The organism is Novosphingobium sp. ST904, assembly GCF_001298105.1.
Classification (GTDB): domain Bacteria; phylum Pseudomonadota; class Alphaproteobacteria; order Sphingomonadales; family Sphingomonadaceae; genus Novosphingobium.
This window is the reverse complement of the sequence record NZ_LGJH01000165.1, coordinates 286,448-344,118: the sequence shown is the minus strand read 5'-3', so window position 1 is coordinate 344,118 and position 57,671 is coordinate 286,448. Positions and strand designations below refer to the sequence as shown.

36 protein-coding genes and 8 pseudogenes (2 of these 44 running past the window's edge) are annotated in these 57,671 nt (G+C 64.6%); 23 read left to right on the top strand and 21 right to left on the bottom strand.

The window, feature by feature from the left end; translation table 11 throughout:
- The 3 genes from dmeF to ADT71_RS27860 all read right to left on the bottom strand — a co-directional run.
- A protein-coding gene (gene dmeF, locus ADT71_RS27870; RefSeq protein WP_054441962.1) for a CDF family Co(II)/Ni(II) efflux transporter DmeF crosses the window boundary here: on the bottom strand, positions 1-589 show its 5' portion. The gene continues 356 nt to the left of window position 1, outside the view; only the first 589 of its 945 coding nucleotides appear in the window; it begins with the start codon at positions 587-589; its stop codon lies off the left edge, out of view.
- 13 nt (positions 590-602) lie between these two features.
- Complete coding sequence (locus ADT71_RS27865; protein ID WP_054441961.1) at positions 603-878, bottom strand: metal/formaldehyde-sensitive transcriptional repressor; 276 nt, start codon at positions 876-878, stop codon at positions 603-605.
- 209 nt (positions 879-1,087) lie between these two features.
- A complete protein-coding gene (locus ADT71_RS27860; protein WP_231636267.1) occupies positions 1,088-3,265 on the bottom strand; it encodes a TonB-dependent receptor in 2,178 nt (725 codons plus the stop codon).
- Between the two features lie 342 nt (positions 3,266-3,607).
- Between ADT71_RS27860 and ADT71_RS27855 the strand changes: the two genes are divergently transcribed.
- From ADT71_RS27855 to ADT71_RS34690, 3 genes are read left to right on the top strand one after another with little or no spacing between them, the layout of a single operon-like run.
- Entirely contained in the window at positions 3,608-5,797 is a 2,190-nt protein-coding gene (locus tag ADT71_RS27855) for an acetate--CoA ligase family protein (RefSeq protein ID WP_231636266.1), read from the top strand.
- Positions 5,794-7,389 carry an acyl-CoA dehydrogenase family protein gene (locus ADT71_RS27850; RefSeq protein ID WP_231636265.1) on the top strand — a complete coding sequence of 532 codons (1,596 nt, stop codon included), beginning with the start codon at positions 5,794-5,796 and terminating at the stop codon, positions 7,387-7,389. Before ADT71_RS27855 ends, ADT71_RS27850 begins: the two co-directional genes overlap by 4 nt.
- On the top strand, positions 7,374-7,538 hold the full coding sequence (locus ADT71_RS34690) for a hypothetical protein (RefSeq protein WP_231636278.1): 165 nt from the start codon (positions 7,374-7,376) through the stop codon (positions 7,536-7,538). Before ADT71_RS27850 ends, ADT71_RS34690 begins: the two co-directional genes overlap by 16 nt.
- A gap of 34 nt (positions 7,539-7,572) precedes the next feature.
- Here the strand turns inward: ADT71_RS34690 and ADT71_RS27845 are convergent, their stop codons facing one another.
- Positions 7,573-8,328: an SDR family NAD(P)-dependent oxidoreductase gene (locus ADT71_RS27845; protein WP_054441960.1), complete on the bottom strand. Its 756-nt coding sequence runs from the start codon at positions 8,326-8,328 to the stop codon at positions 7,573-7,575.
- Positions 8,329-8,535: 207 nt separating this feature from the next.
- Here ADT71_RS27845 and ADT71_RS27840 point away from each other — a divergent pair, with 207 nt between their 5' ends.
- The 4 genes from ADT71_RS27840 to ADT71_RS27825 all read left to right on the top strand — a co-directional run bounded on the left by ADT71_RS27840 (position 8,536) and on the right by ADT71_RS27825 (position 13,853).
- The gene (locus ADT71_RS27840; protein ID WP_054441959.1) at positions 8,536-10,083 is read left to right on the top strand and encodes an SDR family oxidoreductase; all 1,548 of its coding nucleotides are present in this window, start codon (positions 8,536-8,538) and stop codon (positions 10,081-10,083) included.
- 103 nt (positions 10,084-10,186) lie between these two features.
- A complete protein-coding gene (locus ADT71_RS27835; protein ID WP_054441958.1) occupies positions 10,187-10,945 on the top strand; it encodes an enoyl-CoA hydratase/isomerase family protein in 759 nt (252 codons plus the stop codon).
- 24 nt (positions 10,946-10,969) lie between these two features.
- Positions 10,970-12,325, top strand: a complete 1,356-nt coding sequence (locus ADT71_RS27830; RefSeq protein ID WP_082370607.1) for an MFS transporter — start codon at positions 10,970-10,972, stop codon at positions 12,323-12,325.
- Positions 12,326-12,398: 73 nt separating this feature from the next.
- Positions 12,399-13,853 (top strand): sensor histidine kinase, encoded by a 1,455-nt coding sequence (locus tag ADT71_RS27825; protein ID WP_082370606.1) that lies wholly within the window; start codon positions 12,399-12,401, stop codon positions 13,851-13,853.
- Positions 13,854-13,927: 74 nt separating this feature from the next.
- Here the strand turns inward: ADT71_RS27825 and fumC are convergent.
- The 7 genes and pseudogenes from fumC to ADT71_RS36095 all read right to left on the bottom strand — a co-directional run.
- Positions 13,928-15,306, bottom strand: a pseudogene (fumC, locus tag ADT71_RS27820) (class II fumarate hydratase).
- A 101-nt stretch (positions 15,307-15,407) separates the two neighbouring features.
- On the bottom strand, positions 15,408-15,839 hold the full coding sequence (locus ADT71_RS27815; RefSeq protein ID WP_054441956.1) for a thioesterase family protein: 432 nt from the start codon (positions 15,837-15,839) through the stop codon (positions 15,408-15,410).
- The gene (locus ADT71_RS27810) at positions 15,836-16,984 is read right to left on the bottom strand and encodes an iron-containing alcohol dehydrogenase (protein WP_054441955.1); all 1,149 of its coding nucleotides are present in this window, start codon (positions 16,982-16,984) and stop codon (positions 15,836-15,838) included. The genes ADT71_RS27815 and ADT71_RS27810 overlap by 4 nt, the downstream gene beginning before the upstream one ends.
- Positions 16,981-19,010: pseudogene (locus tag ADT71_RS27805) on the bottom strand (3-hydroxyacyl-CoA dehydrogenase NAD-binding domain-containing protein). The gene ADT71_RS27810 and the pseudogene ADT71_RS27805 overlap by 4 nt, the downstream one beginning before the upstream one ends.
- Before the next feature lie 49 nt (positions 19,011-19,059).
- Positions 19,060-19,830, bottom strand: a complete 771-nt coding sequence (locus ADT71_RS27800) for an enoyl-CoA hydratase/isomerase family protein (protein WP_054441954.1) — start codon at positions 19,828-19,830, stop codon at positions 19,060-19,062.
- Positions 19,831-19,915: 85 nt separating this feature from the next.
- A complete protein-coding gene (locus tag ADT71_RS36100; protein WP_369818358.1) occupies positions 19,916-20,737 on the bottom strand; it encodes an alkyl sulfatase dimerization domain-containing protein in 822 nt (273 codons plus the stop codon).
- Positions 20,738-21,254: 517 nt separating this feature from the next.
- A pseudogene (locus ADT71_RS36095) lies at positions 21,255-21,635 on the bottom strand (MBL fold metallo-hydrolase); the annotation flags it as partial.
- A gap of 496 nt (positions 21,636-22,131) precedes the next feature.
- Between ADT71_RS36095 and pcaF the strand changes: the two are divergent.
- The 3 genes and pseudogenes from pcaF (at position 22,132) to ADT71_RS27775 (ending at position 25,773) form a co-directional block, all read left to right on the top strand.
- Positions 22,132-23,341 (top strand): annotated as a pseudogene (pcaF, locus tag ADT71_RS27785) (3-oxoadipyl-CoA thiolase).
- Positions 23,342-23,411: 70 nt separating this feature from the next.
- On the top strand, positions 23,412-24,812 hold the full coding sequence (locus ADT71_RS27780; protein WP_054441951.1) for an aldehyde dehydrogenase: 1,401 nt from the start codon (positions 23,412-23,414) through the stop codon (positions 24,810-24,812).
- Between the two features lie 97 nt (positions 24,813-24,909).
- On the top strand, positions 24,910-25,773 hold the full coding sequence (locus ADT71_RS27775; RefSeq protein ID WP_054441950.1) for a class I SAM-dependent methyltransferase: 864 nt from the start codon (positions 24,910-24,912) through the stop codon (positions 25,771-25,773).
- A gap of 42 nt (positions 25,774-25,815) precedes the next feature.
- Here the strand turns inward: ADT71_RS27775 and ADT71_RS27770 are convergent, their stop codons facing one another.
- Together ADT71_RS27770 and ADT71_RS27765 are read right to left on the bottom strand one after the other, a co-directional pair.
- Positions 25,816-28,587 carry a TonB-dependent receptor gene (locus ADT71_RS27770; protein WP_231636264.1) on the bottom strand — a complete coding sequence of 924 codons (2,772 nt, stop codon included), beginning with the start codon at positions 28,585-28,587 and terminating at the stop codon, positions 25,816-25,818.
- A 240-nt stretch (positions 28,588-28,827) separates the two neighbouring features.
- The gene (locus tag ADT71_RS27765) at positions 28,828-30,960 is read right to left on the bottom strand and encodes a TonB-dependent receptor domain-containing protein (RefSeq protein WP_054441949.1); all 2,133 of its coding nucleotides are present in this window, start codon (positions 30,958-30,960) and stop codon (positions 28,828-28,830) included.
- A gap of 770 nt (positions 30,961-31,730) precedes the next feature.
- Between ADT71_RS27765 and ADT71_RS27760 the strand changes: the two genes are divergently transcribed.
- Complete coding sequence (locus ADT71_RS27760) at positions 31,731-32,192, top strand: Crp/Fnr family transcriptional regulator (protein WP_231636263.1); 462 nt, start codon at positions 31,731-31,733, stop codon at positions 32,190-32,192.
- A 52-nt stretch (positions 32,193-32,244) separates the two neighbouring features.
- Here ADT71_RS27760 and ADT71_RS34680 read toward each other — a convergent pair whose 3' ends face one another.
- The 5 genes and pseudogenes from ADT71_RS34680 to bglX form a co-directional block, all read right to left on the bottom strand.
- Positions 32,245-32,436, bottom strand: coding sequence for a hypothetical protein (locus ADT71_RS34680; RefSeq protein WP_231636262.1), 192 nt, complete (start codon positions 32,434-32,436; stop codon positions 32,245-32,247).
- Positions 32,409-33,719 carry a TRAFs-binding domain-containing protein gene (locus tag ADT71_RS27755; RefSeq protein WP_231636261.1) on the bottom strand — a complete coding sequence of 437 codons (1,311 nt, stop codon included), beginning with the start codon at positions 33,717-33,719 and terminating at the stop codon, positions 32,409-32,411. Before ADT71_RS27755 ends, ADT71_RS34680 begins: the two co-directional genes overlap by 28 nt.
- An 18-nt stretch (positions 33,720-33,737) precedes the next feature.
- The gene (locus ADT71_RS27750) at positions 33,738-34,214 is read right to left on the bottom strand and encodes a nucleotide synthetase (protein ID WP_054441948.1); all 477 of its coding nucleotides are present in this window, start codon (positions 34,212-34,214) and stop codon (positions 33,738-33,740) included.
- A 9-nt stretch (positions 34,215-34,223) separates the two neighbouring features.
- On the bottom strand, positions 34,224-35,810 hold the full coding sequence (locus tag ADT71_RS27745; protein ID WP_054441947.1) for a toll/interleukin-1 receptor domain-containing protein: 1,587 nt from the start codon (positions 35,808-35,810) through the stop codon (positions 34,224-34,226).
- A 234-nt stretch (positions 35,811-36,044) separates the two neighbouring features.
- Positions 36,045-38,314, bottom strand: a pseudogene (bglX, locus tag ADT71_RS27740) (beta-glucosidase BglX).
- 490 nt (positions 38,315-38,804) lie between these two features.
- On the opposite strand from bglX, the gene ADT71_RS27735 reads away from it, so the two are divergent.
- From ADT71_RS27735 to ADT71_RS27710, 6 genes and pseudogenes are all read left to right on the top strand, one after another.
- A complete protein-coding gene (locus ADT71_RS27735) occupies positions 38,805-41,231 on the top strand; it encodes a glucose/quinate/shikimate family membrane-bound PQQ-dependent dehydrogenase (RefSeq protein ID WP_054441946.1) in 2,427 nt (808 codons plus the stop codon).
- A gap of 363 nt (positions 41,232-41,594) precedes the next feature.
- Positions 41,595-42,677 (top strand): carbohydrate porin, encoded by a 1,083-nt coding sequence (locus tag ADT71_RS27730; RefSeq protein WP_231636260.1) that lies wholly within the window; start codon positions 41,595-41,597, stop codon positions 42,675-42,677.
- A gap of 84 nt (positions 42,678-42,761) precedes the next feature.
- Positions 42,762-43,523, top strand: coding sequence for a nuclear transport factor 2 family protein (locus ADT71_RS27725; protein WP_054441945.1), 762 nt, complete (start codon positions 42,762-42,764; stop codon positions 43,521-43,523).
- Positions 43,524-43,669: 146 nt separating this feature from the next.
- A complete protein-coding gene (locus tag ADT71_RS27720) occupies positions 43,670-44,377 on the top strand; it encodes a TorF family putative porin (RefSeq protein WP_054441944.1) in 708 nt (235 codons plus the stop codon).
- A 22-nt stretch (positions 44,378-44,399) separates the two neighbouring features.
- Positions 44,400-46,547: a methyl-accepting chemotaxis protein gene (locus ADT71_RS27715; protein ID WP_054441943.1), complete on the top strand. Its 2,148-nt coding sequence runs from the start codon at positions 44,400-44,402 to the stop codon at positions 46,545-46,547.
- Positions 46,548-46,711: 164 nt separating this feature from the next.
- Positions 46,712-47,132, top strand: a pseudogene (locus ADT71_RS27710) (acyl-CoA thioesterase).
- Between the two features lie 14 nt (positions 47,133-47,146).
- On the opposite strand, the gene ADT71_RS27705 reads toward ADT71_RS27710, so the two are convergent.
- The 3 genes and pseudogenes from ADT71_RS27705 to ADT71_RS27695 form a co-directional block, all read right to left on the bottom strand.
- Positions 47,147-48,553: an efflux transporter outer membrane subunit gene (locus ADT71_RS27705; protein WP_054441942.1), complete on the bottom strand. Its 1,407-nt coding sequence runs from the start codon at positions 48,551-48,553 to the stop codon at positions 47,147-47,149.
- Between the two features lie 139 nt (positions 48,554-48,692).
- A pseudogene (locus ADT71_RS27700) lies at positions 48,693-51,961 on the bottom strand (efflux RND transporter permease subunit).
- 4 nt (positions 51,962-51,965) lie between these two features.
- Positions 51,966-53,045, bottom strand: a complete 1,080-nt coding sequence (locus ADT71_RS27695; RefSeq protein WP_054441993.1) for an efflux RND transporter periplasmic adaptor subunit — start codon at positions 53,043-53,045, stop codon at positions 51,966-51,968.
- A gap of 214 nt (positions 53,046-53,259) precedes the next feature.
- On the opposite strand from ADT71_RS27695, the gene ADT71_RS27690 reads away from it, so the two are divergent.
- The 6 genes and pseudogenes from ADT71_RS27690 to ADT71_RS27665 form a co-directional block, all read left to right on the top strand.
- Positions 53,260-53,991 (top strand): response regulator transcription factor, encoded by a 732-nt coding sequence (locus tag ADT71_RS27690; protein ID WP_054441941.1) that lies wholly within the window; start codon positions 53,260-53,262, stop codon positions 53,989-53,991.
- The gene (locus tag ADT71_RS27685) at positions 53,988-55,394 is read left to right on the top strand and encodes an ATP-binding protein (protein ID WP_231636259.1); all 1,407 of its coding nucleotides are present in this window, start codon (positions 53,988-53,990) and stop codon (positions 55,392-55,394) included. Before ADT71_RS27690 ends, ADT71_RS27685 begins: the two co-directional genes overlap by 4 nt.
- Positions 55,395-55,518: 124 nt before the next feature.
- Entirely contained in the window at positions 55,519-55,794 is a 276-nt protein-coding gene (locus ADT71_RS27680) for a hypothetical protein (protein WP_054441940.1), read from the top strand.
- A gap of 2 nt (positions 55,795-55,796) precedes the next feature.
- Positions 55,797-56,236 (top strand): annotated as a pseudogene (locus ADT71_RS27675) (periplasmic heavy metal sensor).
- A 6-nt stretch (positions 56,237-56,242) separates the two neighbouring features.
- Positions 56,243-56,800 (top strand): RNA polymerase sigma factor, encoded by a 558-nt coding sequence (locus ADT71_RS27670; protein ID WP_054441939.1) that lies wholly within the window; start codon positions 56,243-56,245, stop codon positions 56,798-56,800.
- Positions 56,801-56,824: 24 nt separating this feature from the next.
- A protein-coding gene (locus ADT71_RS27665) for a copper resistance system multicopper oxidase (protein ID WP_054441991.1) crosses the window boundary here: on the top strand, positions 56,825-57,671 show its 5' end (the start). It continues 926 nt past the right edge of the window; 847 of the gene's 1,773 nt are visible here — the first part of the coding sequence; its start codon is at positions 56,825-56,827; its stop codon lies beyond the right edge, outside the window.

Here is a 57,671-nt window from a genome sequence, read left to right as displayed (position 1 = left end):
CCGAAGTGAGCGCATCGGCAAGAACGTGGACATAGGCCGAACGCAGGTTGTTGTCGCCATGCCCATGGTGCCCATGACCACTATGGCCGTGGTGGCCATGCTCGTGGTGTCCATGGTGATCGTGATGATGATGGCCGGATAGCAGCAGGGCGCTGACGATGTTCACGGCCAGGCCGATCACCGCGATAACGGTTGCCTCGCCGAATGCCACCGTGATCGGGCGGAACAGACGCAGGAACGATTCCACGCCTATACCAAGCGCGATGAGCGCGAGCACGAGCGCCGAGGCGAACCCGGCAAGATCGCCGACCTTGCCGGTGCCGAAGCTGAAAGCCGGATTGCGTGTATTCCGCCGGGCATAGCGGTAGGCAATGGCGGCGACACTCAGCGCGCCGGCATGAGTGGCCATGTGGAAACCGTCCGCCAGCAGGGCCATGGAGCCGGTCAGGTAGCCAGCGACGATTTCACCCACCATCATCAGGGCAGTGAGCAGGACGACCCACAGGGTTCGCCGCGCGTTCTCGTCATGAGAGGCGCCGAGGAAGTCATGGTCGTGTGCGAAGCGATCGAGGTCGAAGTGAGTGGCCATGGCGCAGCGCCTTCTACTTGGCATAGCGGCGGATCGCCGCGATCAGGGCTTCCGCGCCTTCTTCTCGTTCGTCCTGCGTCAGGTCCGGGGCTGCGACGTGCGCCTTCACATGATCGGCGATCAGTTCGTCGATGAGACCATTGATCGCGCCGCGTACTGCTGCGGCCAGGTGAAGCGTCTTCGCGCAGTCTTCCCCGCCGACGAGCGCACGCTCGACGGCCTGGAGCTGCCCGATGAGGCGGCGGACGCGCATGACGAGCGCGTCGTTGTTTTCAGTGAGGTGAGCCATAGGATACCCCCCTATGGTATGTTTAAGTCTGGCGCAAGAAGTGCTGCGCACTCGCGCCAGTGCCGATTGCGGGTCAGGGGGGCAGCAAAAAGAGGACCGGCGGGCATAAAAGGTGGGTTGGTGCCCGCGGCCCCTCAGGCACTGTCCGGGATGTGCGGAGAGATGCTCTCCCGGACAGTCTCCAAGTGGATTGGGAAGTTCCGGATTGCCTAGAACTTCGCGGCCAGTTCGATGCCGTAGACGCGGCCCTTGTTGAGCGGGGCGAAGGTCGATCCGGCGAAGAACGGCAACGGGGCCTCGGTGCCGTAAGTCGCCTCGTTCAGCAGATTGGTGGCATAGGCGGAGATGCTGTAACCGCCATGGCGCAAGGTCAGGTTGGCATCGACCATGGTGGCGCCGCGCAGCAGGCCGGTGTTGGCGTCGTTGTACCAGTCGGCATCGCGGTGGTTGGCGCTGACGCGGGCATCGACGCCGAACTGGTCGAAATCATGGCTCCATGCCAGCGTGCCGCCATAAGTCCACGGTGCGAGACGCGGCAGCTTCAGCCCGTAGTCGACGTCGTTGATGACGCCGTCGTTGTTCAGGTCGTAGATGATCTTGGTGTATTTGCCTTCGGTATAGCCGAACTGGCCGCTCAGGGTGAAACCGGCGCCCGGGCGCAGCGTCACTTCGCCTTCCACGCCGCGGATGCGGGCATTGGCCGAGTTGGTGATGATCTGCGCCGTGCCGCTGCCCAGAACCGGGGTCTGGATTTCGCGCTGGACGCCGTCGATCTTGTTCCAGAAACCGGCAACGTTCACGCGCAGGATGCCGCCGATATCCTTCTTCATGCCGATTTCGTAGGAGTTCTGCACTTCGTCATCGAACGGTCCCGGATCGACGGCCGGGTTGACGTTGCGGAAGTTGTAGCCGCCGCTGCGGAAACCCTTGGCCCAGAAGGCATAGACCTGGGTTTCGGGATCAGGCTGCCATTGCAGGCCCACACGCGGCGTCAGGCCCTTCCAGGTGTTCTTTCCGTGGAAGGTGAAGTCGCAGGTCTGCGCTTCGTAATCGCAGCCCGTCGCGGTGAGGTTGGCGACCTTCACGGACTTGGTCTCGCTGGAATAGCGGGCGCCGAGGTTCAGCGTCAGGCTGTCGGTGAAGTGCCAGTCCACCGCGCCGAATGCGCCGTAGGTATCCTGGTTCTGGATGCCGCCGCCCGAAAGGGTGCGCGTGCCGCCCGAAAGCGTGCGCTGTTCGATGTAGGCGATGCGCTGGGTGAAGAAATAAAGTCCGGTCGTTACGTCCACTCTGCCGAAAGTTCCGGCATAGCGAAGCTCGTCGCTCATCTGTTTCTGGTGCGTGGTGTTACCCGAATGGAAACTGTGCACCGGTGAAGCGTCGATATCGTTGGCCACGTTCGAGTTGTACTCGCGGTAGGCCATGATGTTGGTGATTTTGCCGTTGCCGAAATCGGTATCGATGTTCGTTTCGTTCGAGGCCATGTGCCAGTAGTTGTGCGCGAAGCCTTCTTCGTCGAGGTTCACGCGGAAGCTCTTGACCGGGTAGAGCCCATGGTTGGTCGCCACGGCGCCATCGCCGTCATATTTGCCGTATTCGTAACGGAAGATGCTTTCGAACCCGTCGATCGGCGTGAAGCGCAGGGCCGGACGTACGATGAGGGTGCGGTTCTTGCCGAGGTGGTCGTTGCCGTTGAAATCGTTGTGGAAGTAGCCCTCGTCCTTGTCATAGTAGACGGCGAGCTTGGCCGAGATCTTGTCCTGCACGATCGGGCCGGTGATCGTCCCGCTGACCTTGTATTCCGGCCCTGACGAAACCGAGGCCTTGAAGTCGGCGGCGAAGTGATCCTTGGGAACGGTGGTGCGCACGACCACGGCGCCGCCGGTGACGTTGCGACCGAACAGCAGTCCCTGCGGGCCGCGTAGCACTTCAAGCCCTTCGATATCGAAGTTGCCGAAGACGACGCCCGCGCTCACGCCGAGGTAGACGCCGTCGATGAACACGCCGACAGTGGGGTCGATCGAGGGGATCGAGCTGTTGATGCCCAGGCCGCGGATCGAGAAGTTGGCGTAGCCGGGGGTGGTGCCGATCTGGCTGAGCTGGACGTTCGGCATCGAGTAGCTGAGGCTCTGGAACGTCTGGAAGTGCTGTTCCTCAAGCTGCGCCGCGCCGAACGCGGTGACCGCGAAGGGGACGTCCTGCACGTTGGATGCCTGGCCCCGCTTGGTGGCGGTAACGACGATGGTATCAAGGCCGCCGTTGTTCGATTCCTGCGCCGTGTCCGCCTGCGGCGCGGCGTCTTGCGCCAGCGCGGCAGAGGCGTGGCACAGCACGAGCCCGGCGCTCGTTGCCAAGAGCCCAGCCTTGATGGTCCTGGAGATGTTCACTCAGCGATCCTCCCAAAATCCCGGCGCGTCGCGCCTTCATGTTCTTTTTTGTCTCGTGCGGCCCGTTGTTGCGGGTGCCGCCTCCGTTTCAGACGCCCAAGGCATCCTTGCTGATGGCGTCCTGTTCAATTCGGAGCCGGGTTTCGAGGGGGATTATCACAAGGCTGATATCGATTTCAGCGGCGCCGCGCGGTCGCTATCACAAATGGGAAACAGGGGAAGTGGGGCGATGCATATCGTCCCGCGTCTGCACGGATCGCCCAGCCATATCACGGATATGAAACATGCGTCCCCGCCGGCCGATCGGTATCGGGCGTGCCGGCCCCGTGCCACGGCTCTTGCGTGAAAAAGCCTGAACCATCGGAAGAGGTGATCGTGACGACCAGCGGCCAAGCCACCCTGTCCCAGCCTGAACAACCGGCAGCCATCGGCGCATCGCGCGGCGGGCTCGACGCGCTTTTCGCGCCGCGTTCGATCGCACTGGTCGGCGCGTCCGACGATGCCGCGCGTATCGGCGGGCGGCCGCTCAAGTACCTCCGCGCGAGCGGGTTCTCCGGCCCGGTCTATCCCGTCAATCCCAAGCGCGAAACGGTGCAGGGCGAGCCGGCCTACGCTTCGCTTTCGGCCTTGCCGGAAGCGCCGGACCTTGCCCTGCTGGCCGTTCCGGCCGCTGCCACGCGGCAGGCGGTGGAAGATTGCGTGGCGGCAGGCGTGAAGGCGGCGATCGTCTTCGCGGCGGGATTTGCCGAAATGGGCGAAGAAGGGCGGGCCGAGCAGGCGCGGATAGTGGACATAGCGCGGGCGCGGGGGCTGCGGCTGCTGGGTCCGAACTGTCTTGGCGCGGCCGATTCCTCGATCGGTTATTACGGCACCTTTTCCGTCATGCTCGATGACGGTTTCCTGGAGCCGGGCCCGGTTGCCATCGTTTCGCAGAGCGGCGCCTATGGTTCGCATATCGCGCAGCTTGCGCGGTCTCGCGGGCTGGGCATCAGGCACTGGATCACCACCGGGAACGAGTGCGACGTGGACATGGCGGAAGCCCTGCGCTGGGTGGTGGACCGCGAGGGCGTGAAAGTGGTCATGGCCTATGCCGAGGGCGTGCGGAACCGCGCCCTGTTCTTCGAGGCGCTGGATGTGGCGCGTCGGCGCGGCATCGGCGTGGTGCTGGTCAAGGTCGGTCGTTCGGAAGTCGGCGCTCATGCCGTGGGCAGCCATACCGCTGCTCTGGCGGGGTCGGACGCGGTCTTCGATGCAATCTGCCGCCAGTTCGGCGCCCACCGTGCCCGCAGCACTGCAGAGCAGATCGATGTTGCCTATGCCCTTGCCCGGGCCGGGGTGCCGGAAGGCGACAAGCTGGGCATCTTTTCGATGTCGGGCGGGCTGGGTATCCAGATGGCGGACGACGCGGATGAGGCGGGCCTTGCCGTGACCCCCATGCCCGAGGCCGCACAGGCGGAGCTGAAGGCCTTGCTGCCCTATGCCTCGCCGGTAAATCCCATCGATGCGACGGCGCAGGCGATGACCGACTTGCCGCTGATGACCCGTTACATCCGCACGGTGATGGAGCAGGGCGGCTACGATATCTTCGTGGCCGTTCTCGGCACCGCGCCGGCTCTGCCGTCCTATTCGGCGCGCCTGGCCGAAGCGCTGGATGCAGCGGCAACGGGGCATGACGGGATCATCAAGGCCGTCACCATGTCGGCCCCGCAGGATGTCGTACACCGTTATGAGGAGCGTGGTTTCCTCGTGTTCGAGGACAGCGCGGCGCTAACCCGCGCGCTGGGAGCGCTTGTGCACTTCCGGCGGAGTTTTGCCCGGGCGGCCAGCCATGCAGAGCCTGTTCCCCCGCTGCCCTCGCCAGTAGAAGCCAGCGGCGCGCTCTCCGAACATGGCGCCAAGCGGGTGCTGGCGGCAGCCGGGATGACATTCCCCGATGAACGGCTGGCCGGCGATGCGGACGACGCCGTGATCGCGGCGCGGGCGATCGGTTTTCCCGTCGTGCTCAAGATCTGTTCGCCCGACATCGCGCACAAGACCGAAGTCGGCGGTGTGGCGGTGAACGTGAAGGACGAAGCCGCCGTTCGCGAGGCTACCGGCCTGTTGATCGAAAGGGCAAGGGCAGCCGTGCCGGGAGCGCGGATAGAGGGCGTTCTGGTGGCGCCGATGGTTGCGGGCGGCGTGGAAGTGATTGCCGGTGTCAGCCTGGACCCGACGCTCGGTCCGGTCGTCATGTTCGGTCTGGGCGGTATCCTCGTCGAAGTGCTCAAGGATGTTTCGTTCCGTGCCGTGCCGTTTTCCGCGGATGAGGCGAGGCGGATGATTGCCGAAACCAATGCCGGCAAGGTGTTGCAAGGGGTTCGCGGCGCGCCGCCGTCCGATATCGACGCTCTGGCGGAAACGCTGGCGGCGCTTTCGCGGTTTGCCGCTGCCAACCAGGACCGGCTTGCCGGGGTCGATATCAATCCTATCAGGGTCATGCCAGTGGGTGAAGGCGTGGTTCCGCTTGATGCGTTGGTGCTGCTCTCGCGATGAGCAGTCGTCTGCTCGACCGCGAGTTCCTCGATTTCCTGCTGCATGATTGGCTGGATATCGGCGAAGTGCTGGCGCAGCCGCGCTTCGCGGCACATGGTCGTGAAACGGTGGATGCGGTGATCGACCTTTCGGAAGAGGTCGCGCGGGACATGTTCCTGCCGCACTTCAAGGAAGGAGACGCCGAAGAACCCCGGTTCGGACCGGACGGCGTGCAGATTCACCCGCAGGTTGCCGCAGCCTTGGGGGAATATGCCCGGCTCGGCTTCTTCTCCGCCGGTTTCCCGGAGCACCTTGGAGGTCTCGGCCTGCCGTTCTTGGCCGCGAGCGCATCCTTTGCCTGGTTCGCCGCCGCCAACATCGCCACATCGTCCTATGCAATGCTGACTGTGGCCAACGCGCGGCTGATCGCATCGTTCGGCAGCCCCGCACAGGTCGAAGCCTTTGCCCGGCCGCAGATCGAGGGCCGATGGTTCGGCACGATGTGCCTGTCAGAACCGCAGGCGGGGTCCGATCTCGGCGCGGTGCGGACCCGCGCCGAATTCCACGGCGAAGCCGGCCTCGGCCGCCGCTACCGCCTGACGGGCTCGAAGATGTGGATTTCCGGCGGTGAGCACGATGCCGCGGACAACATCGTCCATCTCGTGCTTGCGAAGGTCGCGCGGGAGGACGGCTCCTTGCCGGATGGAACGGGCGGCCTGTCGCTGTTTATCGTCCCGCGCGTGCTTCCCGATGGTTCGCGTAACGAGATTGCGGTGGCGGGGCTCAATCACAAGATGGGCTATCGGGCGATCCCGAATTGCCTGCTGGCATTCGGCGAACAGGAAGGTGCGGCCGGCTGGCTGGTCGGCGAGGAGGGGCAGGGCCTGCGCCAGATGTTCATGATGATGAACGAGGCGCGCATATCTGTCGGACTGGGGGCGGCGGCCATCGCGTGCCGGGGCTTCGGCCATGCGCTGGGCTATGCGCAGGAGCGTCTGCAGGGACGCGTGCAGGGCAGCGGGTCAACAGGCACGGTTCCCATCATCGCGCATGCCGACGTGCGACGGATGTTGCTGGCCCAGAAGAGCTATGCCGAAGGCGCGCTGGCCCTCTGCCTGTTTGCCGCCCGCCTGGTGGACGAGGAACACGATCCCGAAAGTGCGGCCCTGCTCGCCCTGCTGACACCCGTCGTGAAGACCTTTTCGTCGGAGTTCGGGCTGGAGGCCAATGCCCTCGCCATGCAGGTCCATGGTGGCTACGGCTACACGCGGGATTTCGATGTCGAGCAACTCTATCGCGACAATCGCCTGAACCCGATCCACGAAGGAACGACCGGCATCCAGGCGCTTGACCTGCTTGGCCGAAAACTGCTGCGCGGCGGAGAAGGCGCGGCGGTGCTGACGGCCCGCATCGCCGCAACCGCCAGAAATGCTCGGTGGCTGCCCGAACTGGCGGCGATGGGCGATGCGCTGTCGGCGGCATGGCATGCGATCGAGGCGGCGCTCGATGTGCTGCGCACGATGCCGCAGGAGCAGGCCCTGGCTCGGGCGCGCCGTTTCTCCATGCATTCGGGCACGGCGTTGTCGGATGGGTATGGCTGGATCTTGCGATAGCCGCGCGCGCGGCCTCGCCGCGTCTGCAGTGCGGCACACTGGCGGCCTGCCGGTATTTCTTCGATTGCGAGATACCGCGCATCGCCGCATGGCTCACGCCTTGCACGGCTTCGTCGGACCTGTTTGCGGTGGAGGCCGACTGGCTCTGATGGTGCGGGGCGGCCCAAGCCGCCCCATTTCGCGTCATAGAATGCCGTTGGCCAGGCCACCGTCCACGGTAATCATCTGTCCGTTGACGAAGGCGGATTCCTCGGATGCCAGCCACAGTGCGGTATTGGCGATATCCTCCACTTCGCCCAGTCGTCCGAGCGGAATGCGCGCGGCGCGTTCGGCCAGCGCCTCTGCATCCAGCATCGACTTGACCCCTTCGGTCGCCACGGTGGCAGGCGCGATGGCGTTCACCCGGATGCCTTGGGCACCCAGCTCGACCGCAGCGGCACGCGTCAATCCGCCGACGCCCGCCTTGATGCCGCAGTAGAGCAACGCGTTCTTCATGCCCTTGAGCGCCGAGACCGAGGCAATGTTGATGATGGAGGCTCCCTTCGCGCTCATGTGCGGCGCGGCAGCCTGGATAATCCAGACGATCCCGTCGAAGCCGACGCCGGACATGCGGGCCAGTGTCTCGGGAGCGATATCGGCTATCGGTTCATAGCGGTTCCACATCGCGCTGCTCACCACCACGTCGAGTCCGCCCAGCTCGTTCACGGTGCGGCTGACGGCGGCTTGTACCGCCTCTCGATCCGATACGTCACAGCCGACCGCGATGCCGCGTCCGCCGCGTGCGACAATCCCGTCCACCACCGTCTGCGCCCAGTGCTCCTTGAGATCGAGCACGGCAACCGCAGCTCCCTGCGCAGCGTAGAGTTCGGCGATAGCCCGTCCCAAACCGCGCGAGGCGCCGGTTACGAGAGCTACCCGTCCTGAAAGTCTTTCCGACATGATCTTCTCCGTCCTTTCCCCCGGCGCTTAATGGCCGGCGTGGGCGCGGCCAAAGCGGGGCGCAGGGCAGGGCGGCTTATCGCATAGGTGATAGGCGGCAGCGGACGGCACCCGCGATTGAGGGCGTCTCCGGCAAATGCTTGGCCCTTATTTCACGACCGTACCACGAAGCCGGCCCGAGACCGGAAGCCATGGGAGAACGCGCAGATGCCATTGCCATCGAGGATCATCGTCATCACGGGCGCAGGAGCCGGGATCGGCCTTGCCACGGCCCGCCTTTTCGCCTCGCGCGGGGATATCGTGGTGCTGGCGGACCGGGACGAAGGCGCCGTATCTAAGGCGGCGCGGGCACTGGGGGCGCCGCATTCCGCCCTGGTCATGGATATGGCGGAGGAGAGCAGCATCGTTGCGGGAATCTCGGCGGTTCTCGCGCGGCATGGCCGGGTGGACGTATTGGTCAACAATGCCGGGATCGTCGATCCGGAAGGCCGGTCCGCGCTTGATATCGACATGGCAACTGCCGAGCGCCTCCTGCGGGTCAACCTGACCGGAAGCTATCTCGCCGCGCGTGAAGCGGGCCGGGCCATGTTGCGGCAGGGAGAGGGTTGCATCATCAATCTCTCTTCTCTGATCGCGTTTCTGACGATCCCCGGGCGCGCTGCCTATGCCATGTCGAAGTCGGCATTGCTGGGCTTCACCCGGGCGCTGGCGTGCGAGTGGGCGCATGGCGGCGTGCGCGTCAACGCGGTGCTCCCGGGCTATGTCGAGACCGAGATCGTCGCCTCTCTGGTGGCGGAAGGCAAAGTCGATACCTCGGCGGTGGCGCGGCGGGTGCCGCTGGGCCGCATGGCCATGCCGGAGGAGATCGGCGAGGCGGTCTACTGGCTGGCGGGAAATCGCTATGTCACCGGCGCAAGCGTGGTCGCCGATGGCGGTTACGGCGTCTACGGCGGTTCCGATGCCGCAGCGACCGGTCCTGCACCGCAAGCTGACCCGCCTTCGCAGCGCGTGGTCGTCATTACAGGGGGCGCGAGGGGCATCGGCGCCGCGACGGCGGATCGCTTCGAAGCCGAAGGCGCCCGGGTCATCGTGCTGGACCGTGACGAGAGCGCTGTTGCCGCGCTGCCGTCCGGGCGCGTGGGCCATGTGCTCGACATTACGGACGGCGAAGCCGTGGAGTCCGCGATCGCCGGGATTGCCGAAAGTCACGAGCGCATCGACGTACTGGTCAACAACGCTGCGATCGCCGACGATTTCCTGCCCACGGTAGACCAGACGCTGGCTGCGTTCGACCTTAGCCTTGCCGTAAACCTCATGGCGCCCTTCCGGTTGGCGCGGGCCGCGGCGAGGGTGATGGCCCGCAATGGTGGCGGCGCAATCGTCAACATGTCCTCGATAGCAGCGCGCGGAGGCTTGCCCCGGCGCAATGCCTATTGCGGCGCGAAGGCCGGGGTGGAAGCGATGACGCGTTCCCTGGCCTGCGAATGGGCGGCGTGCGGCGTGCGGGTGAATGCCGTTGCCCCCGGCTATATCGCGACGCCCGGCGTTTCCGCGCTGGAGGCAGAGGGCAAGCGGTCGCTGCGCCCTGTTCGCCGCCGGGTTCCGCTGGGCCGGCTGGGCGATCCTGCGGAGATCGCCGAGGCTATCGCGTTCCTTGCCGGACCACGTGCGTCCTACCTCACCGGAGCGATCGTGCCGGTGGATGGCGGCTGGTCCGCCTTCGGCGACGCCGGTGATGCGGCCGAGGTCGAGTGAGCCTTCAATCGCATATGGAATTAACCCGCTCCGCAGGTTCGGAAGCGCGACGGAAGGTGGCGTCCTGAGGTCTGATGGCGGGCGGAACAGAGGATGCTGGAAGATGATCAGACTTGAAGTTGCCGACCATGTCGCCGTGGTCACCATGGACAATGCGCCGGTCAATGCCCAGTCGATGGAAATGATCCACGGCCTTGCCGATGCCTTCGACGAGATCAGCGATCGCGACGACGTGCGCGTCGCGGTGTTGACGGGCGCGGGCAAGTGCTTTTCCGCCGGGGCCGATCTCAAGAACCGCCCCGACCTGTCAGCACCGGGTTCAACCTGGAAGCGGAACCGCGCGGTGCGGGAATCCAGCTATGCGATCATCGAATGCAACAAGCCGGTGATCGCTGCCGTCAATGGCCCGGCTCTGGGCGGCGGACTGGGGCTTGCCGCGAGCTGCGACATCATCGTGGCGTCCGAAAATGCGGTGTTCGGGCTGCCTGAGGTCGACGTGGGCCTGATGGGCGGCGGGAAACATGCCGCGCGTATCCTGCCGCATTCGATGGCCCGCCGCATGATGTTGACCGGCTGGCGGGCGCCTGCCGCCGAACTCTACCGGCGCGGTGTGATCGAGGCCTGCCTGCCGCAGGACGAACTGATGCCCTGGGTCATGGACATGGCCCGGACCATCGCTTCGAAGAGCCCGATGGCAACCCGCCTCGCCAAGGATTCCATGCGCACGATCGAGAACATGACCCTGCGCGACGGCTATCGCTACGAGCAGAACAACACGCACAAGCTTTCGAAGTCGGAAGATTCGAAGGAGGCGATTGCCGCCTTCCGGGAAAAGCGCCAGCCGGTGTTCCAGGGCCGCTAAGGTCGCCCGAAAACGATAAAGAAGATGCGGGAGATCGAGGAAATGACAGCGACGATGACGATCGAAGAGGCGTCGCCAGCGGCATCCGGTCCCAGGACCGCCGGCGCCTACGACTGGTACGTCGTCGCCATTCTCTTCTCGGTTTCGGTGCTCGGCTATATCGACCGGGTGATCCTCAGTTTCCTGGTGGAGGACATCAAGGCCGATCTCTCGCTATCCGATGCGGAACTGGGCGCGGTGACGGGTATGGCTTTCGCCGTGCTCTATGTCTTCGGGGGTGTCTTCATCGGGCGCATGCTCGATCGGGGACGGCGAGTGACAATCCTGGCCGCCTGCATCCTCGTCTGGTCCGTCGCTACGGCTGCGAGCGGCCTCGCCACCGGTTTCGTCACCCTGTTTATTGCCCGCATGTTTGTCGGCGTGGGTGAGGCGGGGCTCAATCCGGCGGCGATCGGCATCATTTCAAGCCGTTTCCCGCAGGACAAGGTGCAGAAGCCGATCGGGCTGTTCACCACCGGGCTCTACGTTGGCGGCGGCATGGCCATGATGCTGGGCGCGCATCTGCTCACCCGGTTTGCCGCAGGCGGGCCATACGACCTGCCCTTCATCGACAGCGCGGAGCCCTGGCGCGTGGTGTTCCTGCTACTGGCCGTGCCGGGGCTGTTCGTGGCGCTGCTGGTCCAGTCATCCGTCAGGGAAGAGCGTGGCGGCGGACAGCGCGCGGCGCCCGCCAAGGGGGAAGCCCTTGCCTTCGCCCGCGCCAACCGCAAGCTCATCGTGCTGCTGGCGCTCGGCATCGTGTCATGGTCGATGAACAACTACGGGTTGCTGAACTGGTACCCGGCGATGCTCATGCGTTCCTACGAAATGACCCCCGGTCTGGTGGCGACCACATATGGTCCCGCCTTCCTGCTGGGCGGCATCGCAGGGTGCCTTGCGGTTCATCCCTATTACAAGTGGCTGCGCTCCCGCTTCGGCGACAGGGCGGCCTACTACCTCAGCTTCTCGTCGATGGCGGTGCTGGCCGTGACCACGCTGGTCGGCCCGATCGTGCCCACGGTGCAGCTTGCAGTGGCGATGTCCTACGTGAACCTGTTCGTGAGCTCGATATCGGTCGCCTCGATCTTCGTGCTGATCGTTGCGGTGGTGCCGCCCACCTTGCGAGGGCTCTACACCGGGCTGTACATGGCGCTCGTAAATCTCACCGGCGGGGCATTCGGCTCGGTCATGGTCGGATTGCTCACCGATCGCGTCTACGGCGCTCACGGCCTCAATCTCTCGCTGACGACGATGGCGGCGGCCTTCGGACCGCTCGGCGCGCTGTTGATGTACCTTGCCTCGCGGCAAGGCGGCGCCGGTACACGGATCGCAGCCGATTGACTTGGAACCGGGCTCGGCGCAGTGCTTGTCGTCGCGGGGCGCACGGGCTCTTCGTGAAGGCATGGAGCCCTGATTGTCCATCGATTTCGAGGCGCTCTTCGCGCTTTCTCCCAACCCCTACATCGTCGTTGACCGCAATCTCGATATTGCCTGGCTGAACGATGCCTATTCGCGCGCGACCATGCGGAGCCGGGAGGAACTGACCGGCCTGGGCATTTTCGAGGCTTTCCCGAGCGAGCCGGGGTCGGAAAGTCATGAGATGCTCAAGGCTTCCTTCGAGAGGGTGCTTGAGACGGCCTGCGCCGACGAACTGGCCTTTGTTCGTTACGACATACCGCGTGCCGATGGCGGAATGGAGCGCCGCTACTGGAGTGCAACCCACACCCCCCTGTTCGGCAGCGACGGGCAGGTGGCGCATATTCTACAGCACACTGTCGACGTGACCGAACTTCACGGGCTGCGGCAATTGCGGGACGAGAAACATGTCGTCGAGCGCGCTAGGGCAGTGCAGGCCCGTAATCGCGACCTGGCGGCGGAAAGTCAGCGTCTGAAGACGATGTACGATCAGGCACCGGGCTTCATCGCCATCGTCGATGGGCCGGACCACGTCTTCACTATCGCCAACAATGCCTATCGCCAATTGACGGCGGGCCGTCCGATCATCGGCAAGACGGTGGCGGAAGGTTTGCCGGAAGTTGTGGAGCAGGGGTTCGTCGACCTGCTCGACGAGGTCTATCGTACCGGGATCCCCTATATCGGACGCGGTTCCCGGGTCTCTCTGGAGAGCGAGCGGACCGGACGTTTCGAGGATCGATATCTCGATTTCATCTATCAGCCGATCCTCGATGAGCGAGGTTCGGTCGTACAGATTTTCGTCCAGGGTCAGGACGTTACCGAGCAGTTCGAAGCGGTCGAACGGCAGCAATTGCTGATCGACGAACTCAACCACCGGGTCAAGAACACGCTCGCCATCGTGCAGAGCCTTGCCACCCAGTCCTTCCGCGACCCGAAAACCTTTGCCGACGCGAGACTGGTTTTCGAGGGGCGGCTGCGGGCACTCGCCGTTGCGCACGATTTGTTGACCGAACGAAGCTGGCAACCTGCGGAACTGAGCGTGACGGTGCGCGGCACGGTTGCGGCTGCGGTAGGATCGGCCATCGACCGGGTGCGCATCGATGGCCCGTCGGTGCTGCTCGTGCCGCACGCCTCGGTATCGATGGCGCTGGCCATGCACGAGCTGGCGACCAATGCCGTGAAATACGGCGCGCTGTCGTCGGTCTCGGGGGAAATCGCGATAAACTGGCGAATTCTGGATGAGGAAAACGGCAGAAGGCTGGTGATCGAGTGGCTTGAAAGCGGCGGCCCGATGGTCTCGCCGCCGGTCCGCCGCGGGTTCGGTACCCGTCTGATCGAACGCAGCTTTGCGGCCGACAAGGGCCAGTCGTCGATGGAGTTCGATCCGAAGGGGCTTCGCTGCCGATTTTCGCTCATGCTGCCGCAGGAGCCTGAGGTCGGGGGCAACAACTGAAACAGGAAGCGGCGGCGCTTTCCTTGAGCGCGCCGCCGCTTCCTGAAGGCTGATAGCCTTAACCGGTCCTTCCTTCAGACCATTGTTTCAGGCCGTACCAGCCGGTCGAAAGTCGCGTCGTCCACGAGTTCGAGCTCCAGCGCCGCCTCGCGCAGGGTCTGGCCCTTTGCATGAGCATGCTTGGCGATCTTGGCGGCATTGTCGTAGCCGATCTCGGGCGCAAGCGCGGTCACCAGCATCAGCGAGCGTTCGAGCAGTTCGGAGATACGCGCACGGTTGGGCTCTATCCCGTCCACGCAGCGTTCGGCAAAGCTGGTCATGCCCGTAGAGAGCAGATCGATCGAGCGGATCACAGCGGCGCCGATCATCGGCTTGAACACGTTAAGCTCGAAAGCGCCCTGCAGGCCGCCGACCGTGACGGCCTGATGGTTGCCGATGACTTGCGCGGCCACCATCGTCAGCATCTCGCACTGGGTCGGATTGACCTTGCCGGGCATGATCGAACTGCCGGGCTCGTTCGCCGGGAGATCCAGTTCGCCGAGGCCGGAACGCGGGCCTGAACCCAGCAGCCGCACATCGTTGGCGATCTTGGTGAGCGCGACGGCGAGGGTGGAGAGTGTACCCGAAAGCTGGACGAGCGCGTCATTGCTGGCGAGCGCCTCGAATGTATTGGGCGCCTGGACGAAGTCCTTGCCGGTCTGCTCCGCGAGATCGGCGGCGACAGCCAGCCCGAAGCCCTCCGGGGCATTGAGGCCGGTGCCGACCGCCGTACCGCCCTGCGCCAGTCGCAGCACGCCCTTTTCGGCATCGCGGATGCGTTGATAGGCATCGCGAAGCTGCTGCACGTAGCCGGAAAATTCCTGCCCGAGGGTAAGCGGGGTGGCATCCTGCAAGTGCGTGCGGCCGATCTTCACGATGTCCTGCCAGCTTTGTGCCTTGGCATCGAGCGACGCGGTGAGCCGGTCCAGCGCGGGCACGAGGTCTTCCTCGATCGACACGACTGCGCGACATGAAGCGCGGTTGGAAAACTGTCGTTGGAGGACTGTCCGCGATTGACGTGGTCATTGGGATGAACCGGGGACTTGCCGCCGCGCTGGCCGCTGAGGATTTCGTTGGCGCGCCCGGCGATGACCTCGTTGACGTTCATGTTGCTCTGGGTGCCGCTGCCGGTTTGCCAGATCACGAGCGGGAACTGGTCGTCGAGCTTGCCCTCCACCACCTCCGCAGCGGCGGCCTCGATGGCATCGGCGAGCCCGCCTTCAAGGCCGTGGGCGCGGTTCACCCGTGCCGCTGCCAGTTTGACGCGCGCAAGGGCGCGCACGATCGCAAGAGGCATGCGCTCGCTGGATGCGAAGGGGAAATTCTCGATGCTGCGCTGCGTTTGCGCACCCCAGTAGGCGGCTGCGGGAACTTCGATTTCACCGATGCTGTCGGATTCGCGACGAATATCCATGGCCGCAGCCTACTCCTCGTTGCCGGGCCGGGAACATGGCCCTGAGCCGAGTTAGGAGTTCACTGCAAAGGATGCAACCAATTTGCTTTTGATAATCAATATCAAGCTATCGTTTCAAGCAGCATTCGCCACTCCTCTGGCAAGGGCGCCGGCCTGCGACTGTCGCGATCGACGTAGACATGCGTGAAATGCCCCTCGGCGGCCGCTGCTCCCGCACCTTCCACGAAGATGCCGAGGTGGTAGGTGACACTGCTCGAACCCAGTCTGGCGACGCGGATGCCGACTTCCAGTTTCTGCGGGAACTGCACCGAAGCGGCGTAGCGGCAGCCGGTTTCGACGACGAGGCCGATCGGATTGCCGTTCTCGACATCGAGCAGGCCTGCCTCGATCAACCATGCGTTCACGGCAGTGTCGAACCACGAATAGTAGACCACATTGTTGACGTGGCCGTAGACGTCGTTGTCGTGCCAGCGCGTGGTGATCGGTGTGAAGTGGCGATAGGTTTCGCGCGGGCGCAAGGGTTCGCGGCTCATAGTGCTGCCTCGTAGAGTTGACGCGCATCGTCAAGCGTGATCGGGCGCGGGTTGTTGCGCAGCAGGCGTTCCTGCAACATGGCGTCGGCGGCAAGCCTGTTGAGATCGGCGCGGGAAACGCCCACTTCGGCCAGACGGGATGGCATTCCTGCCGTTTCGGCCATGTTCCGCAGCGCTTCAAGCAGACCCTGGGCCTGCGCTTGCCCGCCAAGTCCTGCCAGCTCCGGATCGACCAGCGGGCCAAGCTGGGCGTAGAGCGGCAATGCGGCACTCATGTTGAACGCCAGCACATGGGGCAGCATGAGCACGTTGGACAGGCCGTGGGGAACGTGGAACCGGCCTCCGAGAGGATAGGCGAGGGCGTGTACCCCCGCCACCGGGGCATTGGCGAAGGCCACTCCCGCCAGATGCGCGCCGAGCAGCATGGCCTCTCGCGCGGCGATATTGGCGGGCTCGGTACAGGCGATGAGGAGATTGCCTGCGAGCAGGGTCAGCGCCTCCCGGGCCAGCATGTCTGACAGCGGGTTCTTGAGATGCCGCGAGGTATAGGCTTCTATCGCATGGACCATCGCATCCATGCCGGTGGCGGCCGTCACGGCGCTGGGGAGACCGAGCGTCAACGCGGGGTCGAGCACGGCATTTCCTGCCACCAGCGCGGGTGAGGATACGCCCCGCTTCTCGTCGCCGGGCAGGGTTATGATCGAAACCGGCGTGGCTTCGGAACCGGTGCCGGCAGTCGTCGGGATCAGCACCAGCGGCAGGCCGGTGCCGCGTGCATTGCCCACGCCCCAGATCGTGTCGAGGTCATCGCCCGAGCCGAGCAGATAGGCTGCCAGCTTTGCGACATCCATCGGGCTGCCACCGCCGAAACCGACGACACCGGCTGCCGCGATGTCCTGCCCCGCTGCCACGACGGCTTCCAGCGTGGCCCGGGAGGGGTCTGCTTCCACCGCGTCGAAAACCGCGACTGGCCGACCGGAGGTTCTCAGCGCTTCCAGCGCCGGTTCCGCCAGTCCCAGCGACACGATCTGGCGATCGGTGACGAACAGGACCGGGCCGTCGGGCAGCATGTCGGCAACCCGCCTGGCGCTGCCTTCACCGCAGGTCACGCGCGGGCCGTAAGTGAAGCTGAAGGGGGCGCTCATGCGAAGCCTTCCCCGCGCCGGGCAAGGTCGCGCAGCAGGGGCGAGACAGTGAAATCGGCCGGGAGACGGTCTGCGTGGCGGTTAAGCGCCTCGACGATCCTGGCAAGGCCTGTCTCACCGGCCCAGAACATCGGGCCGCCGGTCCAGCGGGGCCAGCCGTAGCCATGGAGCCAGACCACGTCGATATCGGAAGCGCGCTGGGCGATCCTCTCCTCCAGGATTTTTGCCCCCTCATTGACCATCGTGTAGAGCGTGCGCACAACGATTTCCTCGTCTGCAATCTCTCGCGGGACGATGCCCTCGCGCTCGCGAAATTCCTCGATCAGGGCGGTGACGACCGGAGAGTTCGTGCGCTTGCGCTGTTCGTCATAATCATAGAAGCCCACACCGGTTTTCTGGCCCCAGCGTCCCTGTGCGCAAAGGGCGTCCTTGAGGTTTTCGATCCGGGCGGGATCGCGGTGCCAGCCGATGTCCACCCCGGCGAGGTCGGTCATCTGGAACGGTCCCATGGGCATGCCGAAATCGGTGTGGACTCTGTCCACCTGATCGGGGCTGGCCCCTTCCAGGATAAGGGCCAGGGCATTGTCCTGCCGGGGGATCAGCATGCGATTGCCGATGAAGCCGTAGCAGACCCCCGCAACCACCGGCACTTTCCCGATCCTGCGGCCGAGCGCCATGGCGGTGGCGATCACATCCGGCGCCGTTTTCGCGCCGCGCACCACTTCCACCAGCTTCATCACATTGGCGGGCGAAAAGAAGTGCAGGCCGACCACGTCCTGCGGACGGGAAGTGCTTGCGGCGATTTCGTCCACGTCGAGGTAGGACGTGTTGGATGCGAGGATCGCGCCGGGGCGGGCAACCTTGTCCAGCCGTGCGAAGACCTCTTTCTTCACGTCCATGTTCTCGTAGACCGCCTCGATCACGAGATCGCACTGGGCCAGAGCCTCGAAATCCAGGGTCGGCGAAAGTCGGTCCATCGCCGTCTCGACCTGTTCCGGGGTGAGGCGGCCCTTGGCGGCGCTCGCTTCGTAATTGCGGCGGATCACCCCGTGCCGCGCTCCAATGCTTCGCCATTGGTCTCGACCATGGTGACGGGGATTCCCGCCGAAAGGAAGTTCATGGCGATGCCGCCGCCCATCGTGCCTGCGCCGATGATGCCGACGCGGCCGATCTCGCGCAGGGGCGTGTCCTTGGGCAGATCCTCGATCCGTCCGGCGGAGCGCTCGGCAAAAAAGGCCTGGCGCAGCGCGCGGGACTGGTCACCGGCGACGAGATCGAGGAACAGGCGGCGCTCCACTGCCATGCCTTCGGCAAATGGTAACGCGGCGGCGGCCTTCACCGCCTCGACACAGGCGGCCGGGGCATGGAGGCCCTTGAACAGTCGGGGGTTGGCCGCCACGAACGCATCCGCGCTTCCCGCTTCGCCGGAGACTTCGCGCAAGCGGGTAGGGCGCGCGGGCAAGCCGGAAGCGGCCAGTTCGCGGGCGGCCGGAAGCAGTTCCGCGTAATCCGCAACCATGTGATCGACGAGCCCGATCCCGGCCGCCTTGGCCGCTGCGATGGGAGAGCCGGAGACGATCATCCGCAGAGCCTCGTCCAGGCCGACGAAACGGGGCAGACGCTGGGTGCCGCCGGCGCCCGGCAGGATGCCCAGGGTCACTTCCGGCAGGCCCAGCTTCGCCTCTTCAAGGGCAATGCGGTAATGGCAGGCGAGCGCGAGTTCGAGACCGCCGCCCAGTGCGGTGCCGTTGATCGCGGCGATCACCGGTTTGGGACAGGTCTCGATCGCGTCCAGCACATCGGGCAGTTGGGGATCGGCAAGTGGTTTGCCGAACTCGGAGATATCGGCCCCGGCGCTGAACAGCTTGCCCGCGCCGGTCAGGATTATCGCGGTTACCGCGTCGTCCGAGGCGGCACGGGCTACTGCTTCGGAAAGACCCGCGCGCACGGAAGCGCCGAGCGCGTTGACCGGCGGATTGTCCAGGGTGATCTCGAGAATGGTGCCGGAAAGGGCCGTGCGGATCATGGGAAACTCCAGAAGGTAAAGAGCGGGGATCGGGGCAGGAAGGAAGGGCTCAGCCGCCGTTGAACCGGGGCGGGCGCTTCTCGCGAAAGGCGGTCACGGCGTCGCGGTGGTCGCCGGTCTGTCCGAGCAGGGGCTGCATCGTGGCTTCGAAGTCGAGAAAGGTCTCGAAGCTCATCGCGGGGGCTGCGGCGAACTGGCGCTTGGCGAGATGAAGCGCGGTGGCGGGCCCTTCGGCGATATCGCGCGCGAGTTCCATGGCGCGGTCCATCAGGGCATCTCCCGGCAGGACTTCCATGGCAAGGCCGGACGCGAGGGCTTCTTCGGCACGGACCTCGCGTCCGGAATAGACTATCTCCCGTGCGCGCATCGGATTGATGGTGCGCAGGAAGTGCCAGGCGAGGCCCGCATCCGGAGCATAGCCGATGCGGCGGAAAGTGGCGGCGAAGCGTGCTTCTTCACCGGCGAGCACGATATCGGCGGCGAGGGCGAAGCCCCACGCCGCGCCAATGCAAACGCCGTCCACCGCAGCGATCACCGGGGCACGGAAGCGGGCCACCGCGCGGGCCATGGCATGAAGCAGATGCATCCGGGCCAGGAAGTCCTCGGGGCCGGTGTCTCCCATTTCGCCGATATCCGCGCCGGAGCAGAAGTTGCCTTCGCTCCCGGTAAGGACGACGGCGCGGACGGAACGATCCGCGTCCAGCGCGGCAAAGGCATCGACGAAATCCCGCCGCATCGCCATAGTGAAGGCATTCTTCGCGCGTGGGCGATCGAAGGCGACGATGGCGACCGGGCCATCGCGGGTGACTGTAATGCTCATGCCCCCGGCTTAGGCTGCCTGTCCTTTCGGCAGGAGGCCAAGTGCGCGGGGGCGGCCATATTCACGGATATGATGGGGCCTTATGCTAGTTTACAACCTGGGGTGCGGGTGTAACGAGCCCGAAAGTACCCCTGGGCGCCTCGAACAGGCCCAGAAAGGCCTTGAGCCGCCCGGCCCGATCCTCGTCCAGCGGATCGACCGGCGGCTTGTTCGTGATCGCGGCGACGAGCTGGGCGCGGGTCAGTTCGAGCCGCGGCGCGGCAGGTACGCCCGGCCCGACCGGCTGATGGATCAGCACGCCGCTGCGCACTTCGATGTGCTGCGCTTCCTTCCCGCCATCCAGCGCGAGATCGAGCGTCATCGGCTGCGCGAGGGCGCGTTCCGGGACCAGCCTCACGGCGAGCAGGTTGAGTATCTCGTCCAGCGAAAGTGCGGGGATCGAGCCGGCTACGGAATCGAACCCGGCCTGTTTTACGCCTTCGCGCAGTTCTTTCGCACCGGAGAGGAAGGCGTTGCGCCACATCGAGCTTGTCGCCTCGTAGCCCTGCTGTTCCAGGCTGTCGGCCAGGGCGAGTTTGGCGGCGCGGTTGTCCGGCTCTGCGAAGACAAGGCGGGAGAGCAGTTCCGATGCCCAGCGATAGTCGCCCCCCTCGATGGCCTTGCGCCCTTGCGCCAGCACCGCGTCCGGCCCGCCCATTGCCGCGACATATTTCGGCGCGGCCGCTTGCGGCGGCAGCGGGTTCAGGTTCGCCGGGTTGCCGTCGTACCATCCCATGTAGCGCTGGTAGACCGCCTTGGCGTTGTGGCTGAGGGTTCCATAATAGCCCTGATTGAACCAGCGATCGGCAAGCGGTGCAGGCAGCTTGAGGTTCTCCGCGATTTCCGTGCCGTTCAGGCCCTGGTTCATCATTCTTACCGACTGGTCGTGCAGGTACTTGTACATGTCCCGGTGAGCAGAGAGGTAGTCCAGGATCTTCGCATTGCCCCAATGCGGCCAGAAATGGGAGGTGATGAGCGTATCCGTACCCGCGCCGTAAAGCCGGGTGGATTCGGTGAGGTCGTCCGCCCAGGCCTTTGCATCGCGGACCTGCGCACCTCGCAGGGTCAGGATGTTGTGCAGCGAGGAATTGGCGTTTTCCGCCATGTCCAGCACGCGCAGGCCGGGGAAATAGATCGCCATTTCCGCAGGCGCTTCGGTATTGGGCATGTATTGGAATTCGAGCTGCACGCCATCGATCGTCGCGGTTTCGCCGGTCTTGTGGATTTCGCGCGTGGGCGGAAGCATTCGGACCGTGCCGGTCGCCATGCCGAGGCGGTTGAAGGCCGGGCCGATGCCGTCGCTCACGTCGGCTCTGGCGCCGGTTCCCAGTAGGTGGCCGAAGGCAAATGTAGCCCGGCGGCTCATGGCCGGACCTGCGATCACGTTTTCGGAGATCGCTTCCTTGAGGAACCCGCCGGGCGCGATGATCGGCACTTTTTCGGCGCGCGGCTTCTTCGGCGCCGATGACACCCGCAGCGCCGCCGAAATGGTCGATATGGCTATGGGTGTAGATCACCGCGACGACCGGCCGGTCGCCGAGCTTCGCGCGCACGAGGTCCATCGCCGCCTTCGCGCTTTCCACGGTGGTGAGGGTGTCGACGACGATATAGCCGGTCTTCCCCAGCACCACGGTCAGGTTGGCGAGTTCGATCCCGCGCACCTGATAGACGCGGTCCGTCACCTTGAAGAGCCCCGATTGCGACAGGAGCTGCGCGTTGCGCCAGAGGCTGGGATTGACGCTGTCCGGGCGCGGGCCCTTGAACATGTCGAGTTCGGAGAGATCGCGGATCCTGCGGCCGTCTTCCTTCGCGATCGCGCTCCCGGGAATGCCTGCGATGAACCCGCGGCTGGCAAGTTCGAAATCCTCCCTGTCGTTCCACGGCAACCGGGATGTGGTTTCCTCGAAGTAGCGCAAGGTGGCAGGCGAGGCGGGTTTCGATTCGGCGGTGCCGGCGTCCTGCGCATGAGCGGTTCCGGCGGCGAAAGCGGCGAGGGAGATCGCGGCGACTACCGCTTTCGAATGTATGCGACGGGTCATGGGCATCCTCTTTGCGACCGGCGCCGGGTGTCGTTCCCCGGCCAGACAGCCGCCGCACTGTCCTCGCGGGCCGGCCACCGGCAAACCCCGCGAGGATCGGCGCGGCGTAATTCCCGGTTGTGATAATGTTTCCGGGGCTCCCGCGTAAGGGGCCGGGGCGAAGGGCGGGTTGCTAGGAGGAGCGGGACCGGATCACCCCGACCCGGGCCGAGGAACCTGCGCCATGACCAGCCATGCCTTCATCTGCGATGCCGTCCGCACCCCGATCGGGCGCTACGGCGGCGGGCTTGCGGCTGTTCGTGCGGACGACCTGGGCGCGGTGCCGCTGCGAGCCTTGCTCGCGCGCAATCCCGGGCTCGATCCGGCCGCGATCGAGGAAGTGTTCTATGGCTGTGCCAACCAGTCGGGCGAAGACAATCGCAATGTCGCGCGGATGAGCCTGCTGCTGGCGGGCCTGCCGGTGTCCGTCCCCGGAGTGACCGTCAACGCTCTGCGCTTCCGGTCTCGAGGCGGTGGGGGCCGCTGCACGCGCGGTGCGGACCGGGGAGATGGAACTCGCTGTCGCCGGAGGGGTAGAGAGCATGACCCGCGCGCCGTTCGTCATGGGCAAGGCCGAAGGCGCGTTCGGCCGTAGCCAGAAGATCGAGGATACGACGATGGGCTGGCGCTTCGTCAATCCCGCGCTCGATGCGCTTCACGGGACCGAAACGATGCCCCGCACCGGTGAGAACGTGGCGCAGCAGTTCGGGATTTCCCGCGCGGATCAGGACGCCTTCGCGCTGCGGAGCCAGAAGCGCGCCGCTGCCGCGCAGGCCGCTAATCGCCTTGCGGCGGAAATCGTGCCGGTCACGGTGCCGGGGCGCAAGCGGGGGGAAAGCGTGGAGATCGCTGCTGACGAGCATCCCCGCGCCGATACCACGGCTGAGGCGCTGGCCAGGCTGAAGCCGCTGTTCGGCCCGGAGGGCACGGTTACCGCAGGCAATGCTTCCGGCATCAACGATGGCGCGGCGGCGCTGGTCATTGCCGGGGAGGCTGCGGCGAAGCGCCATGGTCTGGTGCCGCGCCTGCGCATTTTGGGCATGGCCTCTGCCGGGGTGGAGCCGCGTGTGATGGGCATCGGGCCGGTTCCGGCGACCCGCAAGCTGATGGCGCAACTGGGCCTTTCCATCGCCGATTTCGACGCGATAGAGCTGAACGAGGCTTTCGCCAGCCAGTCGCTCGCGGTGCTGCGCGCGCTTGGCCTGCCTGACGATGCGCCGCATGTGAATGCCGATGGCGGCGCAATCGCTCTCGGCCATCCGCTTGGCATGTCGGGCGCGCGTCTCGCGCTGACGCTGGCGCGGCAACTGGAGGCGGGCGGCGGCAGGCTGGGTCTGGCAACCTTGTGCATCGGCGTGGGCATGGGACTGGCGCTGGCAGTCGAACGCGTTTGACCGCTGCGGCATGGTTGCGCCGGTGGAGCTGCATTGCTATCTAAAATAGCTAAGTTCCGGGAGAGCATCCATGCAGTTCGAGCGCATCAACCCCCTGACCGGCGAGGTCGCCTCCAGTGCGGCAGCGATGACCGCTGCCGAAATGCCGGCCATTGCCGCCCGTGCCGCGGCAGCGCAGCCGTTGTGGGCAGCGCAGGGGCCTGCGGCGCGTCGCGCGGTCCTGATGAAGGCGGCCGATGCGCTGGAGGCGCGCAAGGCCGATTTCGTCGCCGCCATGATGGGCGAGATCGGCGCAACCGCCGGTTGGGCAATGTTCAACCTGACGCTGGCAGCCGGTATCCTGCGCGAAGCGGCCGCCATGACCACGCAGATCGGCGGCGAGGTGATCCCTTCCGACAAGCCGGGCTGCATTGCCATGGCCCTGCGTGAACCGGTGGGCGTCATCCTCGGCATCGCTCCGTGGAATGCGCCGATCATTCTCGGCGTGCGGGCCATCGCCATGCCGCTCGCCTGCGGTAATGCGGTCATCCTCAAGGCCAGCGAGACCTGTCCCCGGACGCATGGCCTGATCGTGGAGGCGCTGGGCGAGGCGGGGTTCCCGGAAGGCGTGGTGAACGTCGTCACCAACGCACCCGCAGATGCCGCAGGGGTGGTGGGCGCCCTGATCGATGCGCCCGAGGTGAAGCGCATCAACTTCACCGGCTCCACCGCAGTCGGCCGGATCATCGCGACCCGCGCTGCGGGCCATCTCAAGCCCTGCCTGCTCGAACTGGGCGGCAAGGCGCCGCTGCTCGTCTTGAAGGACGCCGATCTCGACGAGGCGGTGAAGGCGGCCGCGTTCGGGGCCTTTATGAACCAGGGCCAGATCTGCATGTCGACCGAGCGGATCATCGTGGTCGATGCCGTGGCCGATGAATTCGTGGCACGGTTCGCGGCCAGGGTCGCCGGGATGGCAGTGGGCGATCCGCGCGAGGGCGCGACGCCGCTGGGTGCCGTGGTTGACGAGAAGACGGTCGCGCATTGCCGCAGCCTGGTGGAGGATGCCGTGGCGCGAGGGGCGCGCCTTCTGGTAGGCGGCGAAACGACGAACAAGGTTCTCATGCCTGCGCATGTCGTGGACGGGGTAACGCCGGAGATGAAGCTGTTCCGTGACGAGAGTTTCGGCCCGGTGGTGGGCGTGATCCGGGCGCGGGACGAAGACCATGCCGTGGAACTTGCCAACGATACCGAATATGGCCTTTCGGCGGCCGTGTTCACGCGCGATACCGCGCGCGGTCTCGGCATCGCGCGCCGCATTCGTTCGGGCATCTGCCATGTCAACGGACCGACCGTTCACGATGAGGCGCAGATGCCGTTCGGCGGGGTCGGCGCTTCGGGTTATGGCCGCTTCGGCGGCAAGGCCGGGATCGACAGCTTCACCGAACTGCGCTGGATCACCGCCGAGACGCAGCCGGGTCATTTCCCGATCTGACCGCTCGGCTCCAGGGCCCGGCTCGATGCTTGGCGCTTTCCAATCGCGGAAACTCTCGATAGGCTATTTGCGAACAATTCTCAAATAGCGAGTGAACATGCCGCAGGCCAGCGTCTACCGAGTGAGCGAATGGAACGGAAAGAGCGGCGAACGCTGGGTCTCCAACCAGGCGCGTCTCGATGCCATGCTGGAACATTTCGGAGCCGCCGCGATCGAGGCTGCCGTGCCGGTGCCGGGCGAACAGGTGCTGGATATCGGCTGCGGAGCGGGCGCGACGAGCCGCGTGCTCGCCGATCGTGTCGGCCCTGACGGCCACGTCACCGGCATCGACATTTCCGCCGCCCTGATCGAACGCGCCCGTGGGCTTTACCCGGCACATACAGGGCTCGATTTCGAACTGGAGGATGCGGGCAGTGCCGATCTGGGGGCGGGGCGGTTCGACCTGCTCTATTCGCGTTTCGGCGTCATGTTCTTCGCCGAGCCGGTCGCGGCCTTCACCAATCTGCGTCTGGCGTTGAAACCGGGAGGACGGGCAGCCTTCGTCTGCTGGCGCGGGGCCGACGAGAATGACTGGGTGCGCTTGCCGATGGGGGCGATCAAGGGCATCGTCCCAGCCTCGCCGCCGCCGGAGCCTGATGCACCGGGGCCGTTTTCGTTCGGTGACGGGGAAAGCGTCCGATCGATCCTCTCGCTTGCGGGGTTCACGGATATCGCGATCGCGCCGTTTGACCGCGAAATCCCCTTCGGGCTCGGGACCAGCAGGGAAGGGGCCATCAACGATGCGGTGGACATGGCCTTCGAGGTCGGCCCGCTGTCCCGCGCTCTGGCGGACGCCGCCCCGGACGTGAGAAAAAGCGCCGCAGCAGCAGTGCGCGATGCTTTCGCCCGGCGTCCGGGCGAGCACTCGGTGATGATCGACGGTGCGGCATGGATCGTGACCGCACGCAACGCATCTTCGTGATGGACAGAAGGGCGCGGCGAAACACCGCGCCCTTCGTTCCGATCAGAAGCGGAAGCGCGTCCCGAGGCCGAAGTAGCGGCCTTCGTAGCGGATGTCGCGCGGGTAGGTCTGGGTCTGGTTGAAGTAGCGGTAGTTGTTGAACGGCTTGCCCAGGATATTGCTGACGTCCGCCGTGATCGTGATTGCCGGGATCACGGTGTAGGACAGCGAATAGTCCAGTCGGGCGATCGCCTTGGTTCCTTCGCCCACGTAGAGATTGCCATTGGCGTCGGGCGAGTAGAAGTTGGTGAACTTCGACCGGTAATTGTACGAAAGACGGGTCGAGAGCTTGCCGCGTTCATAGAACAGCACGGCGTTGTAGCTCCAGTGCGAAACGCCGGGGATGGCCACCATCCTGGTGTCCTGACCAAGCGCGTTGGGCAGTTGGTTCTTTCCGTCAAGATAGGTGACGTTGCCCTGCACCCCGAAGCCGGAAAGCATGCCCGGCAGGAAGTCGAAGAAGCTGTGGAACCCGGCTTCGACGCCCTTGATGCGGCCGGAGCCGGCATTTTCGGGGCGAACCACCTGGATCAGCCCGTAGACCGGGTCCTGCACGTCGCGCGTATAATCGCTGATGAAGCCGTCGAGATCGCGGTAGAACAGCGAAACGCCCGCCGCCGCACGCGGGGAGAAGTAGTATTCGAGCGTGGCGTCATAGTTGCGCGAGGTCAGCGGTGCGAGGTCGCGGTTGCCGGCGCGGCCATAAGCGTCATAGCGGCCCGGCGTGCCGCCGGTATTCTGCGCGCGGGTGATGTTCACGGCCGGGTTCAACTGGCCGAACGTCGGACGGGTACGCGTCTTGGTATAGGCCAGGCGGACCTGGAACTTGTCCGTGAAGCGGATGCGCGTGCTGAAGTTGGGCAGCACGTCGACATAGTTCTGGCGCGTTTCCTCGGGCGTCTGCACGCCGTCCACCAGCGATGTGCCCGAATAGCGGCCATCCGTATTGACGATGCGCACGCCGACGAGACCGCCGATCTCCACCCCGCCGATGTCGAAGGCATACTTGCCCTGCGCATAGGCGGCATAGGTTTTTTCGCTCGCATCCCATGAAGCCAGCGGATCGAGCGGAACGTCAACGCTTGACCACCGCTGGATATTGTCGCGGATGCCGGCATCGTTCGGATACATCAGCGCCAGCTGCTGCAATCCGGCAAGCGATATCGCGCGCAGGCCGTCGATATTGCTGCGGACGGCCGAGCGGCTCGGCGCCAGCCACTGGGTGAAGCCCTGCACGCCGCCCCGGAAGGTATTGTCGATGAGCGACATGTCGCCCAGTCCGAGTTCGTTCATCCCGATGCCGAGATCCATCAGGTAGGCATAGCGCGAACCTGAACGCACCGACGAATCCCGTGTCGTCACCCGGCTGCCGACCTGGAGCAGGGGCAGGAAGGGAATGTCGGTTTCCAGCGAGACGTCGCCGCGCCACTGGATGCCGTTGCCCTTGCCCACGTAGATACGGTCGAAGAAGCCGCGGAACTGGTAGTTGGCGGGATCCGTCGCATCGAAGCCGGGAAGGGAGAAGGCCGCGGAGCCCTTCACGTCGAAGGCGGCATCCACCGTCGGCGCGGAAGTGAGGGCGGAGTCCAGGCTCCATTCGGTCTGCTTGAACGTGCTGTCGGTATAGGCGAAGTCGGTCGAGATCGTCGCCTTGCCGGTGGTCCAGACCGCGCCGATCGCACCCTGATAGGTATTGGTGTCGCCATTGACCGTGGAGCGATAGATATCGGGGCGCCAGCCACCCGTCTTGGTCAGGCTGAGAACCTTGTTGGGCTCGTCGGGATCGAGAACGACATTGCTGAGCTGTGCTCCTGCAAAGCGCAGCGAGGTCGCGAAGAAGTCGTTCGCATCACGTCCGCGATAGGCCTGCCACAGGCCATCCACGTAGATTTCCAAATTGGGCGCGGGCTTCCACTGGAGCGACGCATTGATCGACGGGCGCTTGCGGATGCCGCTGTTGTAGAAGACGCCGACCGCTTCCGGGAAGACGAAATCGCGACCGACCGATTCCGGTTCCACGGTATTGCCGGCATCCGGCGCCAGCACATCGGCGCTGTTCCAGCGCGCTGCGTTGCGGAACTGCTGTTGGGTATAGGCGAAGTTGATGAGCGCGCCGATCTCGCCGATGCCGGTCTGCCAGCGGTCGGTGATCTGGAGATTGGCGTTGGCGGGGTCGTACTTCTTGGACTGGTCGTTGTAAGTGCCGCGAACCGATCCGGCCACTTCGAAGCCCTTGAAGTCGAACGGGCGCCATGTGCGCACGTTGATGAGGCCTGCCAGGCCCGGCTCGATGAGATCAGCGGTGCCGGACTTATAGACTTCCAGCGCGCGCAGGGCGCCGGGAGGGAAGTCCCAAAGCGCCACGCCGCGCGATTCCGCGGTGAAGATGTCGCGACCGTTGAAGGTCGTCGTCAGATCGGGCAGCCCGCGCACGAGCACCTGGTTGGCCTCGTCGCCCGAACGGCTGACCTGGATGCCGGAAACGCGCGCCAGCGATTCCGCCGCGTTGTTGTCCGGCAGCTTGCCGATATCCTCGGCCACGACCGCATCGACGATCGCGTCGGAATCGCGTTTGATCTGGGCTGCGTTGAACAGGCTGGCACGGAACCCGGTGACGATGATGTCTTCCGGCGACACTGCCTCCTTTGCGGCATCGTCTTCCGGAACGGGCTGGACTTCAGGCTTGGCGTCCTTGTCGTTCGATACGGCCTGCCCCCAGGCCGGTGTAGCGAACGCGACGAGTGCGCAGGACAGACTTAGTCTGACTTTATTCACGATTCCCTCTCCCCTGTTCCCCATTGTCGGGGCAACGTCAGCGCAGCGATGGCGCTAACGTCGGATTATTTATCCGATATCCGGGGAGTTATCGTTGAAGAATGGATTCTACAACAACAAAATAGTCGGACTAATTAAAACTGTTTCCGGAAGGTAATAAGTAGCTCACGTCTTATTTCCGGCGGTTGCGCAAACGCGCTCCCTTCCCGCAAAAGGAAGGGAGCGCGTCTGGGTTGAGCCTCAGAAATCCACCGTCGCCGACAGCCAGAGCCGGCGGCCTTCCTGATTGATCGAGTAGGCGGGAGTGTAGACCGTGCTCGTGCCGCTCGCATAAGGCACGTAGACCGCGTAGTCGGTGTCCAGCACGTTGTAGACCGTGGCCGCCAGACGGAAGGCGGGGGTGATCTGGTACGACCCGCCAAGGTGGAATACCTCGTAGCTGCGGAAATCGCCCACCGCTGCCTGCTGGACATTGTTGCCGCGCCAGCGGCCGGAGCGGATCTCGGTCCTTGCCCAGAGGCTCGCTTCCTCGCTGACCTTCCAGCGCAGGTTCCCGTTCAGCATGTGCTTGGGCATGCCCACTAGCGGGAGCCCCTTTTCGCTGCCGCTGAGTTGTTCGGTTTCGGTGTAGGTGTAGTTCACCGAGAGCGAAATCGCCGGTGTGAAGGCGAAGCGGGTGGCCACTTCGACACCGCGGGTCCGGGCCTTGTCGATATTGATCGACTGGCCGAACAGCTCGACATTGGGGAAGTTGCCCACGTCGATGCAGCCCGCTGGAGGGGTGGTATAGCCAGAGAACGTGCAGTTCGGAATGCCGGGTCCGGAGGCGATCTTGTCGTCGAAATCGTTGTTGAACAGGGTGACGTTGCCGCTGAAGAAGCCGTGGCTGTCGTAGTAGAGACCGGCTTCGTAGCTGGTGCTGGTCTCGGGCATCAGGTCGGGCGTGCCGATCAGCGGTACGCGGCCCTGGCTGCCGAAACCGATGATGCCGCTGGCGATCTGTTCGACGCGCGGGGTCTTGAAACCACGGCTGACGCCGCCCTTCACGGTCAGGCCATCGTTGATGTTCCAGACCGCATAGGCGCGGGGAGACCAATTGCTGCCGAAGGTGGAATGGTCGTCGTAGCGGGCGCCGCCAGTCAGGTTGAACCCGTCGACCACGGTAAGGGTCGCTTCGGCAAAGCCTGCCCACTGGGTGAACTTGAACGGTGCGGGCGCGACGCCGTCCTTCATCTGCGCGCGCCAGTACTGTCCGCCGACCGTGAAGGCGACGGGGCCTGCCTTTCCGGCAAAGCGCGAATCGATGATGTCGTTGCGGGCTTCGAGATTGCGGGCACTCCCGGGCGTCGCACCGGGGGTGCCGTTGGGAATGAGGCGGCCGATCGTCTCGGTATCGTTGCGCGTCAGAGTGGTGTCGAGTGTGCCGAGGCCGGTGCGCCAGCTATGAGCGAACACGTAGTTCGTGCGGTTGAACTGCTGCCTCGGTGAATAGCCGCCCGATCCCAGCGTGCCGAGCTGGCCCTTGCTGTTGTCGTAGGTCTGCTCGTTACGGTCGATCTCCACCCAGAGATCATGGTCGGCATGGGGCGTGAAGCTCAGGCGCCCGCCGTAAGTGTAGATATCCGATTCCACCGGGTTGCGGCCAAGCGTGAGCGCAGGATCTCCGGGTATCTCGATATTCGCGCCCTCGCGGTGGAACACGCTGCCGCGCAGGGTCAGGCCGAGAAGATCCTTGACGACCGGCCCTTGCACGAAGCCGTTGATCGACTGGATATTGCCGAACCGATCGTCGCCCTGAACCGTGGTTTCGGCCGATGCCGTGCCGACCCAGCGCGTCCCGACCTTGCGGGTGATGATGTTGACGACGCCGCCCATCGCGTCCGAGCCATAGAGCGTGGACATGGGCCCGCGCACCACTTCGATCCGATCGATCGCGGAGAAGGGCGGCATGAAGCTGGTCGAGGATTCGCCGAAGCCGTTGGGCGTGACGTTGCCCGGGGCGTTCTGGCGGCGGCCGTCGATCAGGATCAGCGTATAGTCGCTGGGCATCCCGCGGATCGAGATGTTGAGGCCCCCGGTCTTGCCGGCCTCACCACCGACATCGACGCCCTGCACATCCTGCAATGCCTCCGCCAGGCTTCCGAAGCGCTTTTCCTGAAGTTCCTCGCGGTCCAGCACAGTGACGCTGGCCGGGGCTACGGTAATGTCCTGCTCATAGCCTGCCGCCGTGACGACAATCGCCGGGCCGGTGTTTTCCTCGGCTTCCGCGGCATGGGCGCCTTGGCCGGCAAAGCAGGCAAGCGCGGTGCAGGCGAGCGCGGTCAGGCTGGCTCCGGAAAGGATGCGCGCGCGGCGATAGGACGTGTTCGACAAGACTGATCCCCCTGATGAGTAATGCTAATGCATCGCATTTGCACGGGCCAGTGTGGTCGATGCTGCAAGCTGTCAATCGGGTCGGATCGGCAAGTCGCTATGGGAAATGAATTATTACGAGGAGCAACATTTCGGCTGCCACCCCGACATGATGCCGCATCGAAGTATTGCAGAAGGACTGTTCGAACCGCTCTTGAACTTCCCTTTTCGGGTTTAGGGTGGCGGCTGTTGAATGGCCCGATGAATTCATGGAAAGCGTTTCGATTCGAAACGGTGCATTAAATGGCGTCGAATTGACCGCGATCGCCCTTGCGTGGAATTTTGCAGTTCGGCAGCATCGTCACGGAAATGCCGCAGAGAGTTCAACTCCTGCCCCGAAAGTACAAAAAAATGGCCCGAAGGCGTGAAGCCTTCGGGCCAGGAAATGGGGCTGCTCGGTTAGGAGCCGCCTTCGGGTCGCAAGGCTTTTCTAACGGATTGAATCCATATTCCGCGTGACACGGATCACGCACATGCAGCGAATCAGAATTGGTTTGCTGTTCCTCAGGTGCTGTTAAAATCGGTCAGGTCCATGATAGTGGGACGGATGAGGCCGTTCCGGCCTGGGGCAGCAACTGTTGGATATTGAAGAGCAAATCGAGGCAATCGGGGCGATTTTTCGATGCGGCCGGTCATCGGCCGAGTCGCTTTCGCGCGTCCTGATTCCGCAGTTGCTCGGCGCCAAGGAGATCATCGCGCATCAGGGGGAGCCTTCGCAGTACTGCTGGCTGGTGATCGATGGCGCGATTCGGATCGAGACATTTGGCCTTGAAGGGCAGCGTCAGCAACTCGCCCAGCATGGCCCGGGCGAATTTTTCGGCGCCTATCCGGCTCCGACCGTACATCGCGCGGAAATTGGCACTCTCGCAGAATCGACCCTATTGCGCGCAGAAGCCACAAAGATCGCCGAACTTGTGGCCGCAGATGCGGAAATTGGCGCCGGAATGGCTCGATTATTGGCAAGGCAACTCGATCGGGCGCTGGACCGGATGGTTGCCCGCACGACATACAGCGCGGCCGGGCGCGTCTATGCCGAATTGCTGGCCCTTGCGGATGGCAGGGAACGGATCGCGCCGCCGCCACGCGTGACTACGCTGGCACTAAGCGCCAATACCACTCGCGAGACGGCATCGCGCGCGATCGCGGCGCTGATCGGCGGGGCATCATCAGCCGTGATGAAGGCCAACTGGTGATCCACGCCCCCCGCATGCTCCATGAACTGGTCTGCTGAACGCGGCCGCCTGTTCAGGCCGACGAAAGCAGCCTGAACAGGCCTATCGCAAAATCGCCCAATGGCGTGACGATGTCTCCGGCGGCCTCGAAACGGTAATCGGGGGCGAGCAGGTCTATGACGGCGATCTGCGGCCAAGGCGCGCAAATGCTTCCCGCAGGCGCCGCCCGTGCGAGCACTATGGCAAGTTCGGCATCTTCCTCCACACCGGATTCCGGCGCGCAGGGGCGGCAATCGAACCCAAGCCGCTCTCGGGAGCCATGTGCAATATAGCGGCCGCGTGATCCATGGCCATGACGGGATCGCCGAACCGAAGGATCGAGAACCCTTCCTCCGTCAGTTCCGGTGCCCCTACCGACGGGTCGGAACAAGGCGGTAACGGACGTGTCGAGGCAAGGACGGTGCGATCGACTGCTCTGCCGAACCCGGCTCCGCTCGCCGGGACGGAGTAGTCCAGGGTGAGGTCATGGATTTCCAGCCCCTGGGCCCGCCATTCCGCTTCGGCTTGTGCGATCCTGTCCGTTTCCCGGCCGACATGGAGTGCGATGGCCCGCGTTGCGAGCATTCTCGATCGTCGCAGCGCCAGCCCCATCGCGACGCGTGATCCGTTCAGGATCGCGGGAGCAGAGAGGCAGTTCGTCCGGTCAAGCGTTTCCACTAGGTCGGCAGCCTCGATGAGCCGGTCGAACCGCTCGGCCCAATCGCCGCCGTACTGGGCGACGGAGATATGGCGAAAGGCGGGCAGGGAGAGCGGTAGCACGATGTTGAGCCGAGCGCCCCTTGCCTGTGCCATTTCGGCGATGACAATATCTGATCCTGCCGCAAGCGCGCCGAAAACCGCGCCCGGCCGGATATCGTCGAGCAGGACGCCGACTTTCTCGCGGATTTCGTTTTCATCTCCCGGCAGGCCGATGATGCCGCTGAAATAGAGGCTCGGCGGCGGGCGGAGATGATCGAAGAGATCGCCAGGCGCCCCGATCCTTTCGAGTATCTGCCGGAACTGACGCAGCGTGACCGCATGATCTTCCCATGCCTCGGGCGCTGCCGCGATTGCCAGTTCGAGCGCGGTGCTGCTTGCCTCTGTATTGCCAAGCAGCAAGTGGCCCTCGGCAGCCGTCGCGCCGATCCAGTAGCGCGTTTCCGGTTCATGGTCGCCGCTTTCCAGCAGTTCCAGCACTCTTGTTGCGACGAGAGATGCCTCCTGCGTCTTGCCGTTGAGCAAGGCGATGGTCGCCGCGTTGATGAGCGGATACGTGGCCCGCCGCTCGCCCGCCGCCTGCATGTAGGCGGCCTGCGCCTGGTCCAGAAGCTGCCTACGCTCGTCTCCCAAGCTGCGCAGGCCGCGGTCTTTGAGCAGCCGGCCCTTGAGGCTGAGGGCATCCGGCGCCTGCGAGGCCAGCAGCCCCGCACTCTCGAACATGCGCCACGCGCGGAGGATATCCCCCGCGCGTGCCGTCTGCCGGATCTGGGCCAGTACCGAAAGGATCACGAATCGATCATCCGCTATTCAGACCTGCGGAGGCGGGTTCTTGATGTCGGGATCGATGGTCAGTCCGATCCAGCGCGGTTCGCAGGCATTTATGTCCTGCAGCAGGTCCACGTTGATGTTGAAGCGGTGGCGCGTGCCGTACTTTCCACCTTGATTGAAGCGCGCGTTGAAGCGGACCGCCTTGTACCGGTCGAGCTTCTCGTCATAGGCGCTGTACTCAAGCCCGCCATAGAAGGACGAGAGGGGTTCCTTGGTGGTGATGGCGTCGAATTCCTTGGAAAACCAGAGCTGGTCCCCGACCAGCGTGATGTCGACGACGCTGTCGCAGGTGATCGCGATATAGTCTTGGCCCGGTGCGGCGGGCTGGTCATATTCCAGGACGATGCGTCCTTCTTCGGCCTTGAGGATGACGTTGAAGACGATCGGCTCTTCGCCCGTCAGTTCGAGGTCGAGCTGGTTCGCCAGACCGTATTGCATGTAGTTCAGGGTCGACATGATGGGTTCCTATTTATCGAGGGGTTTGGTCAGCTTGGCCTTCCACAAGCGCCAATCGTTGTTCTCGGGATCCGATTCGATCAATCGCTCGACATCGCGACGAGCATCCTCTCGCATTTTCTCGGCTCTGTGCCGCTCGCCCAGCGAATTGAGCAATTGCGACATTGAATATCGCGCCAGCATCCAGTCCTGGAGGTAGCTGACGTTCTTAGGATCGTCCTTTAGCAGGCGCTGCACGATAGCCGCCTGCTGCGCGCGTTCATGCAGCGCGTCGACGTTCCTGCCCTGCACGCGCAGGGCATCCGCCATCCAGGCATGGCGGTTGGCGATGTCCGCCTTGACGCTGAAATCGCCGGGGACCATTCTGCCCACGCGCTCCATCGTGGCGAGCGCATCGCTGCATTCCGCGAGCTGCTTTTCCGGGCCGCGCCGCGTGACCGCGATCGTGCAGATGTTGCCCTGGGCATAGGCCAGTTCGCGCCAGTAGGACTGATCGCCCGGGACAAGCCTGACCAATTGCTCGGCAAGTCCGCGATAGGCGATGAAGCGCGGCAGGGCCTTTTCATACCGGTAGTCGATGAAATCGACATAGCCCAACCAGAACTCGCTCTGGGCATGGGCGAAGAGCCGTGGCGGATCCTGCGGGCTTGCCGCCAGTAGGGCGCCGGTCACACGGTGCGCTTCGCTGAACTTCGCCAGCGCTCCGGCTACGTCACCACGCTTGTGGTCGTCCTCTCCCATGGCGTGCAGAATTCGGGCGCGGCGTTCGAGCGAGTCGGCCGGCAGGGTCTTGAGGTCGGACTGGTCGGCGTAATAGTCTAGTGCGCGTTTGTTAACGGACTGGAGCACGTCCAGCCGGCCGACGCCTTCCAGCCTCTGCCTGAGGTCGGTCAACATGAATTCTATCAATCCCTCGGCCTGCTGACGTTGATGCTCGGCTTCCATCCGCGCGCGCAACGCGAAGATCAGCATGAGGGCCATCGATAGGGTAAGCAGAACCGTAAGCAGCGTGATGGCGATCACACGGCGCAATTGTCTCTGGGCATCGCGCTGGATAATCTGGTCGAGCGCCACGCCGGTCAGGCCGGCGACGATCTTCAGGCGGGCAAGGCGGGTACCATCGTGGTCGGGCCGGAAATCGGCTGCAATCGGCTCCCGCACCACGCCTTCCGCATCGGGTTCGAGAAGCGCGGAGGGAAAACTGACTGCCGGATCGCCCAGGACCAGAGCCGCGATGATCGGCCGATCGGGGTGGAGACTGCGAAAGAGCGCGATTTCCGCATCGACCCAGCGCGAAGCCCTCGCTGCCGGAGAGCACAGCACGAGCAGCGCATCGGACTGGGAGAGCGCCTGGCGCACTTCCTCGTCGAGGCTAGATGCCGCCGGAAGTTCCGCGCGATCCCGGAAGATGGGCGAGAGGCGCGGCGGCACATGGCCCATCGGTGTTGCCGAGCCGACCAACCTTGGCGGAATACGGTAGGATTCCAGCCATTGATGAAGCTTGCGTGCGAAATGCTCGTCCGCGTGACTATAGCTGAGGAAGGCCCGGAAGCGGCGCTCACCGCCCGGTCCCGGGGTTTCCTCATTCGCCTTCATCGTTGCGAACCGATCATCTGCCTGCGCCCTGCGAGCCCGGCTTTCTGGCCCCCGGGCAAGTATGCTTACTGGGACAAGCGCGGCGGCGTCCAGCGGGGATGTGGAGTTTTCCCTATCCGGATGAATTCCATGGTGAATTTGGCATGAATGGGCCCCGCCGACGTTAGCCGGTCGTAGACGGCAACGGGGGCGCTCATGCCTTGTAGATGTTTGAGAGCGCCTGAGCCCGCAAGGTCATGTTTTGGAAGGCACGTCGGCATAGAGCGTTACCTGCCCGTGGAGGCCGTCCGTCGAAGACTGGCCGATCCACAGGTCGAACAGGCCGGGTTCCGCAATCCTGCGGTTTCCGGCACCCACGAATTCAAGGTCCTTGCGCGACAGCGTGAAGCGGACGGTCCGGGATTCCCCCGGTTCGAGCGAAACCCGGGACATGCGCTTCAGTTCGCGGATCGGACGGGTCCGGCTTGCAACACGGTCCCGCATATAGAGTTGCACGACTTCGCTGCCCCGCCGATCGCCCTTGTTCGTGAGGCGCGCGCTGATCTCGATGGTTTCGTTCCAGCGCATGACCTCATCCGAGAGCTTGAGCTGATCGAGCGCAAACTGCGTGTAGCTGAGGCCGTGGCCGAACGGGAAGCGCGCGCTGTTGTCGGTTGTCGTGTAGCGGGCGCGATATTCGGTGCGGCTGTCCACCACGGGGCGCCCGGTCGACTTGCGATCGTAGAAGAACGGTTCCTGACCGGATTCCCAAGGGAAACTCACCGGCAACTTGCCCGAAGGGTCCGCCTTCCCGAACACGATATCGGCAATGGCATGGCCGCTTTCCGATCCGAGGAACCAGGTGGCAAGGATCGCCTGCGCATTCGCGACGCTGTCATGAAGGGCCAGCGCCCGCCCATGCCGGAGCAGCACGACAACAGGCTTCCCGCCGCTGCCACGGCATCGGCCAACGCCTGTTGGGCGGGAGGAATCTCGATAGTGGTGCGGGACTGGGCTTCCCCGGACATCGTCTGGGACTCACCGATCGCCAGCAGCACGATATCGCAGGCCTTGGCGGCTTCCACGGCCTTGGCAATGCCGCCCGCGACAGGCCCTTCGATGCCGCTGCCCTGAACGACGATCAGGTCGGAAGGATCGGGCAGCGCGGCGCGCAGACCGCTGGCGATATCCACGCCCTGGCCCGGATCGCCGTAGAAGGCCCATGGGCCATAGACGTTGTCCTTATCTTCGGCGAACGGCCCGATCAGCGCGATCTTTCCGGTCTTGCGGGCATCGATCGGAAGAATGCCGCTGTTCTTGAGCAATACAATGGAACGGGCTGCCGATTCACGGGCCAGCGCGCGGTGAGCGCTGGTACCGATCCGGCTCCGTTCCCCGTTTTCGTCAAGCGATCGCCATGGATTCTCGAAGAGCCCCATCGCCGCCTTGACGTAAAGGATGCGGCGCACGGCGACGTCGACCGTGCCCATCGGCACGGCTCCGCTCTTCACCAGTTCCGGCAAATAGCGGACATAGAGCCCGCTCTGCATGGACATGTCGACACCGGCAAGCACCGCGAGGCGGGCGGCATCGCGCTCGTCCTCGGCGTAGCCGTGAGCGATCAGTTCCTCGTCGGCGGTGTAATCGGAGAAAACGAAGCCGCGAAACTGCATCTCGCCGCGCAGGAGATCGGTGAGCAGCGCGCGATCAGCGGTGGCGGGAACGCCGTTGATCTCGCTGAAGGCTGCCATCGTGGTCAGTGCGCCGGCAGCAAAGGCGGCATCGAAGGGCGGAAGGTGGGTTTCGCGCAGGGTTTCGTCGCTGATATCGACGCTGCCGTACTCCAGGCCGCCGGCCACCGCACCGTAGGCTGCGAAATGCTTTGGGCAGGCAAGCAGCGAATCGTCGCGTCGCAAGTCCCGGCCCTGGAAACCGCGAACCCGCGCGGCGGAAAGCAGCGCGGTCAGCGTCACGTCCTCGCCCGAACCTTCCACCACGCGGCCCCAGCGCTGGTCCCGGGCCACGTCCGCCATCGGCGCAAACGTCAGATGGAGGCCGGCCGCCGTCGCCTCTATGGCCATGGCGCGGGCGGTGCGTTCGGCAAGCGATGGGTCGAAGCTCGCCGCTTCGGCAAGGGGAACCGGGAAGATCGTCTTGAGGCCGTGGATCACGTCTCCGGCGAAGAGCAGGGGGATGCCGAGGCGGCTTTCCTTTACCGCTATCTCCTGCGCCCGGCGGGCTCCGACAACACCGATGCCATTGAACAGGCAGCCGACCCTGCCCTTGCGGACTTCCTGCGCCAGCCGCTTCTCGTCCTGGATACCGGCTTGCGGATTGGGCGGGTTGAAGGGCCGGAAACTGTCGGCAAGGCAGGTCATCTGCCCGGCCTTTTCCTCTATCGTCATCCGCGCGATCAGGTCGTCCACGCGCTGGACATCGTCAGCTCCAAGCGCCGCACGAGGGACAGTGAAAGCGAATGCGCCACCGGCGATGCCGGACAGGATGCTACGGCGATCTAGGTTCATGAAGGAGAGCGAGCAGACCCGGAAATGTGATGGGAGGGAGTAGCTGCAATCCAGTCGTATGGAGTTTGTTGCACTGCGGCAAGGCGAGCGGCCGAAAGGCGGGGCCGACCGGGGCGCGGCACGACCGGCTGTTGCCTGCAGGCGGGCAGGGCGCGGCCCATAACGCCAGGGCATATCACCATGCCATTATGATGGGTCCAGGATTGCGCTGTATTCCGGGTTCGTAATCCCTGCTGCACATTTCAAATTGGCAGCCGTTCCGGAGCACGCGCATAGGCGCGGGCATCCCTGTCCTGGGCGATCCATCTCTTCCGTCGGCGAACGCCGGTAGAGAGGTCGCGTAATCAGGAGACGCGCCGAGTTCCACTGCTCCGTGCGCGGCATCTGACAAATGGATCGCATAGCCGTTCATGCCCTGAGCGGTTTCATGCATTTGCGTGGCCTTGTTGGCTTCTTTGAGTATAATTGCAGGAAACGAAGGAGGTGCCGGATGCCAGGCACGAAGAACGACGGTAGTCTGCTGACAAGAGCATGGCTTTGGCTGCTCGGCGCGGTGGTGCTGCTAGCAGGGATCTTCTTCACCGCAGGCGGGGCAAAGCTCGCCAGCCTCGGCGGCAGTTTCTACTTCGTGATCGCGGGCCTCGCGCTGCTCGTATCCGGCTTCCTCATCGCTCGCCGACGCCCGGCGGGCGCTCTCGTTTTCGGCGCCACTTTCCTCTGCACGATAGTCTGGGCCTTGTGGGAAGTGGGCCTTTCGTTCTGGCCGCTGATCTCGCGCCTGCTGGCAATGGGCGTCGGCGCGACCGTGATCGCGCTGTCCTATCCGCTGCTGCGCGGTGCCGTTGCCGGCAAACGTGCCTGGGGACCGTCCCTGGCGATCGGGGGCGTGCTGGCCCTGTGTTCCGCGTCCGGCTTTGCCGCGATGTTCGTTGCGCATCCGACCGTGGCATTCTCGGGGGACATGGGCGGACTCGTTCCCGTCGATGCCGCGCATGAGCAGAAGAACTGGGAAGCATACGGCAACACCAGCGGTGGTAGCCGTTTTGTCGCGCTCGATCAGATCAACCGCGACAATGTAAAGGATCTCAAGGTCGCATGGACCTATCGGACCGGCGATGTCGCGGTGAGTGACGGCAACGGCGCCGAAGACCAGAACACGCCGCTTCAGGTCGGCGATACCGTGTTCGTCTGCACGCCGCATAATAACGTGATCGCGCTCGATGCCGATACCGGCAGGGAGAAGTGGAAAACGATCATCAACGCCAAGGCCTCTGTCTGGATGCGTTGCCGCGGTCTGGCCTATTTCGATGCGAAGGCCCCGCTTCGGCAGCCTGACGTGCCGGGCTCAACTCCGGTCCCGGCCGTCACCGTTGCCGAGGGCGCGCCGTGCCTGCGCCGCATCCTGATGAACACCATCAACGCCGAACTGGTCGCTCTCGATGCGGATACCGGGAAGTTCTGTCCGGACTTCGGCAACGGCGGCCGCGTAGACCTCAAGGCTGGCCTCGGCAACGCGCCCGACCCGCAGTACCAGCTCACCTCGGCGCCCACGCTGGCGGGGACGACCGTCGTGGTCGGCGGCCGCGTGGCGGACAACGTGCAGGTGGACATGCCCGGCGGCGTCATGCGCGGCTTCGATGTCGTTACCGGCAAGCTGCGCTGGGCATTCGATCCGGGCAACCCCGCGATCACCGGCATGCCTGCCGCAGGAAAGACCTACACCCGCTCCACTCCCAACGTCTGGGCGGCGATGTCCTATGACCCGGCGACGAACGCGGTGATCATGCCGGTGGGCAGCGCCTCGGTCGATCTCTACGGCGTCACCCGCAGCGCGCTCGACCACGAGTACGGCGCCTCGATGCTCGCGCTCGACGCGACGACGGGCAAGGAAAAGTGGCATTTCCAGACCGTTCACAACGACCTCTGGGACTTCGACCTGCCGATGCAGCCGAGCTTCATCGACTTTGCCAAGAACGGCAAGACCGTGCCCGCGCTGGTATTCGGCACCAAGGCAGGCCAGCTCTATGTCCTTGACCGGACCACCGGCAAACCGCTGACGGAAGTCGCGAATGTCAGGGTGAAGGCTGCCAATATCCCGAACGAGCCCTATTCGCTCGTGCAGCCCAAGTCGGTCGGCATGCCGCAGATCGGCGTCGGTCCGCTGACCGAAGCCGACATGTGGGGCGCAACGCCGTTCGACCAGCTGATGTGCCGCATTGCCTTCAAGGGCATGCGTTACGAAGGGCTCTACACCGCGCCGGGCACGGACAAGTCGCTCAGCTTCCCCGGATCGCTCGGCGGAATGAACTGGGGCGGACTTTCGACAGACCCGACCACCGGCACGATCTTTGCCAACGACATGCGTCTCGGCCTTTGGGTGCAGATGTTCCCGCAGACGAAGGAGCAGGCGGGCAAGGCGGGCGCCGCGGGTGAGGCGGTCAATACCGGCATGGGCAGCGTTCCCCTGAAGGGCACGCCCTATTCCGTGGTCAAGGATCGCTTCCTTTCCGCGCTGGGCGTTCCCTGCCAGGCTCCGCCTTTCGGCACGCTGACGGCGATCGACATGAAGACCCGCAAGATCAAGTGGCAGGTTCCGGTCGGCACGGTTCGCGATACCGGCCCGATGGGCATCAAGATGGGCCTGCCGATACCGATCGGTCTGCCAACGCTGGGCGGCACGCTGGCGACGCAGGGCGGTCTCGTGTTCATCGCAGGCACCCAGGACTACTATCTGCGCGCCTTCAATTCGGCGAACGGCAAGGAAATCTGGAAGGCCCGTCTGCCGGTGGGCAGCCAGGGCGGCCCGATGAGCTACAAGTCGCCGAAGACCGGCAAGCAGTACGTGGTCATCACCGCCGGCGGTGCGCGGCAGTCGCCCGATCGCGGTGACTATGTGATCGCCTATAAGCTGCCGTAACGCTTTCGGGGGCGGAACACAGCCTTCCGCCCTCATCCATTCTTCAAGACATATTGGTCCTGCGTCTCTTCCCGAGGCGTCGGGGGAGGAGGGGGCCATGGCCCATCGTTTGGATAGATTCACGCGTCTGGCCGGCTGCGGCCTTATGGTTTCCGCCCCGTTTGCGGCGGTCGATGCCCGTGCCGAGGAAACGGCGAAGCGCAGCAGACCGCGCAAGTCACCACCCTTCCGGCAGCGGCAGCGCCCGCTCCCCAGCCGGCGGCGCGCGATACGCTCACGGGTGACTGGGGCGGACTGCGCACGCAGCTCAAGACGGCCGGCGTCACGTTCCGGGGCGACTATGTTTCCGAGACCTTTTCAGCGGTGGACGGAGGGCTCAAGCGGGGCACCGCCTATGTCCAGCAGGTCCGCATTGGCGCGGACTTCGACATGGACCGGCTTGCAGGATGGGAAGGTGCGACGCTGCACCTCACATTCAACGACCGGCGCGGCGTAGGCATTTCCTCGGACTACGTAGGCAACCGGCTGCCCATTCAGGAAGCGGCAGGCGGCTACTACGCGCGGCTCACCGAGGCGAGTTGGGAGCAGAACCTCCTGGAGGGCAAGCTCAACCTGCGGATGGGCTATTTTGCGATGGGCAACGATCTGGGCGGTATGCCGATCGGCTGCAACTTCGTGAACGCCGCGTTCTGCGCCCACCCTCTTTCGCTTTCCGGCGACAGCGGATGGTACAATTACCCCAATGCCAGGTGGGGCGCGGCGGTGCGCTACAAGTTGCGTTCGGACATTATCGTCAGGACCGGCGCCTTCCAGGTCAATCCCCGCCTCAACGACGAGGAAAACGCCTTCAACCCCTTTGCCGGAGGAACCACCGGGGTACTCCTGCCGCTGGAAGTCGAATACGATCCCGGCGCGGCGAAGGACAGCCGTTCGCTGCCCGGCCATTACAAGCTTGGCGTCTACTACGACACTTCGCGTGTGACCCGTCAGGGCGGCGGCGGCACGGTCCGGGGGCGCTACGGCGTCTACCTGCTGGCTGACCAGATGATCCTGCGCGAAGGGCAGGGCAATCGCGGACTGTCGATCTTCGGCCAGTTCACCGCCAATCCCGCGATCTCTGGCCAGATCACCCGTTGGTATGCGGCAGGGCTCGTCAAGACGGGCACCTTCCGGGGACGTGATGCGGATTCGATTGCGCTCGGCTTCACGCATGCCGTGGTCGATCCGCGTCTTCGCCGGGCCCATGTCGAAGCCAATCCCCTGCCGGGAGGATATGCCGCGCTGCCTGCCGGGGAGACCGCGATCGAACTGAGCTACGGCCTGCAACTGCGCCGCTGGCTGAGCCTCCGTCCCGACATTCAGTACATCATCGAGCCGGGTGCCTTCGGTTTCCGCAATACGCCCAATGCCCTCGCGCTCGGCTGTCAGGTCAAGATGCAGTTCTGAGAATGCGCTCCGGCATCCGATACGGGCTCCCGTGCGTTGATCCTTCCGTCTCGCATCGGCAGGTTGGCACGAGGAACCCTGGAAATGAAGCAACTGGCGTCCGTTCTCCCGATCCTGACCCTGGCCGTGACGGCGTGCGGATCGCCAGGTGGGCCGGATGGCGCTGATGGCGAGAAGGCGGCGGCAAGTTCGGCGCCTCTAGCCGCAACCCTGTCCGAGGCGCCGCCGATAAGGGAACCATCAAGGACGCAGGCGCCAACGGCTTCCGGCTCCGCGCTGCTGTCCTGTTCGCAGCAGATCGGTGCTGCGGCGGCAGCCCGCCGCGTCGAGGTGTGCCGGTCCGTCTCTCCCGCAACGCATCCGCCTTGCAACGTGTCCAATAGCTGCGCGATGATCGAGGATGAGATTGCCCGAAGCTGCGCTCTGTTCGATGGCAAGGGATCGCCGATGGCCGGCTGCACCCCCGCACCGAAGAGCATGGAAGCCGCAGCCGATGTCGTCAGGCGCTACTATTCGGCGCTCGATGCGCGCGATTACGAAACTGCATGGCAGCAATGGGGCGAGGATGGACCGCCAAGGCAGACGCGCGAAACCTTCAGGGCCGGTTTTGCGCAAACGGTATCCACCAGGGTTACCATCGGCAGGCTCGAACCGGGGGACGCAGGGGCTGGGTCGATCTATCAACCGGTGCCTGTCACGGTGGATGCGACCCTTGCCGATGGGCATCACCAGACGTTTCGCGGCAGCTATGTGATAAGGCGTGTCAACGACGTCGACGGCGCGAGCCCCGCCCAGCTGCGCTGGCATATAGACTCCGCCAGCCTCAAGGCCGGTCCGGCTCGTTGAGCCCCTTTTTCGGCATGAAGTTATAATTTCCGCGTAATCATAATGCATTAGCGGAATTCCCCGCCAAACCTGCGGCGTGAGCGCCCGGTGCGGGGCGTGCCCCTTCTATAATGGCACTGCCTCATCTGTCCCGGAATAGGACTTCCATGCGTTTTGCCATTTCGTCAGGGTTCGCCCTGACCCTGTTGTCGTTGCCGATTGCCGCACATGCCCAATCCGATACTCCCGCCTTCACCGTTTCCGGCGGCGCTACCATCATCAGCGACTATCGCTTTAGGGGCATCTCGCTGACGGGAAAAGACCCGGCGGTACAGGCCACGATCAACCTGTCTCATGAGAGCGGCATCTACGTCGGCACCTGGGCCTCTTCCATCGACATGGGCGAACGCTACGGCGCGACCGAAGTGGATCTCTACACCGGGTGGGCGGGAAGCCTGGCGCCCCACACCAGCGTCGATGTGGCGGTGGCCTACTACAGCTATCCCGGCGGCGAGGGTTCCGGGAAGATCGAATACTTCGAAACCACGGCAAAGCTCACGCAGGACCTCGGCCCCATGCAGGCCACTCTGGGCAGCGGCTATAGCTGGGACCAGGCCGCGCTCGGGGGCGATCACCTCTATCTTTACGGAGAAGCGGCGGTGCCGATCCCGCGGACGCCGCTCACGCTTCGTGCCCATGGGGGCCGCAGCAAGGGCGCGATCAGTCCTCGGCCCGGCGGCTATTACGACTGGTCGCTCGGCGCGGATGCGAACCTCGGGCCGCTCACGCTGGGACTATCCTACATCGACACCGATCTCGGCCGGGGAGCCCGGGCCGACGGCGCCGCGCTGTTCTGGGTCAGCGCCGCCTTCTGAAGATTTCTTCTGGAGCTTTTAAATGAAAGACCTGTTCAGTCGCATGCGCATTGCGGGCAAGCTGATGACGGTGGCCGGACTGGCGATCGCCTTGCTGCTCCTGCTCGGCTTTACCGCTGTTGTCGTGGAAACCGGCTCGGTCGTGGGGACACTGTCGGATCAGTCCGCCGTTGCCCAGGCCGATGCGGAGGGCAACCGCGTCAGTACCGATATCGCCACTTTCGAGGCGACGGCGCGTTCCATGGCTTCGGCTCTGGGCAAGATGCATGCCGCCGGAATGCGCGATCGCGGCGCGGCCCTGCTGGTGCTCAAGACGGACCTCCTGGAATCGAAAGTGGCATTGGGAAGCTGGACGATGATCCAGCCCAACCAGTGGGATGGTGCCGATGCCGGCAAGGGCGGGCTTCCCGGCTCCAGCGGAGACGGCAACTTCACGCCATACTGGGTGAAGAGCAACGGCGTGCTGACGCAAATGCCGAACAACGAGGCCGGAGCTTACGAAAAGCCGTATTTCCGGGCGGCATTCGAAAGCGGAAAGGGCGCGATCGTCGATCCCTATGCCTATGACGTGGACGGCAAGACCATCCTGATGACATCGATCACCGATCCGGTCAGGTCCGGGGACAAGGTTATCGGCGTGGTCGGCGTGGACATGGAGCTGGGCAGCCTCTCCGAGCGTCTTTCAGCGCTCAAGCCGTTTGGGACGGGCCGCGTGATGCTCCTGTCCTCCTCGGCAACATGGGTGGCCAATCCAGATCCTGCCCAGCTCGGCAAGCCCTATGAAGGTGCCGGTCTCGATGAGGTGAAAGCCGCTCTTGCCAGCGGCGAGACCCGCGTGCTCAACGATCTCGACATCGGCGGCGTGCCCACGCGCCGTGTCATTCGCCCGATCGCGCTTCAGGGGCTCAATACCACCTGGGGTCTCGTTCTCGACGTGCCGGAGGCGACCATTTCTGCGCCGGCTCGCTCGATGGCATGGCAACTCGTGATCGGTGGCCTCGTCATCGTGGCGGCGGTCCTCGCCAGCCTGTTCTACGCGGCCGGCAGCATCATCGGCAAACCGATCGCCGGACTGAGCCGCGCTGTCGATCGTCTGGCCAAGGGCGATCACTGCGCCATTCCCGAACTGGACCGTCAGGACGAGATCGGCACGATGGCCCGCGCAGCGGATGTGTTCCGTCAGGCCGCGGAAGATCGGGCGGAAGCCGACCATCGTTCGGCCGAGGAACAGCGTATCGTCACCAGCGCCGTCGGTGCCGGGCTCGACGCGCTGACGCGGGGCGACCTCACGGCAGAGATTTCCGCGCCGTTCCCGGCGGGATATGCCGCACTGAAGGAAAACTTCAACGCCGCCCTTGGCGAATTGCGCCGCATGATCGGTGCCGTAACGAACAGCGCCGTTGGCATTCGCACCGGGTCGGAGGAAATCGCCCAGGCATCGGAAGACCTTGCCCGGCGGACCGAGTCCAACGCCGCCAGCCTTGAGGAAACCTCGGCGGCGCTCGTCCAGATCGACCACCGCCTGAAGGCTTCCGCAACCGCGGCATCGCAGACCGTGCGCCGCGCCGACGAGGCTCTCTCGACCGTTGCCGGTGGCCGCACCGTGGCTGGCGAGGCCGTTCAGGCGATGGACCGCGTGAGCCTGAGCGCAAAGGGCATCGACCAGGTTATCGAAGGCGTAGACAAGATCGCGTTCCAGACCCGCGTCCTCGCCATGAACGCCGCCGTCGAGGCCGGGCGCGCCGGAGATGCCGGGCGCGGTTTCGCGGTCGTCGCCGATCTGGTTTCCGCGCTTGCCATGCGGGCCGAGGAAGAGGCCAAGCGTGCGCGTGACCAGCTTACCGTGACGCAGACGGACATCGTGACCGCCGTTGACGCGGTGCAGCGTGTCGATGCCGCGTTCGAGACCATCTCGGGCGGGGTGGGCGAGGTTCACACCCTGCTCGGACAGATGGCCGAAGACAATCAGGCGCAATCGTCGGCGATCAGCCAGATCACGGTCGCGGTTTCCACCATGGACCAGTCGACCCAGCAGAACGCCGCCATGGTCGAGGAAACTTCGGCCGCGGCACGCAACCTGACGACCGAGGCGATTTCGCTCAACGATCAGGCGGCCCGCTTCGACACGGGCGGCGGCCGGAGCCCGGCTCGCTACACCGCGGCGGCCTGATACGATGAAACGAGGCTCGCGGACCGATCGCAACGATCCGCGGGCCTTTCCTCTTTCGATCATTCCACATTAAAACCGCAGGTTACTGCCTCATTCCGAGGAAATCTCGGCGTTTCCCCCATTTCCGCTATCTGTGGGGGGCCTGAACTGTTACTTTCGGGGACGTGAGCAACGCGATTCCCCACAGCTATCCCATTGGCATCGACCCGGTCGACATCGACTTCATGGGGCATGTCAACAATGCCAGCTATCTGAAGTGGGTGCAGGATGCCGTGCTCGATCATTGGCGGGCGCTTGCGCCCACCGAAGCGGTCGCGCAGCATCTCTGGGTCGCGCTCAAGCACGAAATCACCTATCGCAAGCCGACCTTCATCGACGATGACGTGATCGCCACGGTCCTGCTCGAAAAAAGTGCAGGGTGCGCGGGCGTTCTACGAAACCATCATCCGTCGCGGCGAGGAAGTGCTGGCCGAAGTCAAGTCGAGCTGGTGCTGCCTGGATGCTTCCACCATGCGGCCGGCCAGGCTGGCCCGCGAAGTGATCCAGCATTTCTTTGCTCCGGAAAGCCGCGACACCGGCGAATAAGGCCGCCGCAGGCCTCAGTTTCCTGAGGCCTTCTCCTCTGCCAGCGTATCGTCCGCACCAATCGCGCTGTAAACGGTCACGCGGTTGGTGAGGTCCGCCAGAATTGTCGCAATCCGCGTCTGGCGATAGGCATAGAGAGAACGCTGGGCGACGAGCGCGTTCAGGTAGGTATCCGTTCCGGCCCGGTATTGGGCATCCGCCAGATCGTAGCTCTTCTGTGCTGCGGTAACCAGCCGGTCCTGCGCGGTGCGCTGACTGGTGATGGTGCCGCGCCGGGCAAGCGCATCGGCCACGTCCCGGAATGCGGACTGCACCGCCGCCCGGTAAGCGGCAAGGTAGTATTCCTGCTGCGCCTTCGCATATTCAAGGTTGCCCTTGTTCGTGCCGCCAAGGATCGGCAGGCTGGCGCTCGCCGTGCCGCTGGCGCCGAGCGCGCCGCCGGTGAACAGATCTGCCAGCGCAGTGCTGGCAAGGCCAAGAGCGGACGTCAGCGAGATGGTCGGGAAGAACGCGGCGCGGGCCGCGCCGATCTGGGAATATGTGGCCTTGAGCTGATGCTCCGCCTCCACGACGTCGGGTCGCCGCAGGAGGACATCGGACGACAGCCCCGCCGGAACCTGCCCGATGCGCGTGTCGAGTTCCGCCAGCGACGCGGGCAGCAGGGCGTCTTCCACGGGGCCGCCCACCAACAATTCCAGCGCATTGCGGTCCTGCGCGACCAGCGTCGTCTGCGAAGCGAGGTCGGAAGTCGCCTGTTCCAGCACCGTCTGCGCGGCAGCCAGGTCTCCCGCTGCGGCAAGGCCCGATTTGAGCAGTCTTTGCGTCAATTCCACCGAACGGCGTCCGCTGTCGCGCGTCTGCTCGGCGAGCGACAGCAGGTCGCGGTCGGACGCGAGTGTTATGTAGGCGGTCGCGGCGTTTGCCACCAGCGTGAGGCGCGCCGCGCGATAGCCGGACTCGGTGGAAAGATAAGTCTCGAGAGCCTCCCGGCTCTGGTTCCTGAGGCGGCCGAACAGGTCCAGTTCGAAAGCGCTGGCACCGATGTTCGCATCGTAGCTCTGGCTATCGCCCTGCGAGCTCTTGAGGCCCCGCGTGGCGCTCGCGCTTGCCGTTCCGGCTAGTGTCGGCAACTGGTACGAACGTTCGACATGATACTGCGCGCGCGCCGAAGCCACGTTGGCAAGACTGGCCTGAAGGTTCCGGTTGTTCGCCAGCGCCCGCTCGATCACCGTTTGCAGGCGGGGATCGGCGAACAGGGCCCGCCAGGGAAGGCCGGCCTCGCCCGCTTCTGCCGGGGCATAGGCGGCGCCTTGCGGCCACTGCAGTGGAGCGGCCGCCTCGGGCTGGACGTAGCGGGGCGCCATGTTGCACCCGGCCAGCGAACCGGCGGCGAGAATGAGCGGGATCAGGGTACGGCGCATCGGATCATTCCTCGATGAAGGCGCCCGGAGCCCCGACCTGAAGGGGCTCCGGGCTTCACCGGCGCGGGAGGGTGCGACTGTTCCGCGCCGGTGAATGTGGGGGAAAGGGGATGTAAACGGGATGCCAAGCCGAATGCCGTCAGCCATCGCCCTCTGATGGGGCGCCCGGAACTTCGGCATGTGACCCTTGCCGCAGGTTCCGGGCAGCGCCGGCGCTCCCGTCAGTCGTGCCTGAGCCCCCTCGGTGGAAGAGCCCGGCAACAATGACGAAGAACATCGGCACATAGAAGATCGCCAGCGCGGTGGCGGTGAACATGCCGCCAAGCACCGCCGTGCCTATGGCGATACGCCCCTGGGCGCCTGCTCCACTGGCGATCGCAAGCGGAATGACGCCGGCCATGAAGGCGATAGAGGTCATCATGATCGGGCGCAGGCGCACGCGGGCCGCCTCCAGCGCCGCATGGAGCATGTCGCGGCCGTCTCGCCACGCCTGCTCGGCAAATTCCACGATCAGGATCGCGTTCTTGGCCGCAAGTCCGATGGCGGTCAGCAGGCCGACCTGGAAGTAGATGTCGTTTTCCAGCCCGCGTACCGCCACCGCCAGCACCGCGCCGATCACGCCGAGCGGGATCACCAGCAGAACCGCCAGCGGCACCGACCAGCTTTCGTAAAGCGCCGCAAGGCACAGGAACACCACGGCGATCGAAAGGGCGTAAAGGTAAACGGCCTGACCGCTGGACTGGTTCTGCTGATAGGACAGGTCGCTCCAGGCATAGCTCGTGCCGGGCGCGAGCTTCTGTTGCAGGGCGACCATCTCCTTCATCGCGTCTCCCGAGCTGTATCCAGACCCGGCATCGCCCTGGATCGTATAGGACGAACGGCCGTTGAAGCGGGAAAGGCTGTTCGGGCCGGTTTCCCAGTTCATCGTCGTGAAGGCCGAGAAGGGAACCATCTTGCTGGTCCCATCGGCATTGGTGGCGGCGGTCGAGCGGACGAACCACTTGTCGAGATCGCTCGGCAGCATTCGCGCGCTTGCCTCTCCCTGTACGTAGACCTTCTTCACCCGTCCGCGATCGATGAAATCGTTGACGTAGGTGCCGCCCCAGGCCGTGCTGAGCGTATCGGTTGCATTGGCCACCGAAAGGCCGAGGACCGACAGCTTGGCATCGTCGTAATTGATGTCGAACTGGGGCGTGTCCGGCAGAGAGGAAGCGCGGACCTGCGAGAGTTTGGAGCTCTGGTTGGCGGCGGCGATCAGCTTGTCCCGCAGGGCGACGAATTTCTCGCGGTCCATGTTCGTCGAATTGAGGAGCTGGAAGGTGAAGCCGTTCGACTGGCCGAGGCCCTGGATCGAAGGCGGGGTCATCACGAAGACTTGCGCATCGCGGATCTTCGCCAGCTTGGCCATGACGCGGCCGCTGATGGCCTGCGCGGACTTTTCGGAGTCCTTGCGATCATCGAAGGGGGCAAGGCTGGCAAAGCCCATGCCTGCGTTCTGGCCGGCTCCATTGAAGCTGAAACCGCCGATGGTGAAGCGCAGGGGCACGTTCGCGCCTTCCGACCTGAAGGCTTGCTCGATCTGTTCGCGAACCTTGTCAGTCCGTTCGGAAGTGGCGCCGGCGGGAAGCTGGTAGACCACCATGACCTGGCCCTGGTCCTCTGTAGGCAGGAAGCCGGTCGGCAGGCGCATGAAGACAATCACGAGTGCCACGATCACCAGTCCATAGACTGCGAGCCAGATACGGCGGCGGGCGATGAGTTTCTCCGTCGTATCGACATAACGGCCGGTCATGCGGTCGAACCAGCGGTTGAAGCTGCCGAACCATCCGTCGAGCCTGTGTTGCAACCGCCGGGGTGCACCGCGCAGGCGAGATGCGGGTTCGCGCTCGGCATCGGCGTGCTCCTTGGCCACGAGCATGGTCGAGCAGAGCGCGGGCGAGAGGATCAGCGCCGTCAGTACCGAAAGCCCCATGGCCGAGACGATGGTGATCGAGAACTGGCGGTAGATCACCCCGGTCGACCCGCCGAAGAACGCCATCGGCAAGAGCACCGCCGACAGCACCAGCGCGATGCCCACAAGTGCGGAGCCGATCTCGTCCATCGAGCGTACCGTGGCGCCATAGGGGCTGAGCCCATCCTCGTGCATCAGGCGCTCGACATTCTCGACCACGACGATGGCGTCGTCCACCAGCAAGCCGATGGCGAGCACCATTGCGAACAGGGTCAGCGTATTGATCGAGTAGCCCAGCAGCGCGAGGATGCCGAAGGTGCCCATCAGGACAACCGGCACGGCAATTGCCGGCACCAGCGTCGCGCGCCAGCTCTGGAGGAAGGCATACATCACCAGAACGACGAGGATGATGGCGATCACCAGCGTCTCGATCACTTCCTTGATCGAAAGCTTGACGAAGTCGCTGGTGTCGCGGGCATAGGCGAGCTTGTATCCGTCCGGCAGGTCATGCGCGAGTTCGTCCACCCGCGCCTTTACGGCGGCGACGGTCTTGAGGGCATCGGCGCCGGAGGCCAGTTCGATGGCGATACCCGAGGCGGGATGCCCGTTGAGGCGAGCCGAACTGGAATAGCTCTCCTGCCCGAGTTCGACCCGGGCGACATCTGAGAGACGCACGATCGACCCGTCCGACAGCGTCTTGACGACGATCTGGCGGAACTGGGCGGGGGTCTGCAAGCGCGACTTGGCCTTGACGACCGCGTTCAGCATCTGCCCCTTGGCGAGCGGTTCGGCGCCGAGTTGTCCGGCGGACAAGTCAACGTTCTGTGCCGAAATCGCGCTCGTGACGTCGGAGGGGATCAATTGGCGCGCGGCCATCCTGGTGGGATCGAGCCAGATCCTCATCGCATATTGCGCGCCGAAGACCCGCACCCCGCCCACGCCGTTCACGCGGGCAAGATCGTCCTGGAAGTTGGAGACCAGATAATCGGCAACGTCGCTGTCGCTGCTCTTGTCGCTCTGGTCGTAGAGCCGACGACAAGCAGCATGTCCGAGGCCGACTTGGTGACGGTCAGGCCTTGCTGCTGCACCTGGGTCGGCAGGCGTGAGTTGGCTTGCTGGACCTTGTTCTGGACCTGCACTTGCGCAACGTCCGGATCGGTGCCCTTGGCGAACGTCGCGGTGACGGAGGCCGAACCGGAACTGTCCGAGCTGGATGAGAAGTAGAGCAGGTTGTCGATGCCGGTAAGCTGCTGCTCGATGACCTGCGTCACCGAATTTTCCAGCGTCTGCGCCGAAGCGCCGGGATAGGTGGCGCTGACAGTGACGGAAGGCGGCGCAACGTCGGGATACTGGGCGACGGGAAGGCTCATGATACCGGCGATGCCGGCCATCATGACGATGATGGCGATGACCCAGGCGAAGATCGGCCTGTCAATGAAATAGCGACTGAGGTTCATGGGATCAGTCGCCCTGCTTTACGGTGACGGCCTTGACCCTGGCCCCGGTGCGGGCCTTGTCGGTTCCCTCCACGATCAGGCGGTCGCCTGCCTTCAGTCCGCTGGTTATCAGCCACTTGTTGCCGATAGCCTGGCCGGTCGTGACCTTGCGCTGTTCGACCTTGCCCGCAGCATCGACGACGAGCGCCGTCCCGTCGCCCTTGGCGTCGCGCGAAATCCCCTGCTGCGGGGCAAGAATGCCGTTGCGCACAACGCCTTGCGGCGCGGCCACGTTCACGAACATGCCGGGGAGCAGGAGACCATCGGGATTGGGGAACTTCGCGCGCAGGGTGACCGTGCCTGCCTCGGGATCGACGTTGACTTCGCTGAACTCGATGGTCCCCTGCTGGGGGTAGACGGTGCCATCCTCCAAAGTCAGCGTCACTTTCGCACTGGCCGGAAGCATGTTGCCCTTGGCCAGCGCGCTCCGCAGGCGAAGCAGTTCGGCGGAGGACTGGGTGATATCGACGAAGATCGGGTCGAGTTGCTGGATCGTCGCCATGGCGTCGGTCTGGCTGGCGGTAACAAGCGCGCCCTTCGTCACCGAGGAACGGCCGATACGGCCGGTGATCGGCGCGAGAACGCGGGTGAACTCCAGGTTCACCGCGGCGCTGCGACTGGTTGCCTGATACTGGTGCACCGCAGCCTGTGCGGCGCGGGCGGCGGCGATCGTCTCGTCCTTGTCTTGACCGCTGACCGCTTCGCTATCGCCCAGGGTTCGATAGCGGCGGGCCTTGGCCTCGGCGCTGTAAAGATCGGCCTGCGCGCTTTCCAGCTGTGCACGGGACGTATCGAGAGATGCGCGGTAAAGGCGCGCGTCGATCTGGTACAGAGGCTGGCCGGCATGGACGAGCGAGCCTTCCTCGAAGAGCCGGGACTGGATCACGCCGTCCACCTGTGGTCGAACCTCGGCAACGGTCGTCGCGGCGGTGCGGCCGGAAAGCGTGGTGGAGACTGTTACCGGCTCGGCCGTCAGCGTGACCACGCCGACTTCGACGTCCTGCTGCGGCATGGCCTGCTGCTGGCCGCAGCCGCCGAGGCTCATGGCGGACAAAGCAAGCGCCGAGACCATGGCGAGATGTTGGAAGGAGGGGCGCAAGCGGAAGGCTCCTGTGCACAGTTGCAGCTCGGTTTCGCAATTGTGCGCCGCAGCAAGCGGGGGCAAGGATCGACGCGTATCGTCAGGTTGCCGGGCGTAGCCTATTGTTTCATCGTGTATCATCGGGGCAGACTTCGAGGGGCAGCGCGTTTATGACCTCATTCATGATCCCGCAGAGCGATGCGCCGGAGGGGCGCATCATGTCCTCGAGGACGATCCCGACATTCGCGAACTGATCGCCGCGCAGCTTTCGCGTGAACCGCAGCACGTGGATTCGGTCGGTACGGTCGCGGATCTGCGCGCCATTCTTCAGGGCGATCCGGTCGACCTGCTGATCCTCGATCTCAACCTGCCGGATGGAGACGGCCTCGACATCTGCCGGGACTTGCGCGTTTCCGGGCATCAGGGCGCGATCATGATGGTGACCGCGCGCGAGGGACCTATCGACCGGGTTCTGGGGCTGGAACTGGGCGCCGATGATTATCTGACCAAGCCGTTCGAGCCACGCGAACTGCTGGCACGGGTTCGCAATCTCCTGCGCCGCTCGCGGATATTCGATCACGGCCGGCCGCGCGTTGCCCGTTTCGCCCGGTTTGGTCCATGGCGGCTCGATCTGCACCAGCGCAGACTGGTGACCAATGACGAGCGCCTCGTGATGCTGTCCTCCGCGGAGTACCGCTTGCTCAGCCGTTTCATCGAGGCGCCCAACCAGGTGCTTTCGCGCGAGGAATTGCTGCCGGAACGCAGTGCCACCGTCGCCTTCGATCGCTCGATCGATATCCAGATCAGCCGGTTGCGCCACAAGCTCGCCAGCGAGCCGGGCGGAGACGAACTGATCCTCACCGTCCGCAGCGAAGGCTATGTCCTGCCCGGACCAGTCGAGTTCGAATGACCATGACGGAGCCCGACAGGCCAGGTTTGTTCAAGCGCCTGCGCGACTATCCGCGTTCGCTGGCGGGGCGCCTTACGCTTGTCCTCTCGCTGGGAATGGCCGCTTCGGCCGTTTTGGCCCTACAGGCCTCGGACAGCCTGCGCCACCGGATGTTCCGCAAGGAGCAGGTCGAAGCCGCCCTGAAAAGCGCAGAGGACATCGCCCACCGCTATGACAGGCAGCCGGAGAAAACCGAGCAGGTGCTTTCGCGCGGACAAGTGCTGGGCGCGCACGGTGCCGGTGCCGAGCTGAAGATGACCTCTTTCGACCCCGCCTTTTCGCGCCGCCTGAGCGAGCGGCTCGGCAGGCCCGCGTTCGTGATGCCGCTGCTGAACGATCAGTGCTTCGCCCAGTTCTCGCGTTTTCCCCATGCTGCCGGCATGAACACCGATCCCTTGCCTGACTGCTGGTTCGTCCGGGTCGAGTCCGGGAAGGGCGCCGAATATCGCTACGTCGTCGATCTCTGGCCCGACCGGAGTTGGGACCGGCACAGCGTGGGGCCGCCCTATCTCGAACTCATCATCGTGGCCGGTGCCCTGCTGGGCCTGCTTGCGGCCAGCCTAGCCACGACGCCGCTGAGGCGGATGGAGCGCGCCGCACGCTCGTTCTCGCTGGTTGGCGATTTCGAGCCGATCCCGGTCAAGGGGCCGAGCGAGGTCCGCGCCGCACTGGAGACCTTCAATCTCGCCCAGGAACGCGTACGCGAAGGGCTGCGCGAACGAACGCAGATACTTGCTTCGGTAACGCACGATCTGCAGACCCCGCTCACCCGTCTGCGCCTGCGCCTTGAACAGGTCGAGGACGAAGCCCTGCGCGACCGGCTCGTGGCGGACCTCGCGATTACGCAGCAGATCGTGCGAAACGGGCTCGATCTGGCCCGCAGCAGCGAAATGCGTGAACCCTGGGCCGTTCTCGATATCGATTCCATCCTCTCCAGCATCGCCGAGGACGCCGGCGAGTTTGGCCACCGCGTGGTCTTCGCGCGCGGCTGCGGGGCGCAGGCCAGGGTCAAGCCGAACGCATTGGCACGCGCACTTGGCAATCTCGTGGACAATGCCCTGAAATATGGCGGCAGCGCCGAACTGAGCTGCCTTTACGCGGGAAACGATCTCCTGATCCGCGTTGCCGATCGCGGTCCCGGGCTGGACGAAGACGAACTGACTCTGGCCTTCCAGCCATTTCGCCGGCTGTCTTCAGGCAAGGGCAGCGGTACGGGTATCGGGCTCGCCATCGCGCAGGCGCAGGTCGGAACCTTCGGTGCAACCCTTGCCTTGCGCAATCGCGACGGGGGAGGGCTCGTGGCCGAGATCGAAATCCCCGGCATCGCCAATCCTCCCGATAGCCCAGGGCGGCCGGGAACCTGATTGCTGCATTTCGGCCGAGGGCCTTGCCGAATTTTCTGATAGGGCTTTGAGGGATACGGGCTTGCGTTGCGTATGCGGCGGGAGAGCGTTTGCTGGGCAAGCGGTTGAAGGTGGGACTGGGCCGATGAACGAACTGGACGAAATGCTGTCGATGCTTCGCGGTGAAGCCTTACCTGAGGGTCTCGGTTCGCTTGATGCCGCCGTGCTTTCAGGCCTTGCTGCGGGGCGCGAGCGCATGGCGGGACGTCGCGGGCTGGTATTGGCAGGCTGCATCGCCGGCTTCGTCGGCTTGTGGGGAGGTCTCGCGCTGCCCACCTCCGCAACGGCGCAAGGCACTTCCCCAAGCGAACCCTTGCTGGCCATTCCTGCAGCGGCGCCTTCTCATCTGCTGGCGCTCTGATCATGGCGAACGCCCATCGTTATATCCTCGTCGCGCTTGTCTCGTTCCTTGTGGCTCTCGGTGCGCTGTGGTTCGGACAGAAGCTGCGCGGGGATGCCCCGGAAGAGAGCCGTATCCACGTATTGCTTCACGGAGAACTCGATCTCGACGCCGGCCAGAAGCGCCGGATCGATGCGCTTGAGCAAGGTTTCGCCGAGCGCCGGGGCCAGTTGGAAGGGGAACTGCAAGCCGCGAACGCCGATCTTGCACGGGCCATCGCTCACGAACACACTTATGGCCCGACGTCGAGAAAGCGGTGGATCGATCGCATGTGGCGATGGGCGAACTGCAGAAGGCGACGTTGCAGCACGTCTTCGCCATGCGAGCCGTGTTGCGACCGGACCAGACAGCACGCTTCGACAAGGCCGTGGGCCAGGCGCTGACCACCTCCCGGCAGGACTGAATCCGGGTGGCCGGATCGGAGTTGAGCGAGGCCGAAGCGGTCCGGGCCGCGCTCGCCGGGCGACAGGCAGGCTATTCCGCTCTCATGGGCTTCCACCGGGAGGCGGTATTTCGTTTCGCAAGAGCGCATGTCGGCAACGAAGCAGATGCGCTCGACATAACGCAGGAGGCCTTCGTCGCTGCCTTTCTGGCGCTGAGGCGCTATGATCCGGCACGGCCTTTTCGGGCGTGGATTCTGCGGATAGCGCTCAACAAGTGTCACGACTGGGCGCGTCGCCGCAAGGTCCGGCGCTTCTTCTCCTTCGCGCTGCCGATCGAGGAAGCGGCCGGCGTTGCCGATGGCGGGCTCGATCCCGAACAGGGATTGGCCTCGCGCCGACAGGTCGCGCATATCCATGCGGAAATCGCGGCGTTGCCCGATGCGCTGAAGGAACCGCTGCTGCTTTGCGCGCTGGAGGGGCTATCGCAGGATGAAGCCGCATCGATCCTGGGGATCAGCCGCAAGGCGGTGGAAACACGAATTTATCGCGCTCGGCAAAAATTGTCGCATCTCTCCGAGGGGTAGCAGCCCAGACGGCGTATGAAGAGCATGACGCCGCGCGATACTCACCATAGTCACCTGCTCGAACGCAGACGTTTCCTCTCGCTGGGCGGTGCATTCGCCGGGAGCCTTGGCATGGCGGGGCTGTTCCCGGCTTGGGCAAGAAGCGGGACGGCGGGCATTGTCCATGCGAGTAACCAGCCCGGTGTGCTGTCAGACGATACCATCGCGCTTCAGATCGGCGAGAGCCATTTTGCGACCGGCGGGCGCTCGGGTCATGCGGTGACCGTGAACGGCACACTGCCCGCGCCGCTGCTGCGCCTGCGTGAGGGCGAGACGGTGCGCATCGCCGTCACCAACCACCTGAAGGAGCAGACCTCGATCCATTGGCACGGGCTGCTGGTGCCCTTCCACATGGACGGTGTGCCGGGCGTCAGCTTCCCCGGCATCGATCCGGGCGAAACGTTCGTCTACGAGTTCCCGCTCACCCATTCGGGCACGTTCTGGTACCACTCGCACTCCGGCATGCAGGAGGCGGAAGGGCTGTTCGGCCCGATCGTGATCGACCCCGCCGGCCCCGATACGATCGCTTGCGACCGTGAGCATGTGCTGGTTCTATCGGACTGGAGTCCGATCCATCCGCACGAACAGATGCGCCGCCTGAAGATGATGGGCGGCTACTTCAACCGGCAGCGCCAGACGCTTGCGGGGCTGCTGGCAGGCAAGGACCAGTCGCTGGCCGACCGCCTCGCCTGGGGGAAGATGCGCATGGATGCGACCGATATCTCGGACGTGACCGGATCGACCTACAGCTTCCTCGTCAACGGCCACGGCAATGCCGAGAACTGGACCGGGCTTTTCGCACCGGGCGAGAAAGTACGCCTGCGCGTCATCA

Bases quoted from the DNA above. Each gene is read 5' to 3' on its own strand.
- ADT71_RS27835 (WP_054441958.1), top strand. From the start codon at position 10,187: ATGATCAGACTTGAAGTTGCCGACCATGTCGCCGTGGTCACCATGGAC.
- ADT71_RS27830 (WP_082370607.1), top strand. From the start codon at position 10,970: ATGCGGGAGATCGAGGAAATGACAGCGACGATGACGATCGAAGAGGCG.
- ADT71_RS27735 (WP_054441946.1), top strand. From the start codon at position 38,805: ATGCCAGGCACGAAGAACGACGGTAGTCTGCTGACAAGAGCATGGCTT.
- ADT71_RS36100 (WP_369818358.1), bottom strand. From the start codon at position 20,737: ATGAACCAGGGCCTGAACGGCACGGAAATCGCGGAGAACCTCAAGCTG.
- ADT71_RS27750 (WP_054441948.1), bottom strand. From the start codon at position 34,214: ATGTCGACCCTGAACTACATGCAATACGGTCTGGCGAACCAGCTCGAC.
- ADT71_RS27685 (WP_231636259.1), top strand. From the start codon at position 53,988: ATGACCATGACGGAGCCCGACAGGCCAGGTTTGTTCAAGCGCCTGCGC.
- ADT71_RS27815 (WP_054441956.1), bottom strand. From the start codon at position 15,839: ATGAGCCGCGAACCCTTGCGCCCGCGCGAAACCTATCGCCACTTCACA.
- ADT71_RS27850 (WP_231636265.1), top strand. From the start codon at position 5,794: ATGAGCAGTCGTCTGCTCGACCGCGAGTTCCTCGATTTCCTGCTGCAT.
- ADT71_RS27745 (WP_054441947.1), bottom strand. From the start codon at position 35,810: ATGAAGGCGAATGAGGAAACCCCGGGACCGGGCGGTGAGCGCCGCTTC.
- ADT71_RS27695 (WP_054441993.1), bottom strand. From the start codon at position 53,045: ATGAGCCTCGGCGGCTGCGGCCAGCAGCAGGCCATGCCGCAGCAGGAC.
- ADT71_RS27715 (WP_054441943.1), top strand. From the start codon at position 44,400: ATGAAAGACCTGTTCAGTCGCATGCGCATTGCGGGCAAGCTGATGACG.
- ADT71_RS27720 (WP_054441944.1), top strand. From the start codon at position 43,670: ATGCGTTTTGCCATTTCGTCAGGGTTCGCCCTGACCCTGTTGTCGTTG.
- ADT71_RS27840 (WP_054441959.1), top strand. From the start codon at position 8,536: ATGCCATTGCCATCGAGGATCATCGTCATCACGGGCGCAGGAGCCGGG.
- ADT71_RS27845 (WP_054441960.1), bottom strand. From the start codon at position 8,328: ATGTCGGAAAGACTTTCAGGACGGGTAGCTCTCGTAACCGGCGCCTCG.
- ADT71_RS27800 (WP_054441954.1), bottom strand. From the start codon at position 19,830: ATGAGCATTACAGTCACCCGCGATGGCCCGGTCGCCATCGTCGCCTTC.
- ADT71_RS27680 (WP_054441940.1), top strand. From the start codon at position 55,519: ATGAACGAACTGGACGAAATGCTGTCGATGCTTCGCGGTGAAGCCTTA.
- ADT71_RS27775 (WP_054441950.1), top strand. From the start codon at position 24,910: ATGCCGCAGGCCAGCGTCTACCGAGTGAGCGAATGGAACGGAAAGAGC.
- ADT71_RS27780 (WP_054441951.1), top strand. From the start codon at position 23,412: ATGCAGTTCGAGCGCATCAACCCCCTGACCGGCGAGGTCGCCTCCAGT.
- ADT71_RS27810 (WP_054441955.1), bottom strand. From the start codon at position 16,984: ATGAGCGCCCCCTTCAGCTTCACTTACGGCCCGCGCGTGACCTGCGGT.
- ADT71_RS27705 (WP_054441942.1), bottom strand. From the start codon at position 48,553: ATGCGCCGTACCCTGATCCCGCTCATTCTCGCCGCCGGTTCGCTGGCC.
- ADT71_RS27725 (WP_054441945.1), top strand. From the start codon at position 42,762: ATGAAGCAACTGGCGTCCGTTCTCCCGATCCTGACCCTGGCCGTGACG.
- ADT71_RS27865 (WP_054441961.1), bottom strand. From the start codon at position 878: ATGGCTCACCTCACTGAAAACAACGACGCGCTCGTCATGCGCGTCCGC.